General features: G+C 52.6%; 42 protein-coding genes. 22 read left to right on the top strand and 20 right to left on the bottom strand.

What is annotated here, in order from left to right; translation table 11 throughout:
• Positions 1–122 precede the first annotated feature (122 nt).
• From PHV74_03640 to PHV74_03630, 3 genes are read right to left on the bottom strand one after another with little or no spacing between them, the layout of a single operon-like run.
• Positions 123–1,757: a PAS domain S-box protein gene (locus PHV74_03640; protein MDD5093458.1), complete on the bottom strand. Its 1,635-nt coding sequence runs from the start codon at positions 1,755–1,757 to the stop codon at positions 123–125.
• Between the two features lie 11 nt (positions 1,758–1,768).
• Positions 1,769–3,109 (bottom strand): ATP-binding protein, encoded by a 1,341-nt coding sequence (locus PHV74_03635; protein MDD5093457.1) that lies wholly within the window; start codon positions 3,107–3,109, stop codon positions 1,769–1,771.
• Positions 3,110–3,129: 20 nt separating this feature from the next.
• Positions 3,130–6,129: a chemotaxis protein CheB gene (locus tag PHV74_03630; protein MDD5093456.1), complete on the bottom strand. Its 3,000-nt coding sequence runs from the start codon at positions 6,127–6,129 to the stop codon at positions 3,130–3,132.
• 540 nt (positions 6,130–6,669) lie between these two features.
• Here PHV74_03630 and PHV74_03625 point away from each other — a divergent pair.
• From PHV74_03625 to hisB, 7 genes are all read left to right on the top strand, one after another.
• A complete protein-coding gene (locus tag PHV74_03625) occupies positions 6,670–7,437 on the top strand; it encodes a HAMP domain-containing sensor histidine kinase (protein ID MDD5093455.1) in 768 nt (255 codons plus the stop codon).
• Between the two features lie 428 nt (positions 7,438–7,865).
• Positions 7,866–9,581: a PAS domain S-box protein gene (locus PHV74_03620; GenBank protein ID MDD5093454.1), complete on the top strand. Its 1,716-nt coding sequence runs from the start codon at positions 7,866–7,868 to the stop codon at positions 9,579–9,581.
• The gene (locus tag PHV74_03615) at positions 9,578–10,000 is read left to right on the top strand and encodes a response regulator (protein ID MDD5093453.1); all 423 of its coding nucleotides are present in this window, start codon (positions 9,578–9,580) and stop codon (positions 9,998–10,000) included. The genes PHV74_03620 and PHV74_03615 overlap by 4 nt, the downstream gene beginning before the upstream one ends.
• A 69-nt stretch (positions 10,001–10,069) precedes the next feature.
• The gene (locus PHV74_03610; protein MDD5093452.1) at positions 10,070–10,831 is read left to right on the top strand and encodes a response regulator; all 762 of its coding nucleotides are present in this window, start codon (positions 10,070–10,072) and stop codon (positions 10,829–10,831) included.
• A gap of 204 nt (positions 10,832–11,035) precedes the next feature.
• The gene (locus PHV74_03605; GenBank protein ID MDD5093451.1) at positions 11,036–12,982 is read left to right on the top strand and encodes an alpha/beta hydrolase; all 1,947 of its coding nucleotides are present in this window, start codon (positions 11,036–11,038) and stop codon (positions 12,980–12,982) included.
• A gap of 460 nt (positions 12,983–13,442) precedes the next feature.
• Positions 13,443–13,697 (top strand): hypothetical protein, encoded by a 255-nt coding sequence (locus PHV74_03600; protein ID MDD5093450.1) that lies wholly within the window; start codon positions 13,443–13,445, stop codon positions 13,695–13,697.
• A gap of 281 nt (positions 13,698–13,978) precedes the next feature.
• On the top strand, positions 13,979–14,581 hold the full coding sequence (gene hisB, locus PHV74_03595) for an imidazoleglycerol-phosphate dehydratase HisB (GenBank protein ID MDD5093449.1): 603 nt from the start codon (positions 13,979–13,981) through the stop codon (positions 14,579–14,581).
• On the opposite strand, the gene purS is transcribed toward hisB, so the two are convergent.
• From purS to guaA, 8 genes are read right to left on the bottom strand one after another with little or no spacing between them, the layout of a single operon-like run.
• The gene (gene purS, locus PHV74_03590; protein MDD5093448.1) at positions 14,578–14,832 is read right to left on the bottom strand and encodes a phosphoribosylformylglycinamidine synthase subunit PurS; all 255 of its coding nucleotides are present in this window, start codon (positions 14,830–14,832) and stop codon (positions 14,578–14,580) included. The genes hisB and purS overlap by 4 nt on opposite strands.
• Positions 14,833–14,849: 17 nt before the next feature.
• Positions 14,850–15,743 (bottom strand): phosphoribosylaminoimidazolesuccinocarboxamide synthase, encoded by an 894-nt coding sequence (locus PHV74_03585; protein ID MDD5093447.1) that lies wholly within the window; start codon positions 15,741–15,743, stop codon positions 14,850–14,852.
• Between the two features lie 44 nt (positions 15,744–15,787).
• A complete protein-coding gene (purB, locus tag PHV74_03580; protein ID MDD5093446.1) occupies positions 15,788–17,077 on the bottom strand; it encodes an adenylosuccinate lyase in 1,290 nt (429 codons plus the stop codon).
• A 3-nt stretch (positions 17,078–17,080) separates the two neighbouring features.
• On the bottom strand, positions 17,081–17,539 hold the full coding sequence (purE, locus tag PHV74_03575; GenBank protein ID MDD5093445.1) for a 5-(carboxyamino)imidazole ribonucleotide mutase: 459 nt from the start codon (positions 17,537–17,539) through the stop codon (positions 17,081–17,083).
• A gap of 12 nt (positions 17,540–17,551) precedes the next feature.
• Complete coding sequence (gene purD, locus PHV74_03570; protein ID MDD5093444.1) at positions 17,552–18,820, bottom strand: phosphoribosylamine--glycine ligase; 1,269 nt, start codon at positions 18,818–18,820, stop codon at positions 17,552–17,554.
• Positions 18,817–20,253, bottom strand: a complete 1,437-nt coding sequence (locus tag PHV74_03565; GenBank protein ID MDD5093443.1) for a CoA-binding protein — start codon at positions 20,251–20,253, stop codon at positions 18,817–18,819. Before PHV74_03565 ends, purD begins: the two co-directional genes overlap by 4 nt.
• Before the next feature lie 46 nt (positions 20,254–20,299).
• Positions 20,300–21,229, bottom strand: a complete 930-nt coding sequence (locus tag PHV74_03560) for a hypothetical protein (GenBank protein ID MDD5093442.1) — start codon at positions 21,227–21,229, stop codon at positions 20,300–20,302.
• 39 nt (positions 21,230–21,268) lie between these two features.
• Positions 21,269–22,837 (bottom strand): glutamine-hydrolyzing GMP synthase, encoded by a 1,569-nt coding sequence (gene guaA / locus PHV74_03555; protein MDD5093441.1) that lies wholly within the window; start codon positions 22,835–22,837, stop codon positions 21,269–21,271.
• Positions 22,838–22,953: 116 nt separating this feature from the next.
• On the opposite strand from guaA, the gene PHV74_03550 reads away from it, so the two are divergent.
• The 3 genes from PHV74_03550 (at position 22,954) to PHV74_03540 (ending at position 25,117) form a co-directional block, all read left to right on the top strand.
• Entirely contained in the window at positions 22,954–23,559 is a 606-nt protein-coding gene (locus PHV74_03550) for an L-threonylcarbamoyladenylate synthase (protein ID MDD5093440.1), read from the top strand.
• Positions 23,560–23,649: 90 nt separating this feature from the next.
• A complete protein-coding gene (gene rpiB / locus PHV74_03545; protein MDD5093439.1) occupies positions 23,650–24,087 on the top strand; it encodes a ribose 5-phosphate isomerase B in 438 nt (145 codons plus the stop codon).
• Between the two features lie 97 nt (positions 24,088–24,184).
• Positions 24,185–25,117, top strand: a complete 933-nt coding sequence (locus PHV74_03540; GenBank protein ID MDD5093438.1) for a polyprenyl synthetase family protein — start codon at positions 24,185–24,187, stop codon at positions 25,115–25,117.
• A 13-nt stretch (positions 25,118–25,130) separates the two neighbouring features.
• Here PHV74_03540 and PHV74_03535 read toward each other — a convergent pair whose 3' ends face one another.
• From PHV74_03535 to PHV74_03525, 3 genes are read right to left on the bottom strand one after another with little or no spacing between them, the layout of a single operon-like run.
• Entirely contained in the window at positions 25,131–25,424 is a 294-nt protein-coding gene (locus PHV74_03535) for a hypothetical protein (protein ID MDD5093437.1), read from the bottom strand.
• On the bottom strand, positions 25,411–25,599 hold the full coding sequence (locus PHV74_03530) for a hypothetical protein (protein MDD5093436.1): 189 nt from the start codon (positions 25,597–25,599) through the stop codon (positions 25,411–25,413). Before PHV74_03530 ends, PHV74_03535 begins: the two co-directional genes overlap by 14 nt.
• A 58-nt stretch (positions 25,600–25,657) precedes the next feature.
• Complete coding sequence (locus tag PHV74_03525; GenBank protein ID MDD5093435.1) at positions 25,658–26,671, bottom strand: patatin-like phospholipase family protein; 1,014 nt, start codon at positions 26,669–26,671, stop codon at positions 25,658–25,660.
• Positions 26,672–26,796: 125 nt separating this feature from the next.
• On the opposite strand from PHV74_03525, the gene PHV74_03520 reads away from it, so the two are divergent.
• Positions 26,797–26,958, top strand: a complete 162-nt coding sequence (locus PHV74_03520; protein MDD5093434.1) for a hypothetical protein — start codon at positions 26,797–26,799, stop codon at positions 26,956–26,958.
• A complete protein-coding gene (locus PHV74_03515) occupies positions 26,955–27,902 on the top strand; it encodes a radical SAM protein (protein MDD5093433.1) in 948 nt (315 codons plus the stop codon). Before PHV74_03520 ends, PHV74_03515 begins: the two co-directional genes overlap by 4 nt.
• Positions 27,903–27,920: 18 nt before the next feature.
• Here the strand turns inward: PHV74_03515 and PHV74_03510 are convergent, their stop codons facing one another.
• From PHV74_03510 to PHV74_03495, 4 genes are all read right to left on the bottom strand, one after another.
• Positions 27,921–28,739: a phosphatase PAP2 family protein gene (locus tag PHV74_03510; GenBank protein MDD5093432.1), complete on the bottom strand. Its 819-nt coding sequence runs from the start codon at positions 28,737–28,739 to the stop codon at positions 27,921–27,923.
• 85 nt (positions 28,740–28,824) lie between these two features.
• Positions 28,825–29,562: a metal-dependent hydrolase gene (locus PHV74_03505; GenBank protein ID MDD5093431.1), complete on the bottom strand. Its 738-nt coding sequence runs from the start codon at positions 29,560–29,562 to the stop codon at positions 28,825–28,827.
• Complete coding sequence (locus PHV74_03500) at positions 29,559–29,783, bottom strand: hypothetical protein (GenBank protein MDD5093430.1); 225 nt, start codon at positions 29,781–29,783, stop codon at positions 29,559–29,561. Before PHV74_03500 ends, PHV74_03505 begins: the two co-directional genes overlap by 4 nt.
• A 9-nt stretch (positions 29,784–29,792) precedes the next feature.
• Positions 29,793–30,977 carry a cofactor-independent phosphoglycerate mutase gene (locus PHV74_03495; protein MDD5093429.1) on the bottom strand — a complete coding sequence of 395 codons (1,185 nt, stop codon included), beginning with the start codon at positions 30,975–30,977 and terminating at the stop codon, positions 29,793–29,795.
• 259 nt (positions 30,978–31,236) lie between these two features.
• On the opposite strand from PHV74_03495, the gene PHV74_03490 reads away from it, so the two are divergent.
• The 7 genes from PHV74_03490 to PHV74_03460 all read left to right on the top strand — a co-directional run bounded on the left by PHV74_03490 (position 31,237) and on the right by PHV74_03460 (position 40,022).
• Positions 31,237–31,710, top strand: a complete 474-nt coding sequence (locus tag PHV74_03490) for a MarR family transcriptional regulator (protein ID MDD5093428.1) — start codon at positions 31,237–31,239, stop codon at positions 31,708–31,710.
• 101 nt (positions 31,711–31,811) lie between these two features.
• Positions 31,812–34,205 (top strand): pyruvate formate lyase family protein, encoded by a 2,394-nt coding sequence (locus tag PHV74_03485; protein ID MDD5093427.1) that lies wholly within the window; start codon positions 31,812–31,814, stop codon positions 34,203–34,205.
• Positions 34,206–34,420: 215 nt separating this feature from the next.
• Positions 34,421–35,629, top strand: a complete 1,209-nt coding sequence (locus PHV74_03480; protein ID MDD5093426.1) for a CoA transferase — start codon at positions 34,421–34,423, stop codon at positions 35,627–35,629.
• Positions 35,630–35,907: 278 nt separating this feature from the next.
• Positions 35,908–36,078: a 4Fe-4S binding protein gene (locus PHV74_03475; protein MDD5093425.1), complete on the top strand. Its 171-nt coding sequence runs from the start codon at positions 35,908–35,910 to the stop codon at positions 36,076–36,078.
• Positions 36,078–37,388 carry an NAD(P)/FAD-dependent oxidoreductase gene (locus tag PHV74_03470; protein MDD5093424.1) on the top strand — a complete coding sequence of 437 codons (1,311 nt, stop codon included), beginning with the start codon at positions 36,078–36,080 and terminating at the stop codon, positions 37,386–37,388. Before PHV74_03475 ends, PHV74_03470 begins: the two co-directional genes overlap by 1 nt.
• A 193-nt stretch (positions 37,389–37,581) precedes the next feature.
• Positions 37,582–38,532: a glycyl-radical enzyme activating protein gene (locus PHV74_03465; protein ID MDD5093423.1), complete on the top strand. Its 951-nt coding sequence runs from the start codon at positions 37,582–37,584 to the stop codon at positions 38,530–38,532.
• Between the two features lie 110 nt (positions 38,533–38,642).
• Positions 38,643–40,022 (top strand): MFS transporter, encoded by a 1,380-nt coding sequence (locus tag PHV74_03460; GenBank protein ID MDD5093422.1) that lies wholly within the window; start codon positions 38,643–38,645, stop codon positions 40,020–40,022.
• A gap of 94 nt (positions 40,023–40,116) precedes the next feature.
• Here the strand turns inward: PHV74_03460 and PHV74_03455 are convergent, their stop codons facing one another.
• Together PHV74_03455 and PHV74_03450 are read right to left on the bottom strand one after the other, a co-directional pair.
• On the bottom strand, positions 40,117–40,602 hold the full coding sequence (locus tag PHV74_03455; protein ID MDD5093421.1) for a dCMP deaminase family protein: 486 nt from the start codon (positions 40,600–40,602) through the stop codon (positions 40,117–40,119).
• Entirely contained in the window at positions 40,599–41,150 is a 552-nt protein-coding gene (locus tag PHV74_03450) for an AAA family ATPase (protein ID MDD5093420.1), read from the bottom strand. Before PHV74_03450 ends, PHV74_03455 begins: the two co-directional genes overlap by 4 nt.
• A 231-nt stretch (positions 41,151–41,381) precedes the next feature.
• Between PHV74_03450 and PHV74_03445 the strand changes: the two genes are divergently transcribed.
• From PHV74_03445 to PHV74_03435, 3 genes are all read left to right on the top strand, one after another.
• Positions 41,382–41,957, top strand: a complete 576-nt coding sequence (locus PHV74_03445) for a carboxymuconolactone decarboxylase family protein (protein MDD5093419.1) — start codon at positions 41,382–41,384, stop codon at positions 41,955–41,957.
• A 92-nt stretch (positions 41,958–42,049) separates the two neighbouring features.
• Positions 42,050–42,658, top strand: coding sequence for an NYN domain-containing protein (locus tag PHV74_03440; protein MDD5093418.1), 609 nt, complete (start codon positions 42,050–42,052; stop codon positions 42,656–42,658).
• A 516-nt stretch (positions 42,659–43,174) separates the two neighbouring features.
• Positions 43,175–43,851: IS5 family transposase (locus PHV74_03435; protein MDD5093417.1), on the top strand; the 677-nt coding region annotated here is incomplete at its 3' end.

The following is a 43,851-nucleotide window of genomic DNA, read 5'->3' as shown; positions in this document are numbered from 1 at the left end:
TTTTGAGTTCATTGCGCTCCTCGTCCGTCAATCTGACCTTGTATTTCAATAGGGGCATAGCAACCTCCTTTCTGAAGATTACTATACCGCTATTTTAGCGTCAATACAAGCATGACATGACACTAGTTAGAGACCTTCCCAACCTCGCCTTCAATGGGCACCGTGAAGAAGAACGTCGACCCTTTGCCCTTCTCCGATTCCAACCATATCCGGCCGCCATGAGCTTCCACCAGAATACGGCATACCCTTAATCCCAGCCCCAGACCGGCTATGGTATCGTTCTCATACGCCGCTATTCGCTCAAAAGGCTGGAAGAGTCGAATCTGGTCCTCCGGCGATATCCCCATCCCCTTATCGCTCACACCGATAACCAGTTGAGCCTCCTCATGGCGAGCAAAAACCTTCACTTCACCGCCTTTCGGCGAGTACTTGATGGCATTCTCCACCAGGTTATGAAGCACCCGCTCCATCCTGATCCGATCAACCGTGACGGCCGGAATATCAGGGGGGATATCTATAGTGAGATGGTGCACGGCTGATTTGGTCTGCAGCTTGCCTATCACCTCACGGGTCATCGTCGCAATCTCCGTTCGTTCTGATTGAAGCGCCAAACGGTCGGACTGATGACGTGAAAGCTCAAGCAGATTCTCCACAATGCCAGCTAGGGCCTCGGCATATAATCCAGCATTGCGAATTAGTTCTCTGGATTGCTCCGCAGGTATGCCCTCCATACCGGCTACCGATAGAGAGCCGATGATAACCGTTAGCGGCGTTTTGATTTCATGAGACACCATGCCGATGAACTCGTCCTTTATCCGCTCCGTCTGCTTGCGCTCGGTGATATCCTGCACACCGGCAAGTGCACCCGCATAGACTCCGCGCTCATCCATCATTGGCGAGGTCTCCATTATCACGTGAATTCGGCTGCCGTCTTTGCGGACAAACGCGAGTTCGTGCTGTTCTTTAATACCCCGCCGGAGACGTTCCATATTGCGCGCTGTTTCAATACCCTGTTCATCCATGAACGAGAACAAATGTTTTCCTTGCATTTCCTCGACAGTGTAACCGAACATCTCTGCCAGGCGCGGATTGACAAACGTTATGGAGGAATTCCTATCGATCACCCAGATACCTTCATGCAAAGTCTCGATGAGCTGACGATATTTCCTTTCGCTCTTCTGCTGTGCTTCTTCTGCCTGCTTGCGCTCGGTGATATCACTGATCGCCATTCGAATCTGGACCGGAGTTCCGGTGCTATCTTGTACGGCGATGCTTCGAAGGTGAGCATAGAACGGCTCGACGCCCTTTTTGAGGAGTTTGAGTTCGCAAGCCTGTGGGGTCAGCGTCTGGGAAACTTGTTTGCGATGCAGAATGAACACACCGCGGAAATCGGGAGAGACAAGGCTGGAGAATGCCCTTCGTATGAGATAGCGGCGCTCAATCTCCAACAGCTCAGCGGCGGCAAGGTTGGCTTCTATGATCGAGCCATTCTGGCCCAGTGTGATGTAGCCGATGGGGGCAAAATCGTACAGATCGACATATTTGCTCCGGGACTCCTCCAGTTCACCCTGTGCACGGCGAAGCTCCTCATTTTGCATCTCGAGTTCGATTTGATGAACCCGCAGTTCGTGAAGCACGTTAAGGATTCTTTCGGGAGGGACGTTTTGGAGCGTTCCGGAGCCAATATCCACCAGTTCCTCCGCGTGTCTTCGAAGTGCACTGGCATATTTTGTCTCATGTTTGTCTTGTTTAGCCATCCCCCTCCTCATCAGGTGGATAACCAGTCGCCTGGTGTGATGGTTGGCAGATCGATTGTAAAGGTCGTCTCCCTGCCCGGTGTGCTTAGTACATAGATTCGTCCGCCATGCTCCTTGATGATCCCGTAACAAATGCTGAGCCCCAAGCCGGTCCCCTTTCCAACATCCTTGGTAGTGAAGAATGGATCGAATATCCGGTCTATGGTATCGGGCGGGATGCCTGCCCCATCATCGGTAAAGGTTATGCGGATCAGCTTATCAACTGGCAATGTCTTGATTAGCAGTCTGCCTTTGCCATGAGCCTCCTTCATGGCATACGCCGCATTGTTGATCAGGTTCAAGAACACCTGCTGAAGCTGATTTCTATCAGCCATTATAGTGGGAAGATCAGGCGAAAAATCACGGATGATCTGGATGTTGTCCAGAGACAGCTCATATGCACGCAGTTCCAAGGTCTCCTCGATGGTCTTGTTGATTGAGAGAGGCTTCTTTTCCGGCTCGCACCGGCGGGCAAAAGAGAGGAGATTGCCCACAATCGTGATGGTGCGATCAGTCTCTTTGTTGATCGTCTCCAAATCTGCCCGGATGCTTTCATCCTTGACCTCTTCGAGCAGCAATTGGGCATAGCCGGAAATTGCCATCAGGGGATTATTCATTTCATGGGCCACACCGGCCACCAATTCCCCTACCGCGGCCAGTTTGGCGGACTGCAGCAGCTGTTCCTGACAGGCCTTCAGTTCTTCCAACGCCTTTTCAAGCTCGATGTTTGTCCAGCGAAGGGCTTCTTCTGCCTGCTTGCGCTCGGTGATATCACTGATCGCCATTCGAATCTGGACCGGAGTTCCGGTGTCATCTTGTACGGCGATGCTTCGCAGGTGAGCATGGAACGGCTCGACGCTCTTTTTGAGGAGTTTGAGTTCGCAGGCCTGCGGGATCAGGGTCTGGAAAACTTGTCTGCGATGCACATGGAACGTGTCGCGGAAATCGGGGGAGACAAGGCTGTGGAATGCCCTTTGTATGAGAAAGCGGCGTTCAATTCCCAGCAGTTCAGCGGCGGCAATGTTGGCGTCTAGGATCGAGCCATTCTGACCCAGCGTGATGTAACCGATGGGGGCAAAATCGTATAGATCAACATATTTGCTACGGGATTCTTCCAGTTCCCCCTGGGTACGGAGAAGCTCTTCGTTTTGCATCTCGAGTTCGATCTGGTGAACCCGCAGTTCGTGAATCATTTGGTGGGCCTTCTCTCGGCTAATGTCGGCGAGGTATTCGGGGCCGACATCTGCTAGGTCTTCAGCCCGTTTTCGCAGGGCGCTGGCATATTCTTTCTCGTCTTTGTCTTGTTTGGCCATTCCCCTCCTAGGAGGGTCGGCTAACCGACCGTTGGCTCCTGTTTTTGTTTGGTGACGTCTTCCATGGCCAGAAGAATCAGCCTGGCTGGGTTATTGTGCTGCCGAATTTGCCTGCCGTTTACCAGCATGACGCGCTGTCCGATATGGGGAAAATCGCGGCTTATCCGAACATCCTCGAAGGCAGCGTTGCTGGCGATAAGCTTCTCCATCTGCTGGCGGAGTTCTGGCACATCCCATTGCCGATCTCCCAGATCGTAGAGGCACTTCCCATCGGTCTCTTTTGGGGTCATCTGGAAGATCCGATAGAAAGAACGGCCCGCCGATATCACCCGCAGGTCCGTATCCAGCACAAGCAACGGCTCTCGGATGGTATCGACAATATTCTGGGCATATTCACGGGCATCCTCGGCCAACAGAGCGTTTCTTTTCTGCTGAGTGATGTCATTGAAGGTTATCACCACACCGGCAATGACATTGGTGACAGTTCGGTACGGCGTGATGCGCATAAAATACCAGCGGCCATCTTTGGTTGCCACTTCCGTTTCTTTGAAAGCCAGCGTTTTGATGACGTGCTGGACATTTTCAACCAGGTGTTCGTATTGCAGGTTCGAGGTGATGTGACTGATGGGCCGGCCAATATCCGTCTGGATCAAGGGAAGAATATTGCCGGCTGCGGGGGTGAAGCCCTTAATATCCAGTTCGGTATCCAAGAAGAGGGTAGCGATATGGGTGCTGTCGAGCAGGTTCTTCATGTCATCGCTGGCTTGGGAAAGTTCGTCGTTGCGACCCTGAAGTTCTGCATTTACGGTTATCAGTTCCTCATTGAGTGATTGCAACTCTTCCTTGGAGGTCTCCAGCTCTTCATTGGTGGATTGTAATTCCTCATTGGCTGACTTAAGGTCTTGGTTGGAGATCTCGACCTCCTCAATGGTTGTTCGGAAATACTCCTTGGTTTGCTTGAGTTCCGTCTCCAGCTCTGCCACTTGAGCATTGACCGGATGTCCCGAACTGCCTTTCTTTGGCGATCTGGTGTTTGCCGGAGGCTTTGCCTCTTCGAACACCACCATCATCATCCCGCGAAGGGCTTCCGGCTCCGTAATCGGCTTGACGGTCAGGTGAACGGATTGCTGGCCTCCATTACCCTCCACCTGCAACCTCTCATAAGTCACTTTTTCCTTCTTGGAAGCAACTTGACGAATGGCGGTTGTCAGCGCTGTTCTCAGTCCGGAACGGGCCATCGCCAGGATATTCAGACTGGCTTTCCCTTGAGCAGGCTCCAGATACTGACCGGTCCGGCCATGAACATAGGAGATATCGCCCTTTTCATCGATCACGACGCATGGCGGGACATAATCTTCTAGCAGAATCTTCTCAAGCTGTCGGGGCATGTTCATTTCTCTGGTTCTCCTTGCCGTTAACGTAGCTTCCCCTTGAGCTGCCGGGGATATGCGAGGGTGCGCAGGGAATTGTGTCCAGGCATGATTTGCCAGAATGGATTCCTTACGGTTGAATATCTTCCATTGCTTGTCAACCACACCAAACAAGTCAGTAAAGCTGCCGATGGTTTCCGCAGTACCCAAAAAGAGTACCCCTTTGGGCCTCAAGCTGTAGTGGATAATCGGCAGTATTTTCCGCTGCAGGTCCGTATCCATATAAATGAGCAGATTTCGGCAGCATACCATATCCAGTTTTGTAAACGGCGGGTCGTGGATGATGTTTTGAGGCGCAAAAACCAGCATCTCCCGAATGGTTTTCTTGATGCGGTAACCGTTATCCTCCTGGGTGAAAAACCGCCTGAGTCGGTCCTTGCTCACATTCGCAGAAATACTGGAAGAGTAGTGACCCTCACGGGCGGCATTGATGGCCCCGGCGTTGATATCCGTGCCGAAAATCTGAGCCCTGAATTCCCGTTTAAGATCATCCATACACTCCTGCAGGGTAATAGCTATCGAATAGGCTTCTTCACCGCTGGAGCAGGCGGGGACCCATATGCGTATCGGATCATCCCCGGATTTGCTTTCAACCAGTTCCGGTAAAACCTTCTGTTTGAGGACTTCAAAAGCTCCCGAGTCCCTGAAGAAACTGGTCACGCCGATCAAGATTTCGCTGAAGAGGACTCCCACTTCCCCAGGGCTCTGCTCCAGATAGCGGACATAGCTGGCAATATCATTTATCTGGTGGACATTCATCCGCCTTTCAATCCGCCGGAGAATTGTATGCTGCTTGTATAAGGAAAAGTCATGCCCTGTGTGGGTGCGAAGGAGAATGAGTATTTTCTGCAAGGCATCGGATGGATCTCCTTTAACGGAGATCATTGCACTGTCTTTTCCACGCGTTGCGTGTTGGAAGTATTCCACCAATTGTCCCGGTATCTCTTCCGGCGGCAGGACGTAGTCCGCCATACCAGTGGCCATGGCGCTTCTTGGCATGCCGTCATACTTGGCCGAATCCGGGTCCTGGACTATTACCAATCCCCCCTCGCTCCTGATCTCCCGCAGTCCCAGGGTTCCGTCCGTTCCGGTTCCGGAGAGAATGATGCAAGCGGCGTTCTGTTTCTGGTCCTGCGCCAGGGTTCGGAAAAAGGAATTGATGGGTAACCTCGAAGCTCGCGACACGGCGGGCTGCATGAGTTGGAGGATTCCATTGAGGATGGCCAGGTATTTATTGGGAGGGGTGACATAGACGTTGTTGGGTTCGACCTTCGTTCCATCAACTGTCAGGTGAACCTTCATTCTGGTGAATCTTTGCAGGAGATCGGGAAGGATGCTGACATGAGAGGGATCCAGATGGGGAATCAGCACAAAGGCCATCCCGCTTTCTGCCGGCATGCTGCTGAAGAACTTTTCAAATGCTTCGAGCCCCCCTGCGGAAGCTCCTATACCGACAATTGGGAAAATGCCACTCTTTTTCTCGGGGGAAGAGGTTGGGGATTTCAAGGCCCGCGTGGTTTTAAGTAGCTGCTTTTTTGAGCTTGAGGATTGGCTTTCTGTCGGTGTGGTTCTATTTTCACTGACCCCCATAAGCACTCACTTCAGTTTGGAGTATTCCTTTTGCGCTAGAGTAGCACAAAAGGAATATATGTTCAAGCAAATCGTCTGGGAGCTAAGGCCTGCCAGATAGGCCCTGATATGGTCTAATAGGAACAGACATCTATGGTGGATAGAGTTGTTTGAAGTTAGAAGACCTCTCAAAAACAGAGAGGAGCCGCCAGAAGGACGCTTGATCGAATCTTGTGTGGAGACCGACGGAAAGATATACGCAAGGCGTGGGAAGCTGAGACAAAGGAAGATGATCGAATATGACCCTGTCTAACATGCAAACTTGACTGGTTTTTCCCGGGGAGGCCATAAGGCCCCCGGGAAAATAAGTACATTCCAAAGGAATAATTACGTAGCTCTACTGATGTTCTTTCTCCGGGCGCTCAAATATCATTGATTAAAATGGGTGGCTTGTTTTTGCAAGCCTTGGGCCAAGAGGAGGGCTCCTCAATCGCAGAAACGGAAGCGACTTTGATAGTCCATTTGTGGGCGGCCAACTATGGGTAGGGGAGGGTCATCCTTATGAGTATATCGGTCAGAAATATCATCAGAGACGTTTCCAAGGAACCTTCATACCGGGAGCTCCGTGATGTGGAGAGGCGCCTCCAGCAAGAGTTAGAGGCTGAAAGACAGAAAAGGGCTGATTTCCTGAGGGTGTTGGTCCATGAGCTAAAGGGATCCTTGACGCCTCTGGTGTTTTCCAGCCAGCTTCTTCTTAGCGAACTCTCCGAATCGCCGGTTGAAGATGCGTCGTTGGTGCGGTTGGCGGGCAATATGCAGCGCGGCGCTCAGCGGCTTAATAAGCTGATTGATGAACTTCTTGATCTGGCACGAGGCGAGTTGTTCATGCTAAAGCTGCACACTGCCCAGTTGAACATGTCGGAACTCCTCCTTCAGATCAGTCAAGAGATGAGCCCGATTATGGCGCAGCAGGGGAAAACGCTTGTCCTGGAGGTCCCGCCATCGCTTCCCCCGGTCACCGCTGATGAAGATCGCATCCGGCAGATCATCACCAATCTTTTCAGCAATGCCCTGAAATTCACTCCTCCTGGGGGCACCATCACCCTGGAGGCGAGAGCGGAGCCGGATAAACTCATTGTGGCGGTTCGGGATACGGGTTCCGGGATGACGGAGGACGAACAGCGCCGCCTGTTCGAGCCCTATCATCGGGTGGAGAAGGACAGGGAGCGCTTTAACGGGTTGGGGGCTTGTTTTGTGCAAGGTGCTCGTCGGCCTTCATGGGGGGTGGCTTTGGGTGGAGAGCGAGGAGGGAAAAGGGAGCACCTTTAGTTTTTCCATACCCTTGTCCACCTCCACTTGAACAGCCGGCCGAGCTGTGAGATATGATATCTTTCCGACCCTTGCTTGTCGCACAGGGAAATGTGGGATATCGGCTGACGGCATTGATGGCAGCAGGGGAGAACAGATACTGCACCATTGTAAGGAGGCGCAAACGCAGGCACCCTAAAACCGAAAAGATCGCCATCGGGTTTTCAGTGGCCTTCCTCTTCTTACCGTATCAATCCCCGGGTCTTCGACTGACGGCGTATTTCGTTTGTCTACAAGTTGTCCCTGAATATTTTTGGAGGACGGCATCCAAACGAAGCCAGTGCCAGCCACGTTGGGCAAAATAGACCGGTGCGGTACGCTAAGAATAGCAGATTTGCCATCACCCGGCCCGGGCTGGATGATGCTCTGACCCGAAGGCGGTGAGATCGGTGCAAAAAACCGAAATTGGTTATCAGGTCATCGAGGAAAAGGCTATCGAAGAGGACAAGGGTGTTGCAGCTCTATCGGACTGTGCTCAGCGAGCTGAGGGCTTTGTCTGGGAAGAAAAACCGTCGATCAGCCGGGAGGCGCGGAAGTCAACAACTGAAGAGATAACCAAAGCCCGGGATTACAGCGAAGGTTTACTTAAGGCTATGCCGGAAGGCATTTGTGTGATCGATCCGCAGGGCAAGGTCGTTGACGCCAATGATGCGCTTCTTCTGATGGCGGGTTCAAGGAGAGAGGATATCGTTGGGCTGCCTTTCAAACAGGTTCTCATCTCGCATGCTGATCCTTCGGAACTAGGGAAGATAGCTGCCAGTATGAGACAGCTTGCGATCGGGGCTCCGTTAAAGATACAAGAGCTGACTCTTAGAACAAACGATGGAAATCGAATCACGGTATTGGTTTCGCTGAGCGTGGTGAAAAATGATGGGGGCGAGCCAGCGCTGTTTGTTGCCTTGCTAAGAGACATAACGGAGCGCAAGAAGGCGGAAGAGAAACTGGCGGAGTCGGAAAAGCTCTATTCGACTATGGCCAACAGTTCTCCGATCGGCATTCATATCGTCCAGGATGGAAAATTCATAATGGTGAATCCTCAGCTGTGCGAGATGACGGGTTATACCCGTGATGAACTTCTGGGAATGGAGTCATTGAACCTAGTACATCCTGATGACAGAGAGCTGGTCAGGGAGAACGCTATCAAGATGCTGAAAGGCCAGTCCAGTTTGGCCTACGAATACCGCAGTATCCGCAAGAACGGCGAAATTCGGGTAGTGCTGGAGACGGTCGCTTCCATTCAACATGGGAGTGAGCGAGCCTTCCTGGGTAATTATGTTGATATCACCGTGCGTAAGGAGGCAGAGAACAAAGTCTTCCAAGCCAACAGTCAACTGGAAGCCGCCATGCAACAACTGGAAGCCAGTCAGGCGCAATTGATCCAGGCCGCCAAACTGGCTGCTGTGGGCGAACTGGTGGCAGGAGTGGCGCATGAAATCAATAATCCTCTGACGGCTATCTACGCCATGTCTCAGTTGCTGGTGGAGGAGGCCAGGGATGAAGATTCCCGGGAAGACTTCCTGATCATCCAAAAACAGACGCAACGGGTCATTGAGATCGTTCGTAATTTGCTCTCGTTTGCCCGCAAGTACGAGTCCAAAAAGATGCCCCTCTGCGTTAATCAAGCCATTGAAAGCAAGATTAAGCTGCGCGCGCATGACTTGGCTATGGGGAACATCAAAGTCATCTGCCTCTTCGATCCGGACCTTCCCGGCACCATGGCTGATAATAATCGGCTTCAACAGGTGTTCTTGAATCTGATCAACAATGCCTATGATGCCATGAGGGAAGCCCACAAAAAGGGCGTGCTGACAATTGGTACCGAGAAAGTCGATGGGTTGATCCGAATCACCTTTTCCGATGATGGGCCAGGCATACCTTCCGAGATTGTTGACCGGCTATTCGAGCCGTTCTTTACCACCAAGGACGTGGGCAAGGGGACCGGATTGGGTCTTAGTGTTTGCTATGGAATCATCAGGGAACATGGCGGAGAAATACGTGCCGAAAGCGTTCTCGGGAAGGGGGCGACTTTTACAGTTGATCTTCCGATAGTTGCCGATTCTTCAGGGGGTCTGCCTGAACTCGAACGGGTCGGGAGGCGCAAGTGACAAGCGGAAGCACGGGCAAAGGGTCAATCATTGTGGTCGATGACGAGCAATCGATTCAAGATTTGATGTGCCGGTCGTTAACGAAGGAGGGCTTCGACGTTGTCGCCGTGGGAAATGGGTTTGATGCCCTGGAGATGGTATCCCGACGCCATTTTGACGTGATGTTTCTGGATATTCTCATGTCGGAGATATCCGGGCTGGATGTGTTGGCGATCATGCATACCCGCTATCCCGATACTACTGTGGTGATGCTGACTGCCGTGTCTGATATCGAGTCGCAGAACAAAGCCTTCAGGCATGAGGAGTATGCTTATCTGGTGAAACCCTTTAAAGTGGCCGACGTTGTTGCCATGGCAAAGGGGCTTATCTGCAGCTTCAAAACCGATGAGTGTGCGGCTTCTGAGCAGGGTAAGTATTGAGCACAGCGTTCTATATGCGGATCATTTTGTGGGAGATTTGATGTGTCTGCAGTTTCGTCAAAAAGGACAATGCTGGTTGTAGACGATGAGGCTGCGGTGCAGGATGTCATCGCTCGAACCTTCAGAAAACGAGGGTATGAGGTGTTGTTGGCATCATGCGGCGATGAGGCCATGGCTATGGCCCGAGAAGAAAAGTTCGATGTGTATCTCTTGGATATCAGAATGCCCGGAATGGACGGACTGGAACTGCTGGGTGAAATAAGGCATCTCTGTCCTGACGCTATGGCGATTATACTGACGGCACAGGACGGTGAGGAAAACAATCTCAAGGCAAAGGCAATTGATCTGGGTGCTTTTGCCTATTTGAACAAACCCTGTTCTCTGAAAGATGTGGAGGATACCATAGAGAGAGCCTATCAGCAAGTGCCTGCGGTGCCATCTAAGAGATTGATCATGCTGGTTGACGATGAGGCTGTAATTCGGGAGGTTGCCAGTCGGGGTCTGACAAAACGAGGCTATGATGTGGTGACGGCGTCGTGCGGCGAAGAGGCGATCGAATGCGCCAAACGCCGGGAGTTTGATGCCTATGTGCTGGATATCCGGATGCCCCGGATGAACGGACTGGAAGTCCTGCGCATCATCAAGAGCATGTATCCCGATGCAATCGTAATCATGTTGACGGCTGTGATAGACAGCGAAATGCGGACGGAATGTACAGCGATTGATCTCGGGGCTTTTGCTTACTTGAACAAACCCTGCGGCGCCAACGAGATCGATGATGCCCTGAAGCGAGCCTTTGCAAGCGAATCCAACGCGTGGGCGCGTGTCTAGTTGACTAATGAAGGTTAGTATTGCTACTATCGATCGGCCGGTGATTTTCTCCGCTGGTTCCCATGAAGAAAACTGGCGTTGGCTGTTCGAATAACCTTGTTCTTTTAAGGTAGGACAAGGCGTGTTGTCACCATAAAGCAATACGTTTGTCCCACCGAAACGGCAAATGAGAGGGCAGGCGTCTGGAAAAAGGGGAGGTCATCCATGATCAAACGGTGGGCATCCCTGCTGGCAGTATTAGTGCTCTTGCTATGTTTTCTCAGCCAACTCCTGGCATGTGGCGGCGGAGACACTGGCAAAAACGCTACTGAATCCTCAACCTCGCCAGCCAATTCTTCCGCAGCAACGCCTGCCTCCCCACCACCCGGGAAAACGGCAGTCACCACATCTCCGACACCTCAAAACCACATTAAGGCCCTGGTGGAAACTAGAATCTTCTACTACACAAAAGACGGCTGGGATGCTGTAGCCCCACCACCCCGGGGCCCGGCCGAAACCTATCAGATAACGGACGGTAGCGCCAACTATACCAGCAATCTGGACGTATCGGGATCGCTTGTCCATGGGGTGACAACATTCATCATGTGGAGTGCGCCTCCCCAATCTTTCGTTGAAGGGGAAGAGATCACTTTCACTGCCAGGGCATGGGGGAAGATCGATGTCCGCAGGCAGGTGACCCCGGTGTGGGCCCTTTCGGCATTCTCGTTGAAGGGGGACGGGGAAGCGGTAGGACTGCCTACTCAGGTAGGGACGACCGCAGATCCCGATCTGAAAGGCCAGGAGACCAAATATACCTACCGTACTCCGATCGATGCTACCGAATGTCCCATCGAGATTTATGTGGATGTTGGACCCTATCGGGCATGGATCACTTATCTTTATCAGCGAGGCGTTGAAGATGCCTCTCTCCCGGCCCCGCTGATCTTTGTCCCCGGGATAATTGGCAGTCAACTGGTGGGGCAGGATGGGCATGTGCTCTGGCCGCCAGAGGGGCCTGGCGCTTCTCGCGGTTTCTCCAATCGGGAAGCCATCCGTCAGGACTTTGTCCGCCTCAGCCTGAATCCAAATACCGGTCCTCATGAAATCGTCACCGCTACCGATGTCATCCGCACCGATGGGACAGACCTCTACTATGGTCCTCTTCTGGACTATCTGGTGAGCAAGGGCGGTTACAAGGAATACCAGGTGAACAACGATCCCAGCAGGCGTACTGCTTTCGGGTTCGACCGTGTTCAAAAGGATAACAATCCCACCCTGTTTGTCTTTGCTTACGACTGGCGGTTAAGCATTGAGGACAATGCCGAGGCTTTGGCTGATTACACGGCGGGCATTGCCCAAATATACCCGCAGAAGAAGATCGACATCCTGGCGCACAGTATGGGGGGGCTTATTGCGCGTCGCTTCATCATCGATAATCCCGGCAAGGTCAATCGGCTGATCAGTATTGCCAGCCCCTTCCTCGGATCGCCCAAGCCGCTGTATCAGATGCTCTACGGCACCACCGGGGTCAGTTTCACGGATAACGTTGCCTGGGGACTTTTTGGGGATGAACTAAAGGAGATGCAGGCATACTATCCCGGCGTACATGAATTGATGTCAACCGAAGGATATTTCACTTTGGGCGGCCATCCTTTTAATGTGTTGGATTATGGCAAGGCGGGAGGCCGAATGGACTATCAGGGAGAAGATGTGGATTTCTCTTCGCTAATGGGACCGGGCGGAATCGTGGAAGAACGGTTCAGCCTGCCGAGCTATAACGGAAAGACTCCGGCGCAAAGCAATCGAGATTTCCACGCCTATAGCAACGGAGGAAACACCCAGGACGATTGGAGTAATGATACTACCGGGGTAAAGTACTACCATATCATCGGAGTGCAGAACTCAGGGGATACGCCGCTGACATTGCAGGAAAGCTATTCTATCACCTCACCCCCCATTCCGGGATGGCGCTTTGTGAAATATGGACCTGGAGATGGAACTGTTCCTCGTCTCAGCGCCGAAAGGATCGGGGTCGATGGCCGGAGTCTCAATGCCCCCGGCGCACAATTCATTCTTTTCACCGATGGAGATGACAACCTGCTGGAACATACAGGTTTAGTCACCAACCCCGCAGTGCAGAGCAAAGTGCTTGATATTCTTAAGGGTAGTTAAAATGGAGACAATCTCGATCCCATTCTTTGCATAGTTCGTGGGCCATCTTCAGTTGACGGTCTTGCTGCGGACCCTTCCTTGCGCTTATCCCCATTGTCCCGTATACTTGAGGTAGTGGCATATCAAGCTTACCAGTTATTCAGTAATCCCTTAAAATCTCCCCTGGAAAAGGTTTCCTCAAGGGTCAGGCTCTTGATTATTGAATGACCCAAGTTCATGCTTTGGTGATGTCAGGAGGACATTCTATTAGCTTCACACACTGTAAACCGGCGGAGGTCCATCTCTTCACTGATGTTATCCGTGCCGGCGGTACCATACTTATCCCTGTTCCGGAAGTCACAATTCCTCAGGTCTTTGAACTCATCTCCGGATAGGCAAAAGCCCTATCAGCCAAGGTGGCATCAATCATATGGTCCAAATCGAGACTCTTAGCGAGGGTTAATCTGAAACAGGAGTGACAATGATAAATCTTGTTGCATTTGAAATCGGCGAGCAGTACGAGAACCGGAAAGGAAAATACGAAGTCCTTGAGATTGAAGGCGATGACATGCGCATTCGCTGGGATGACGGAGATGAGATCAGTACATCCGTAACCATGCAAAGTCATATCCTCAATCAGATACGAGAGCACCTGGAACGGCTGGCTCTTAACAAAACCCCACCTCCAGTCAAGAAGGCTGCTGCCCCCAACGGCTGGCATCGCGTTGTGCGCTAAAGATGCGTGCAGTGTGATAATTAGGGAATCATCCACCAAAGAAGCTGCTCAAGCGGACCGGAAAGGGTAACTCCTTTTGCGCGTGGGCTGGCTTCTTTGATTCAACTGGGTGTCATAGTGGTGGTTGACTTGGAATCCGGTCATCGACCACAATGGCCCAGGGCTGTGCTTTCCATATCTCTTTACCCAACCGTACAATCTCTTGATCTGTGGGAATCAATTGTATTAATATGGAGGCAATCTGTTTAGAGATGCCCGGATGTTCAGAAAGGAGATTGGACATGGTGAAGCGCGAGCGGAAGGCAGTGATTAGCCGGAAGACCAAAGAGACTCAAATAGAGCTTGAGCTGGATATCGATGGGTCCGGCGTTTTTGAGATCAGTACCGGCGTGGGAATGTTCGATCATATGCTGGAGCAACTGGCCAAGCACGGCCGGTTTGATCTGAAGATTCAAGCCAGGGGCGATCTCCATGTGGATGAACATCACACCGTAGAGGATGTGGGCATCGTCCTCGGGCAGGCGTTTGACCAGGCGCTTTCCGACCGTAAAGGGATCGTGCGGATGGCGCATGCCATCGTGCCGATGGATGAGGCGCTGGCGCTGGTGGCAGTGGATTTTTCAGGGAGAGGTTACGCTGTGGTGGAAGCCTCTTTTGATAAGGAATACATCAACGAACTTCCTACAGACTTGATTAGGCACTTCTTTGAGTCTGTTGCGATGGCGGGACGGTTCAATCTGCATATGAAGCTGCTGGCGGGGGAGAACGATCACCATAAGGCCGAAGCGTTGTTCAAGGCGCTGGCCAGAGCGCTGGATGAGGCCACTCAGATCGATAAGAGAACGGCCGGGAAAGTCCCCAGTACCAAGGGAATTATCGCCTAGCCTCGGATTTCTTCCAGTTCAAACCGGAAGTCCTCGATGATGGGGTTGGCCAGAAGCTTCTGGCACATTTGCTTCACTTGCTCTTCGGCCTTGGGCAGGCTTTTCTCGTTGACCTTGAGTTCCATATACTTTCCGGCGCGCACGCTTTCCACTGACTTGAACCCCAGCGTATGAAGTCCGCCCTTGATCGTCAGACCCTGGGGGTCGTTCACGGATGGCTTCAAGGTGATATAGACTTTGGCTAGATACATTACTTACCTCATCTTTTCTACAGGTTCAGGCCGGTCAAACGCCGATATGCCTCGCGATACCGCTCGGCGGATTGCTTTACAATCTCAGGCGGCAGGGGGGGCGCTGGCGGCTCTTTGTTCCATCCGGACTGGGCGAGCCAGTCCCGAATCGGCTGCTTATCGAAGCTGGGTTGCGGGCCGCCGGGTTTGTATTGAGCCATATCCCAGAATCGGCTGGAGTCCGGCGTCAGGAGCTCGTCGATCAGGCTGAGCTTGCCATTGATCATGCCGAACTCCATCTTGGTATCGGCGATGATAATGCCTCTGCTCCGGGCATACTCTTCGGCGAAAAGGTAGATATCGAGGGTTTTCCCCATGATTTCTTCAGTTAACTTGCGGCCGATCTGGTTGGCCATCTGGTCGATGGTGATCGCTTCATCATGGCCGGCGTCTGCCTTGGTGGTGGGGGTAAAGAGGGGTTGGGGGAGCTTATCGCTCTCTTTGAGCCCTTTGGGTATGGGCTGGCCGCCAACGGTTCCTTTCTTCTTGTATTCCTCCCATGCCGAACCGGAGATGTAACCCCTGGCGATGCACTCGATATCGACCCGCTCGGCCCGGCGCACGATCATGGAGCGATCCTTCAGGTAATCCGGGAAAGCCAGCCCTTTCCTGTAGGGATCAAGCAATCGGAGATCGGAGATAACGCGGACGACGTGATTGGGAACTAGATGCTTTGTCTTTTCAAACCAGAAGGCTGAGAGTTTGTTCAGCACTAGCCCCTTTTCGGGGATGCCATTGGGCATCACCACATCGAAAGCGGAAACCCGGTCGGTGGCCACAAAGAGGAATTCATTTGCGCTCAGTTCGTAAGTATCCCGCACCTTTCCGCGGTAAAATGGATTGGGTAGATCGGTTGTCATCAGAGGTTTCATATTTCTCTCCGTGGGGCGACTGATTGAGGTCGCCCTCCTGGATTTTATTCCAGTTCCAGCCGTTGGAAAATGGCATCGACATTCTTGAGATAGTAGCTGTAGTCGAAAACCGCCTCCAATTCGGCCTTGGAGAGCGTGACTTCGGGGTCAGTTTGAAGCAGTTCAAAGAAGTTGCCCCCGCCTTTCCAGGCCTTCATGGCGCTTCTCTGTACGATCTCATATGCTTTCTGGCGGCTGAGCCCTTTTTGTTCGATCAGTGTTGTCATGACCCGCTGCGAGAAGATCAGCCCTCGGGTGACCTCCAGATTGCGGCGCATATTTTCCGGATAGATCTGCAATCCCTTCATTACGTAAGTGAAGATGCTCAGAACATAATCCAGCGCCAGGCATGAATCGGGCAGGATGATGCGTTCGTTGGAGGAATGGCTGATATCCCGTTCGTGCCAGAGGGCGATGTTTTCCATGGAAGTCAGCGCGTGGCCTCGAATCAGGCGGGCCAATCCGCAGACACGCTCGCAAAGCTCGGGATTGCGCTTGTGGGGCATGGCCGATGACCCGGTTTGCCCATCAGTGAACGGCTCTTCCGCTTCCAGGACTTCCGTCCGCTGCAGGCCGCGAATCTCGGTGGCGAATTTCTCCAGCGAGCAGGCGATCAAAGCCAGAGTTGTTACAAACTGGGCGTGGCGGTCTCGCTGGATGATCTGGCTGGAGACTTTGGCCACGTCAAGCCCAAGCTTCTTGCAGGCGATCTCTTCTACTTCAAGGGGTATGGTGGCATGGCTTCCCACTGCTCCCGATATCTTACCGACGGCAATGCCTTGCCTGGCCTCTGCCAGCCTCGCCTCGTGTCGCTTGAGTTCCTCATGCCAGAGGGCGAGCTTGAGTCCAAAAGTGGTGGGCTCGGCATGAACGCCGTGGGTCCGACCCATCATAATGGTGTCTTTGTACTGGAGCGCCTTCTCCCGGATGACCTCAGTCAGCTCTGCCAGTCCTTTTTCCAGGATGGCGGATGCCTCCACCAGTTGCAGTCCCAGGGCGGTATCCATGATATCCGAGGAGGTGAGGCCGAGATGAATGAACCGTGACTCCGGTCCGAGACTTTCAGACACCGCTTTGAGGAATGCAGTGACATCGTGATGCGTGACTTTTAGAATCTCGTTCATCCGGCAGATATCGAGCCGCGCCCTCTTGATTTTGGAGAGGTCTGCCTTGGGGATAACCCCTACCTTGGCCCATGCCTGATATACGGCGATCTCTATCTGGAGCCATTTGGCATATTTGTTTTCGTCTGCCCATACCTGCTTCATTTCCGGGCGGGAGTATCGATCAATCATTATCTAACCCTTAGCCAAATCCTGGCGGTATTTTTCGTAGGTTTCCCGTATTTTCTCGTGCTTGAGTCCCAGAATCTGGGCGGCAAGGAAAGCGGCGTTCTTGGCCCCCGGCGATCCCACGGCCACACACGCTACCGGTATTCCGGGAGGCATCTGGACGATGGAAAGAAGGGCATCCATTCCCTTGAATTCCCCTGCAACCAGAGGCACTCCGATTACCGGCAAGGTGGTCCAGCTGGCGAGCACTCCAGGGAGGTGAGCCGCCATTCCCGCTCCGGCGATAATGACCTCGATCCCTCGCTCACGAGCTTGCTGGGAATATTCCTGCGCTTTCCTGGGAGTGCGATGAGCAGAGATTACGCTCACTTCATACTCAATGCCGAGTGTTTCCAGCGTGTCAATCGCTGACTTCATTACCTCAGCATCCGATTTCGATCCCATCACTACGCCGACCAGTGGCATGTTTCTACTCCTTCACGAAAGCCTTTTAATCATACCAATATCGCTGCGGTACTGGCAACCTTCAAAATGGATTCGGGGTAAGTTTCGGTAGACCTTTTCTCGGGCATCGGCATAGGTGTTTCCGGTGGCTACCACCGTAAGCACGCGCCCGCCATCAGTCAGTACCTGTCCGGTTTCATTCTGTTTGGTTCCGGCGTGGAACACGCGGACATCTTTATCTATATCTCCCAGCCCGCTGATGGGGAAACCGGTTTTATAATTTCCCGGGTATCCTCCAGATGCCATGACTACGCCGACGCATGATTCATCGCTCCAGTCGATGGTGGTTCGATCCAACTTCCCGCCGATCACCGCCTGCATGATATCCACCAGATCGCTTTTCAGGAGCGGCAGGATCACCTGGGTCTCGGGATCGCCGAACCGGGCGTTGAATTCCAGAACCTTCGGCCCTTTTGAAGTGATCATCAGACCGGCATACAGCACGCCCTTGTAGGGATGGCCTTCTTTGGCCATGGCGTTCACCACAGGCCTGACAATGCTTGACATAACTTGGTCTCTAAGTTCTGAGGAGAAGAATTCCGAGGGGCTGTAACTTCCCATGCCGCCGGTGTTGAGGCCCCGGTCGCCATCGAGTGCCCGTTTGTAATCGCACGCTGAAATCATGGGGAGGACGGTTTTGCCATCGGTGAAGACCAGAAGGCTGGTCTCTCTGCCGACAAGACATTCCTCGATGAGCACGCGATTCCCGGCATCGCCGAAGGCCCGTTTTTTCATGATGTCGGAGAGGGCTTCCAGGGCTTGGTCTTCAGAAGTGGCGATGATCACCCCTTTTCCGGCAGCCAGCCCATCGGCCTTGACCACCAAGGGAAGGGGTTGTCCCTTGACATAATCGCATGCATCTTTGAATGAATCGAAGGTGGCGCTTTTGGCGCAGGGAACATTATATTTCTGCATCAACTCTTTGGCGAAGACCTTGCTGCCTTCGATCTGCGCGGCGGCTTTGGTTGGGCCAAAGGCAGGAATGCCGACCTCCCCGAGCGCATCGACAATGCCTCTGGTCAACGGAGCTTCCGGTCCGACGATCACCAGATCGATCTTGTTTTCCTGTGCGGCTTTGATGAGACCCGCGATATCGGTAGCCGCTATTTTCAGATTCTGAGCGATGGTTGCTGTGCCCGCATTCCCCGGTGCTGCGAAGACCTTTTTGACCTTTGGGCTCCGGGAGATTTTCCAGACCAGGGTGTGCTCTCTGGCTCCGTTCCCTATAACAAGTATCCTCATTCAATCTGCTCCTTGGCGAGATTTGACTTGATTTCTGCATATTGGCAGAGAGCCGATAAAGCACCAACTGCATTCTCAATGCTGCTGAATACCGGAAGCCCGGCTTCATCAAGAATAGAGGTATAGTTGTTAAGGCGCGGAAGCTTCGGACCAAACAACCAGATAGCTATCGGCTTATTGGTCTTCTTGCGCATCACTATTAGTCTTTCTGTGAGCTTATCCACTCCTGGCCCGCCAAGGGCGAGCAGCATTAATATGAAATCGGTGTTCCGGTCCCAGACAGCCAGTTCAAGAACCCTGGCATAGGTTGGCTCCAGATCAGCCCATCTTGGTATGGACATGCCCAGGTCAATGGGAGTATGTCCTAGCCCGGGAGTTATTTGTTCCAGCTCAGCCTTGGTTTCCGGAGTCCATTCGGCAACGGTCATCCCCGCTTTTACTGCAGCATCGATTGCCAGTACCGCAGCACCGCCGGAGTAGGAGACCAACCCCATTCGCTTTCCGGCCGGTAAATGCCATTTATGTGAGAATATCTTGGGATATTCAAGAAGCTCACTGCGGGTATTCACCCGTATGATTCCCGATTGTTTGAACGCCGCATCAAATGTCGAATCCTCTCCTGCAAGCGATCCGGTGTGAGAGGCCAGTGCTATGGCAGCCTCCTTCTCCCTTCCAGGTTTCAGTGCAATTACCGGCTTTCGAGCAGCCACTGATCGAGCGGTTTGCATGAATCTTCTTCCGTCCCGAACGCTTTCCACATGCATGGAGATGACATCGGTATGCGGATCGTTGCCGAAATATTCCAGCGCATCGCTTTCATCCACATCGCTCTTGTTTCCCACGTCAATCAGCTTGCTTATGCGGAGCCGGGAGTCTTCAAAGGCCAAAGCCTGAGAACCGAGCATTCCCGATTGCGTGTATAGGGCAATCGACCCCGGGTAAACTTTGTCAAACTGGAGGATATAAGGGTTGGCCATGAAGCCGTTGGAGGTATTGGCAACGCCGACTGTGTTCGGTCCGATGATACGAAGTCCGGCCTTCTTGGCAATTTCAACAATCCGGCGTTGCAGTCGAGCCCCCTCTTCGTCTCTTTCCGCAAATCCGTCCGAAACGATCGTCGCCGCCTTCGCACCCTTGGCGATGATATCCTCAATGATCTGAGGATATGCCTTGCTAGAGGTCATGATCATCGCCGCATCTATGGGTTCGGGGATTGAGGAAACGGTAGGATATGCTTTTAACCCTAAGACTTCACCGCCGCCGGGGTTGACGGGATAAATTTTCCCCTTGAAGCCGAATTTCTGGAGATTGCGGATGGCCGTATATCCGCCGAAGAACCCTTCCTTTGTCGATCCGATGATCGCCACGCTGTTCGGCTCGAAGAGGGCGGCGATGTTATCTAACGATTTCGCTTCTTGCTGGGAAGATGTCATTTCCGGCTACTTTGGCAAAACTGTAGGTGATCCATGTGTGCTATCCTCATGACATCGCTTCTGACCACTCGCCCATATTCACGGCATTTTTTGCCGCATTAGGGAGATCGATGGAGACTGGCTGATTAATACTCGTGTACTTGATGTTCATCTCCATCGCAATGTTCATTTCAATATTCTCTTCCTCATCCATTAGGTTCATCTCGATCTCTGACCTGACCGGGAGGAAGGTTTTCTTATCGTACCATTGTCTGACGGAGAAGTCTTTAAACATCTCCATTGCTTCGCTCATCTCTGAGGCGTCCATATCCTCCGGCATGAAGTCGCCCAACTGCTCTCCCAGCAGGCCGAGCAGTTGCATCATGTCCGGCTCCATCGTCACTTCGTAGCATGCCACTCCGTTTACCGTTTTCTCGCCCACCACTTCGAAGTTGAATGCTTTGAGCAACATGTCAGTTTGTTGATTGACCCAGTTCTGCTCTTCCCAAACTGCCCCCAATTCGGAATCCGGCACATCCATCTTCATCCACCCGCCGAGCATTTCACCCATATTCATGTACATCGTATTGCCGATGAGGTACATTTCCATCTGCATGTCCTCCGGCACGCTGAACTCTTGAGCCTCCTCCGGCAACTTCATGGTCATGTTCATGATCATTTTCATCTTCTCGCCTGGGATATCCATTGCTCCGAGCATGTCCATCGACATGTTCATACTGATTTCTTCCTCCGCCTCTCCATCCCAGCCGTTCATGTCCATCTTCATGTCCGCTTGGAGTTCGTACGTCTCGAATGCACTCGATATGGCGGACACTTTTTCGAGGAGAGTTGCTTTGGTCAGCGAGACGCCTTGGATTCCGTTAGCGTTATCACCGTTGGAAGTTCCGCCATCGTCATCATCACCGCAGCCTACGACGCCGACGATGAGGATGGATATCATAGCGATTACGAGTGCCAACCTGAATTTTGAAGCCATGTTCGGATTTACCCCCTTTGTCTTTTGGGTTGCTACCGACTATTCCCACTCGATGGTGGCTGGCGGCTTTGAGGAGATATCATAGACCACGCGATTGACGCCTTCAACCTCATTAACAATGCGGTTGGAGATACGTGCCAGCAGGTCATAGGGGAGGCGAGCCCAATCGGCGGTCATGGCGTCTTCAGAGGTGACTGCTCGGACTGCGACCACGTAGTTGTAGGTGCGGTAGTCGCCCATAACCCCAACGCTCTTAAGAGGGGTCAGCACGGCAAAACTCTGCCAGAGCTTGCGGTAAAGGCCCGCTTTCTTGATCTCGTTCATCACGATCCAATCGGCGGCGCGGAGCATTTCCAGACGTTCCTTGGTTACGTCACCGATGATTCGAATCGCCAGTCCCGGTCCGGGGAATGGTTGCCGCCAGACCATTTCCTCAGGGATTCCCAGCGCTGCGCCAACCTGTCTCACTTCATCTTTGAAAAGATATCGCAAGGGCTCGATGAGTTTGAGCTTCATCACCTCGGGCAATCCACCCACATTGTGATGCGTCTTGATCGTCGCTGATTTCCGGCTCACTGTCGCTGTGCTCTCAATGACATCGGGATAGAGCGTCCCCTGTGCCAGGAAATCGACCTGGCCGATCTTGTTGGCTTCCTCTTCGAAGACCTTGATAAATTCATTGCCGATAATATGGCGTTTTTGCTCCGGGTCGGTAACCCCCTTGAGGCGTTCCAGAAACCGGTCTGTGGCATCCACAAGGTGGCCATTTATTTTGAGATTCTGGCGCAAAACTTTGGCGGTGCGCTCAATCTCCTCACGTCGCATGAGTCCGTTGTTTACGTAGATAGCCGTCAGTTGACTTCCGATAGCTTTCTGGAGAAGAGTGGCAACCACGGTGGAATCGACGCCTCCGGAAAGGGCGCAAATCACTCGGCCATCCCCTACTTCCTGTCGGATGCTCTGTATCTGGTGATCAATAAAGCTTTCCGGGGTCCATTTTCCCTTGAAGTCGCATACCTTGAAGAGAAAGTTGTTCAGAACCTCTTTCCCTTGAGGGGTGTGAGCAACTTCCGGATGGAATTGAATACCGATCATCTTTTGACTGTTGGCCATTGCAGCAATCGGGGAGTTCTCGGTATAAGCGATGGCATGGAATCCGGGAGGCATCTCTATGATCCGATCCCCATGGCTCATCCAAACCGGAATTGCATCAGGTAGTCCGTCAAACAGAGGACTGCCGTCATGGTTTTGATAGAGTGTGGCCAGCCCATATTCCTGCTTATCCGCCCGGGATACTTTTCCGCCGAGTTGATAGGCCATTGTCTGCATGCCATAGCAAATCCCTAATACCGGCAGGTTGCTGGTATAGACATAGGCTGGGGCATGTGGGGCATCGGTTTCATAGACGCTGGCCGGGCCGCCGGAGAGGATGAACCCCTTGGGGTTCAGCGATTGTATCTGCTCCCACGTTGTGTTGTGTGCCACCACCTCGGAATAGACGCCACACTCTCGAACGCGGCGAGCGATCAACCAGCTGTACTGCGATCCAAAATCGATGACCACTACGGATTCATCGGCGGCTTTGGGGCGGGATTCTTTTATCGGCATCGGAGGCTCCCTTCAATATCGAGTCTAGCTTAACATTATGGTATACTGGAGTCAACTGGCGTCAGGGTGAGGCCATATGCCGCTTCCCGCCTCGAAGTCTCTTATGAGATTCTATCATGAAACAGCAACTTGAAAGCGCTGTGGCAATTCTTCGAAAGGGTGGAGTGATCGCCTATCCGACCGATACTGTCTACGGTCTGGGGGCCGACGCGTTCAACGAGGAAGCGGTGAGGCGGATCTATCGCATCAAGCAGCGTCCTCTCAGTCAGCCGTTTCCGGTATTGCTCGCCGACAAGGCTGACCTGTCTCAACTCGCGGCTACGATTCCCGAAGTCGCCTGGAATTTGATTGAGCACTTTTTCCCCGGCCAGTTGACTTTGGTTTTCCTTAAGTCTGCAACTGTTCCTCAATGGGTGACGGCGGGTGGAAATACTGTAGCCATCCGTATTCCGGATCACCCTCTTGCGCTGGAGTTGATCCGGGCGCTCGGGAGACCCTTGATCGGAACCAGCGCCAATCTTACCGGTTCGCCAAGCGCCATTACCGCTGCCGAAGTCTATGCGCAATTGGGGGACGCTGTCGACTTCATTCTCGATGGAGGTGTTTGCCCCGGGGGGATAGAATCAACGGTTGTGGATGTCACCGGCGGCGCGCCTGTGATCATTCGGGAAGGCGCTATATCCAGAGAGAGCATTGCCATGGTTTGGGATGGTATTCGCTGAGCACGAGAAGGCACTTTTAACCGATCATGCGGTGTGTTAGACTATTCGCAAATTCAAACTTGTTGCGGACCGAAGAGGAGGCAGATAACAATGCGGATTGCCATAGGCAGCGATCACGCTGGTTTTGAAATGAAGGAAGCGTTGAAGGGTGTGCTGGCCGAAATGGATCAGTCTCATGAGGATTTCGGATGCTACGACACGGCTTCGACGGACTATCCTGATATCGGGTTTGCCGTGGCTAGTGCTGTGGCGCAGGGGCGATTCGACCGGGGTATCCTCATTTGCGGATCGGGAATCGGTATGAGTATCGTAGCTAACAAGGTTTCCGGAATCAGAGCGGCGCTTTGCCACGATACATTCAGCGCCAGGGTAGCCCGCGAGCATAACGATGCCAACGTTCTTTGCATGGGTCAAAGGGTGATCGGGGAGGGGCTTGCCCGCGAGATCGTTATCACGTATTTGAACTCGGAATTCCTGGGCGGAAGACATGCCCGGCGATTGGAAAAAGTGAACACTTATCTGAAATAGAACCATGAATCCTCAGGATATTTCTTCTCGATACCAACCCAACCTGGATCAAGAACTCCGCTTGATGGTGGGGGATTCTTCCTTACCTCTTTACCATATGATGCGTTATCACATGGGATGGGTGGATGCTGCTGGGCAGTCTCGGCTTACCAAAGGAGGCAAACTGCTTCGTCCGGCGCTATGTTTGCTCTCTTGTGAATCGGTGGGTGGGGATTGGCACAAAGCCTTGCCGGCTGCTGCTGCCATCGAGATACTCCATAACTTTTCCCTCGTTCATGATGACATTGAGGATGGAGACAGGGAGCGGCGAGGGATACCGACGGTTTGGTCTGTGTGGGGTGAAGCTCAAGGGATTAATACCGGCGATGCCATGCACGTTCTGGCTCGTCTGGCTTTGCTCGATCTGGAGCAAAAGGGAATTGATTCAGGCAAGGTGATCCTTGCGGCGCGCCTGATGGATGCAACCTGTCTGAAGCTGTGCGAGGGCCAATATCTGGATATCTCCTACGAAAACCGCCTCGATATCGGGATCAATGATTATCTGAGAATGATCGGCGGCAAAACGGCGGCCCTTTTTTCGTGTTCGTTGAAGATGGGCGCCCTCCTGGGAACGGACGATGAGCAGATTATCGAAGGCATGGCGGCGTTCGGACAGAATCTGGGAATGGCTTTCCAGATTCAGGATGACGTGCTGGGCATCTGGGGTCAGGAGAAAGTGACCGGCAAGCCTGTCGCCAGCGATATCCTCAAAAAGAAGAAGACGCTGCCCGTCATCTTTGGGATCGAAAATGCGGCATTGGGGCAGAAGGAAAATTTGCTCCGGATATATGGTCAGCAGAGAGTTCGACAGATCGATATTCCTGTAGTCCTGGAGGTACTCGATAGCTTAGAGGCTCGCCAACATGCTGCCGGGGTAGCAGGTGCGTATTTTCAGCAGGCGCTGACTGAACTGGATGATATCGCCATCTCTCCCTCTGCCAAGGGCGAATTGAGGTCTCTGGCCGAAGCCTTGGTGGGGCGGGAATACTGATCAGAGGGCGATCTCAAGGGGCCTTTCGTTTTCCGGCTGCAGTGAGTGTGCGAGCAGTGCCCCTTCGACGCCGAAGGTGATGGATAAGAACCTGTCGGGCTTCTTGATCGAATGCGTACACCACGCGCCAATTCCCTACACCCAGGCGGTATAGTTGCCGGGCTCCGGCCAGTTTGACCGCGTGATCGGAAACGGGTTCGGTCTTCAGAGCTTCGATTCGCGTAAAGATTCGCCCTCTCTCCGATTCCGGCAAAGCGCGCAGGGCTTCTTCGGCAGACTGTCTGAAGCTGATCTTATTGGAGGCCATCTTTCTTCCACCGCCGTTTTATCTCTTCAATTCCAATCGTCTTTTCGCTTCGCTGCTCGGCGATTAGCGCTAAGTCATATATATCTTCCATCAGCTTCTGGTATTCCTTGAGCGGAACAATCACCCCGATCTTCTTTCCCTTGGCATCAACGGCGAATCGATCCTGCAAGGCCATCGTTCGTCTCTCCTTCCGAATTCCAGGGATGCATTCATGCCCGGAAATTCGGGTCTGCTCAGTCCGTCAACAGCAGTCTGGCGAAAGCATCCAGCTTGGTACTGTTTTTTTCCGCGAGTATGCGGCCGGTCTCTTTGAGGGTGCGCAGGTTGGCAGATTCTGCATTATCAGGGTCCGCGTGTGCCGGTCGGATCTGGGTCTGGATTCTCAGGTACTGAGGGGAAGCGTCAACCGCTGCGAATATCTGCCTGAGCTGGTAGTCGACCGTTTCGGAGACGCCTGACATCATGATGTCCACCAGAGGCCGGATCCATTGCATCGATCCCCAGTTTTTGGCTCTATGATACCTGTATGGAGTCCTGACGTCTCCGGTACCGAGGGAAAGGATGACCATTGTTTTTGCAGTTGGCGTATTGGCCTCCTTCATGGCCAGGGCCTCAGCGTAGGCGCACATTGCCGGATTATTGGCGAACACCCCGCCATCGATCATCGGATAGTGCACTTGAGTGGCTGACTTGATGCCGACGCACTCGAAAAATGTTGGGGCAGCTGAAGTGGCTCGTCCCACATCCCGAAGCAGAAAGTCGCGGGCAGGAGTCCTGCGCGCATCGTGCTGCCTGAAAAAATAGGCCTCGCGACGCCCGATATCATAGGCGGTGATCAGACATGGTTTGATGAGGTGGCTGAGTCTTTGATCATGGAAAACTTTCTCGAGCGCGGTTTCGAGCCCGTCTGCCGGATACTTGTCATCCAGGACGCCACCCAGGGAATTGATCCGGCGCCACACCGAACTGCGGAAGATTTTGTTGCTGCTTTTGAAGTAGAATTGAAGCGCTTCTTCCGCGTTGTAGAGGGGGCGTAAGGGATTATCTGGCTGAGGGTAGAGATAGATGCACGTCAGAATACCGCCGCTGCTTGTTCCGGCAATGAGATCGAAACAATCCCCAAGGGCGATATCGGGATTGCCCGTCTCTTTCTTCAACTTTGTTTCCAGCGACATGAGGATCCGTGCCGGGATAATCCCCCTTACCCCTCCTCCGTCGATCGCGAGAATGCGAAAGTACTTGGCCATGATTGCTCCGGCGGTCTTGTATTAGGGCTTGTTTTCCAAGGGCGACTGCCATCCCTTATGGCGGCGCGAACGATCAGGTATCCTTATAGGCGATGTGTAGCTGTATAATTGTATAATACCACCAGATGGTTGATGACAAAAGCCCGACGATATTTGGAACAGTATATGCCAGATTGTTTGGGAAGTCAAACTGGTCCGTTGAAGACGCAGATGGTCCCTCTACCTGTTACTCCGAGGAGAGGGAGGAGTTGAGAATGAAGTTTTGTCCCGGAGAAGCTGCAAGATGAACTCGCCCATTCCCCAGGATGCATTTGCGCCGCTGGATGATCTTCGGGACTGCACCTGTTGTCCGCGTAGCTGCCATGCCCGGCGAAACACCGATAGGCTGGGGTTCTGCCAAAGCGGTATGGGGTTCAACATCGGTTCGATTGTGGCTCATCGAGGAGAAGAGCCGGTGATCTCCGGTCCCAAGGGGGTCTGCAATATCTTCTTTACCCATTGCAATATGCAGTGCATTTTTTGCCAGAACTACCAGATCAGCCGGAACGACTGTCATAATCCGGCACATCAGCTTGAGCTGACGGAGGTGATCGATCGCATCGAGGCCGTTCTCAATACCGGAGTAAGATCGGTTGGATTTGTCTCCGCTTCTCATTTCATCCCGCAGATGAGGGTGATTATGAACGTGTTGGAGGCGCAGGGAAGAAGGCCGACCTATGTGTTCAATACCAACAGTTATGATCGAAGAGAAACCATCGCTTTTCTGGAGGGTCAGATCAACGTGTATTTACCCGATTTGAAGTACATGGATGAAGACCTCGCCCGGCGGTATTCTCAGACCCCGGATTATCCCGTGACAGCCGCTGCTGCTCTCAGAGAGATGTTTCGCCAGAAGGGATCGAACATCATGCTCGATGAAGATGGGAACGCCGAGTCCGGGATGATTATAAGGCACCTGATTCTGCCGGGACAGATCGAGAACAGCAAAAAGTGCCTTCGATTCATTGCCGAAGAACTCTCACCATCGATCCACGTTTCGTTGATGGCGCAGTACTATCCTACGCCGGAAGTGGCAACGCACCCTGAACTGGGCCGGTGTCTGACGCAGGCGGAGTACGAAGAGGTGCTGGAGGAATTCTACTCTCTGGGATTCTATCGAGGGTGGGTTCAGGAATTGGAAAGCGAGAAGTGCTATCGGCCGGATTTCGATCAGGCTCAAGCGTTTGAGTGATCTTCGAAACAGAGAAGCCTATTCCTCTTTCGGAGAGTCAACGGCGATCACTTGTGATGGCGCTTGGCTCCTTCGCAGATGGAACTTATCCTTGTATTTCCATATCAGTGCGGAAATTCCAAAAGACAAGCCGATAACAATGGCTCCGCCAACGGCATCCAGTACGAAGTGGTTGGCAGTGGAAGTTATCCCAAAGAACATTGCCACCGGCAGTATGATACCCAGCAATCTTCCCCACCACCTTTTGGTCATCCACATCATTCCGATGCCTATCATAATTGTCCAGCCCTGATGCAGGCTGGGCATTGCGGCAAACGAGTTGTAAAATCGCTTGGTGGAATCTTCGTTCACGGACCAATTGGTGTGAATGGTGTCCACGAAATTCAGGTTCTCCGCACCATGAGTTCCATCGAAAAATCGGGGTGGGGCCAACGGATACAGCGCAAAAACAACGAAGGCCAGGGCTGCTGAAACGATGAAGACGGTGCGGATGAATTTGTATTTGGCGCGATGACGCCAATATGCCCATATAGCAAAGAAGACGAGCGCGGGATAGTAGCATACGGTATAAAGCAAGTTGGCAATATCGGTGCGGAATGAGGACTCAAGAAAGAATGATTGGATATCCTTCTCGACGAATATCCCCATATGTTTCTCAAGGTCCATAATATCTCTGGCGTGCTGGAAAGCAATAGAGGCCTTTTCATCTAGGCTTCCGCGGGAGAAGGCATAGATCATGTAGACCGCGAAGAGTATGGTAATTTCGAAGAGGATATCAAGCCATAGGGGCCGGGGGTTTTTCCTCAAAATCAATAGGAGTCGTTTTCCGCTGTTCATTTCTATCTAAGTATATCAAACGGGCAAATTTCACGCATTGGCGGACGGCTACTCAAAAGTACCGTGTTTCAGCCATCAATTGAGTTCACCAGGGTTCAAAGGGCGCTACCCAGTGCGGCCCGCCCCAGCTGAGGTCCCAAGGGGCTCCCATGATCAAGTGGGCCCACATGGTCCATGCAACCGTGCGGCAGACTCCGTAAAAGAAGAAGGCTCGATAGAACGCAAGCAACGCACGATCGGGCATGTGAAACTTGCGCTGGAGCCATCCCCAGGCGGGATCGGCCGGAACAACAACTGTTTCGAAGTATTCTTTGCTCAATGTCTGCCAGGCGAATAATCCCACAACAGCTATCCAAAACGTATCCATGACAAATCCCAGACAGCTGTAATAGGCGATAGCGTCGCCGTGCTTTCCTTCAACGGCTCCGTAAGCCCAAGCCCCGATGCTGATGTTCTCGTTGTAGAAAGGCCAGAACATCATGACTCCTACGGTATCGGTCGAGTCCGTAATAACGTGAGCCGAGTACCCAACCAGGATGCCGATGAACCACGCTTTGTTCCCTTTACTGATGATATAGACGAAGATGGCCAGGATAAGCCCGGCCATCAGCGATGTGGTGAAGCCCATGCCTGGCCAGCCCCGGTGCCACTGGGCCGGATTATCGGCTGCGAACTCGACTCCGCCGAGGTTGAATCCGTAAGTGTAGAGTTTGGTAAGTACGTCTGGGGCGAGAGCCCCTGCCAGGAGGCCAAGATAGGATACTTTTTGCCCAAGTTTCTTGAGAAAATAGAAGTTCTCCAGTTCGTGCGCTGCCCAGCTCATGAGCGGCGTCCCTTCCATCTGTCAATGAGGGGTGGCAGACACCATATCCAGGCTACGATGAAAAGCGGTCCTACAACGAAGTTCAGTACTATGTTCTGGAGCAGAAGCCCCAGAACGATATAGACCAGCGCCCCTGTGCCATAGTACCAAAGCTCGCTTTTGGGGAACTGTTCCCCAAAACGCTTCTTTTTGGCCGGTGTGTTTTTTGGGGTCTTAGCCATGTGCGCCATCTATCGAGTCAACATTCCCATCAGTTCATGTGCCTTTTCGATAAACAGGCCGTTACTCCGGGCGATATTTTCCGAGTAAGATTTTGCTCCGTTGCTCTCAAATCCCGGTCCCCAGAGAACAAAAGGCACCGGATCAGGAACATGCGTTTTTAATTTGATGGGCGTGGGATGATCGGGCATGACCAGCACGCGAAGGTCATCTTTGGTCCATGAGCGGAGTCGGGAAATGATCAACTCATCGATTTGCTCAATGGACTTGATCTTCTCGTCAATCAGTCCCTCGTGTCCGGATTCATCGGGCGCCTCAACGTGAACGAAAACCAGATCGTGTTTCTTGAGTGCATGGAGCGCTCCCTCACCCTGTGCCGCATAGTCATTATCGATGTTATCGGTGACGCCGGGGATTTCCAGTATGTCGATGTTGGCCAACTGGGCAAGACCGGTGAGCAGGCCAACACCGGACGTCAGGGTTGCGCTCACCCCAAAGCGCTGTTTGAATGAAGGAAAATCGGGTATGGCTTTGCCGCCCCAGAAGAGCCAGATCATATTGGCGGGAATCTTGCCCTGGGCTCGGCGGGCGATGTTCACGGGGTGGTTTTCAAGAATGGGTTTGGCCCGTTCCATCAGATCGAGGAGCAACTGGCTTCCGCGACCGTGCGGGAGAAATCCGGCAATCGGCTGGTTGGGGATATCATGGGGAGGAGTGCAAATCGCTTCAAGGCAGGCCTCTCCCTCTTTGATGACGCAGATATGCCGGTAGCCCACGCCGGGATGAAAGCGCACTCGCTGGCTTCCCAGAGTTTCGTTCAGTGTTCGGATAATCGCGTGCGATTCGGCATCGGTGATATGCCCGGCGCTATAGCTCCACATTGTTTCATCCCGCACGGCGATGGTGTTACAGCGAAACGCCACTTCACCTTCTGCCAGTTGAATGCCCATGCTTCGAGCTTCTATTGGCCCTCGGCCGCTGTAAAAGATGCCGGGGTCATATCCCATGATGGACATGCAAGCACAGGCGCTGCTGGGTTCCATACCCTCCGGAACAGTTCGCGCCAGACCAACGCGTCCCTCTCTGGCCATGGCATCGAGATTGGGTTTTCCGGCAAGCTCCAGGCATGTCTTTGAGCCGCGCTCTTCAAGCGGCCAACCCGCAGCGCCATCGATGATTAGAACAATATATTTCATGCACTTATTTCCCGTTACGTGTGTTGTTATCCTTCATAATATTACCAGACTTGGCGCTTCTCAACCAGTTGACCAGATTCACATCGGACCGTAGATTCCCGATCCGGGCTTGCACCGTCGCTTCAACAAGGAAGAACCCTTAAATTTTGGATGTGATTGACTCCTTGACACCGAAAAAAAGGTGTAGTATCATGTGTGTATCGCATACGATACATATTGGTAATAAACACAGAATTCCTTTTGAGGAACCTTTAGAACAATGGATTCTTATGAATTCGACGACTCAATTCTAAACACATGGTGGCTTGTCCGGCAAGCGCGCGAATCGATGTATAAGGCGGTATCAGCTTCTCTGGCACGCTACCAATGCACTATTGAGCAGTTCGAGGTTCTTATTATGATTAGCAGACAACCCGGAGGAGTGACGCTCGGTGAGCTTGCACGTTGGCTTGCTAGAGAGAAACATAGCGCGGCCGGTTTGTTGAGCCGGGCAGAAAAGGCGGGACTCATCTTCAGGGAGAAGCCGGAGGGATGTAAGCATTACATTTATCGCCTGACGGCCAAAGGCGAGAAGGTGATGGAGGAGGCGTGGCCCGTGGTGAAAGATATTATGGGCGAGATGGGGCAGCGCTTTTCGGAAGATGAACTCCGAGAAATCCGGCGTTACATGAAACTGCTCCGAGATATGTACTTGGAACGACTTTTAGGCGTTCGGAATCCTGTCCTGATATGAGAGCCTTTAGTTATGTGAGATGCAGGGGGGTGAGAGGTTTGGGTGAACACAATCTCAAAATAGAACCGGACAAATGAAATATACAGAGGAAAGGAGGAGATATGACATTCCAACTTGAAGAAAAGGCAATATTAAGCGAGCGCGTCAGCAGACTCAAGGAGAGCTTCCATGAAGCGCCTATCAAGATGTCCACGGAGCGCCTGAAATTTGTCGTGGAGGGTTATCGAGAGAATGAGGGCAGAGCGCCTGTGCTCATCCGCGCCCGGGTTCTGGAGAAATACCTCAAGGGAATGACTCTCCACATCGATGAAAATCCCATTGTAGGTAATCCCAGTGAGTTTCGCCGGGGCGTCATCCCTTATCCGGAATGGTCCAGCAACTGGTGGACCAAGAAAGCGCACAACAGCCAGTTCGGAAGCGTGCATGAAGGTTTGTCGGAAGAGGATTGGAAGCACATACGCGAAGCTCGGGAGTATTTCAAGGGCCGGTGCATGGTGGATATGGTCAACGAGGTTTTCGCCGATACGCACCCGGGACTCACCCGTCCCGAGATCATGAAAGAATGCTCCATGCTGGATAGCTCATTCGGCCCCATCGGCTATCTCAATGTTGACTACGCCAAGGTGATCAACGAAGGACTGGAGGGGATTATTGCCCATGCCCGTCGAAAGATTGCCGAGGTACCGGCGGCCTACGTGGATGAGATTCACAGGCTTGAGTTTCTCAAGGCGGCTATTATGAGTTGCGAGGCGGTCATTGCCTTTGCTAACCGCTATGCCGATTTGACCGAGCAGATGGCTCAGAGCGAGACCGATCAGGCCCGAAAGAAGGAACTCCTTGAGATTGCCGAGAGATGCCGTTGGGTGCCGGCCAAACCGGCCCGCAATTTTCGCGATGCAGTTCAGGCCTTTTGGTTTACTCATTGCGGCATCTGGGCTGAAGCGGCCCAGGTAGCCATTTCACCCGGCAGAATCGGACAGTACATGAACCGCTTCTTCGTTCAGGATAAGGAGCGCGGCGATATCACCGACGAGCAAGCCGTCGAACTGCTGGAACTCCTCTTCATTAAGATGTCGGAGCTTGCTCTGCACCAGCCCGGCGCCAATGCCGCTCTGGCTGCCCCCAATCATCTGGGGCAAAACATCAGCATCGGCGGGGTCAAACTGGATGGAACCGACGCCACCTGTGAATTGGACTACCTCATCCTGGAGGCAGACGGCCAGGTCCGGATGATCCAGCCCAGCCTGGTCTGCATCTGGCATAACAGGCTTCCCGAGGAGCTGTTGACCAAGTGCGCCGAGAACATCCGACTTGGCATCGGCAAGCCGGCCTTTGTTAACTCTGATCTGGCTGTCCAGCGCAATCTGGAACGCTACCGGTGTTCCATAGAAGAGGCTCGCGATTTTACCATGGTCGCCTGCACCCAGGCCCTGCCCGCTGGCAAGAACAACGGTACCTGGGAGACGCTGGTGTGCTTACCCAAGATGCTGGAGCTGGCGCTTAATAATGGCGTGAATATATTGACCGGAGTCCAGCATAGTCTCAAAACCGGGGATCCGGAGAAATTCGAGACCTATGAGCAATTGCATGATGCTGTGTGGCAACATCTGCAATATCTGGTGAAACTGGGGCGCGAGATCGATATCGCCTCCCTGACCCTCAATTCGCAGTATCTACCTTGTCCCTTCCAGTCTGCGGTTGTTAACGACTGCATTGAGCGAGGAAAGAACCTGATGGAAGGCGGCGCCAGATATTCTGGAGACCTCACCCTGCCGGTGGGCACCGTCGATCTGGGCAATTCCCTGGCGGCGATAAAGAAGCTGGTGTATGAAGACAAGAAACTCACCCTGAAACAAGTGATGGACGCCTTGAAGGCCGATTTCATAGGACATGAGGATGTCCGCAAGATGTTGCAGGATGCTCCCAAATATGGCAATGACGATGATTATGTGGATAGCATCGTCAAGCAGTGGTTTGACCTGTTCTATGATGCCACTATGGTACTTAAGACTCATACCAACACCGACGATGGCCGGCCAGAAGCGGTCAGCGTGTCACTCCACCGGCTCTTTGGGTACTACACCGCAGCCTCCGCCAACGGTAGAAAATCGCTGCAGCCTTTCGCCGACGGCATCACCTCCGCTTATCCCGGCACCGATAAGCATGGGCCAACTGCCCTCATCAAGTCGGCTTCCAAGGTGTTAGACCGGATGAAGTACGATGGGGATTTGCTCAATATGAAATTCCATCCCACAGCGGTGGCGGATCGAGAGGGGATGAGAAAACTGATGCTGTTGGTCAAGACTCTGATGGACTTGGGCGGCTATCACGTTCAGTTCAACATCGTAGACGCCAAGACCTTGCGTGATGCTCAGCAGCATCCTGAAGAATTCAAGAATCTGGTGGTCAGGGTGGCCGGATATAGCGCGTTCTTTGTACAACTTGACCCATTGATTCAGGAAGAGATCATCTCCCGAACCGAACTGAGGGTTTGATGCCCGATTCCCGGCAGCCATTTCCCCATAAGCGGGTATGGGGGATTGGATTATCGGAATAGATCATCGAAGTACTGGACTTACTGAACCTTAATTCAGTATACTGTTTTAAAAAGCCGCGAAAGGCAAGGAAGTGGTTATTTATGCTCGTGCCCCGCCAGTGGGGCACGAGCATAAAATTGAAACATATATACTGATTAAGGAGGGAGACCACAATGACATTGCCGCTTGAAGGATATCGGGTTCTGGATTTGACGTCCTGGTTTCAGAGTGTAGCGCCGAGGATGCTGGGAGACCTTGGGGCTGAGGTGATAAAAATAGAGCCCCGGGGTACCGGTGAGCCGATGAGGGGCGCGATGACCCAGGTTAGGTTTGAAATGGGGGAGGTACAGCGTCTTCCGCCGATGGAGCACGCCAACTTCAACAAAAAGGACCTGAGTCTGGACCTGACAAAGGCGAAGGGTCGGGAGGTTCTTTGGAAGCTGGTGGAAAAATCAGATGTAATTGTGCACAACGTGCGCAAGAAAGCAACCAAAAAATTGGGGATTGATTATGACACCCTGTCTCGACACAATCCTCGCCTGATATACGCGGTAAGCACGGCTTGGGGCTCAAAGGGTCCAAGCCCAGACGCGCCCTCATATGATCGACTGGTCATGGCCAGATCCGGGATCATGAGTATTATGGGAGCGCCAGGCACTCCACCCGCCTACTTGAACGGTGCCATTGCCGATCACATGGGAGCTACCATGACTGCTTTGGGTATAGTTCTCGCCATCCTGAAGAGGGAGAGAACGGGGAAGGGTCAGGAAGTTGAGGCTTCACTGCTTGGCAGTATGATTCATTTGCTGGGGATGAATGTCGATCACGTAACTTTGATTAACAAAGAAGTTCCGAGGCATGCTAGGACAAATACACCCAATCCATTCTGGAACGAATATAGATGCAAGGATGACAAATGGCTTACGCTGGGCATGCTTCAGGCAGATCGATACTGGCATCCCATGTGCGAGATTCTAGGCTTGCAGCATATTGAGAAGGATCCGCGATTTGAAGACATCTTTGTGAGGAAACTGCATTCCGCCGAATGCATTGAAATTTTGGACGAGGCATTTGCTACTAGGCCCCGGGCGGAATGGCTGGAAATGATGGGCAAAGAAGACATCGTTGTCGCTCCGGTGAATAGTTTCTTCGATTTGATGGAAGACCCGCAAGTGTGGGCCAATGACTATATCGGGGAATACGAGGATCCAAGATTCGGAAAGACCCGCATGACGGTTACGCCCCTTCGTTTCGGGGATGATGTGCCCTCGATCCGGTTGCCGGCACCCGAGTATGGGGAACATACCGAAATGATTCTGAACGAAATTCTTGGAATGGACTGGGATGAAATCATCAAGTTGAAAGAAGAAGAGGTAATCTAACAAGGAATCTCTGATCCAGTAGTGCAGGATTCCTCATGCTGGGGGCCTACCCTCGACCAGATCGGGGGTTCGGGGGTGTCCCCCAAATCCTCCTTCTTTCCCCAAGCGTGGGGGGTGAAGCTGCCCCCCAGAAAGAGAAAGGACGTTATCTGTTGCCGGTGGGAACTGATGATTGAAGAGCGGGAGAAAGGTAAACTGCGGTGATCTGGGAAGGTTTGCCGGCAGCAACGCGATAGCGATTATAGGTAGTTACCTAAGGAATAGAAGGAGGAAAGACAATGGTCGTAGTTGATCAGGAGGAGTGTATCGGTTGCAATATCTGCTCTGCATTTTGCCCCGTCGATGCACTGGAAGGGTATGGAGTGATCGAGATAAACAGGGATACTTGTACGGAGTGTCTTGAGTGTGTGGGCACCTGCCCGATGGATGCCATCCGGGAGGTGAAGTAATGAAACAGATCAAATGTGATGTGGCCATCATCGGGAGCGGAATCGGAGCTACCACTTCCGCCGCCCTTTTGCTGAAGAAGGGTTATAGCGTTCAGATCGTCGAGAAGTTGCCGTTTGTCGGTGGGCGATGCCAGACGCTTGACCATCATGGCTTCAAGCTCAACACTGGCGCCGCCATGATCGGCCCTGAGATCCACGGTGAACTGTGTAAGGAGGTCGGCGCCGAGCTGGAACTTCGCATCCCTGATCCGGTATTCAAGTTCCGCATGAAAGGCAAAGACATCATTGCTCCGCCCAAGACGATGTGGAAGACCCTGATCGGCGAGGCTGCCACCAGCGATGAGGAGGCTCAAAGGGTATACAACGCATGGATGCAAGCTATCACCTGGACTGAACCCTCCTACTCCATGTCTATGGATGAATGGGGCCGGCAGTATACCAATAACCCCATTATTTTGAAGCTGTTCCATTTTCTCACCTGCGGCATTGGCGTTAACAGCTATGAGATACCGGCCGGTGAGTTCTTCCGCCATATTACCCAGGGCGCGCACATGACTTGGGCCTATCCCCCCGGGGGATGCGGTGATTTCACCAATGCCATGGTGGCCGCCATCAAGAGATTGGGGGGAGATGTGTGGACCAGGTGTCCGGCAACGCAGATAAAGGTCAAAAATGGCAAGGCCACCGGAGTAGTGGTTCAGAAAGATGGCGAGCAGGTGGAGATCGTAGCCCAGACGGTCATCAGCAACGCCCCGCCGCGCAAAACTGTGGAATTGGCAGGGAAGGAGTATTTCAGTCCCGGCTACATGAAAGACGTGAACAACATCATCGGCTCGCCGATGATCTGTTTTGAATTCATGACCGATAGGCTGTTGCCCTCGCTGGAGGGATCGTCCTGCTATTGCTTTACCGAATTTAAGAGAGCCTTTATGATCCTCGATTTCACCCCGCTCTGCCCGGAGATGTCTCCCAAAGGCAAACATCTTCTTGAAGCTGCCTGCGTGCCAAAGTCTGTCTATCCCCCTTATGATATCCGCAGGGAGATAGCACTGTCCCTGGAGGATCTGCGGCACAACATGCCTGAGGTGGAAAAATACGCCACGCTGATAAAGGTCAGGGTCGCCCAGAGAGACTGGGGCGTTACCGGAAACATCCCCGGACGAGGCAATGTGTCCATCAAGACGCCAATCCACGGGTTATACGCTGTGGGTGATCGGTCCGCCCCTGAGGGCTGGTGGTGTTCTCTAGCGGCAATCAAGAGCGGCCGAATGGTGGCTGAGGACGTTCAAAAGCGCTTCAAGCCCGCTTGAGGCAAGGATTAAATAGGAACTGTATTACCAGAAGGCATCTCAAGCAGGGGCGATTCATGAATCGCCCCTGCTTTTCTCAAGCCTGCGGGGCAGAAGCATGGCTAATCTGAGTTCTTTGGGATTGACGCGGAGCAATTGGCTGGATAGACTTGACTCGGCAGGCAGTTGGATATGGTAAGGAGGCAGTGTGGCCATGACACCGAAGAGTGTAAAGACAAAAGACAGTGAAGCAGGGGCGCTAGATATAAAAGGACGCGTTTTCGATATTCAGAGATTTTCCATCCAGGACGGCCCCGGAATACGGACCACCGTCTTTTTTAAAGGGTGTCCTCTGAGTTGTTTATGGTGCTGCAATCCCGAGTCGCAAAACCCGGCGCCCCAGCTCATTTTTATGTCGCATTTGTGCCAGCGGTGCCACAAATGTGTAGCTGTTTGTCCCAATCATGCTGTTCTGGTTAGCTCCGATGGTTCGGTGGAAATCGATAGAGGCTTGTGTCAGGCATGCGGCAAATGCGTGGACGTCTGCATCCCCGAGGCCAGACGTGTATCAGGCAAGGTGATGACTGTTGGCGAGGTGGTTGAGATCGTGAGGAAGGATGCTCCTTTCTACCGTAACTCGGGAGGGGGAGTCACCGCTTCGGGAGGTGAGGCCACTGCTCAGTCGACCTTTTTGTTGAATCTCTTACGGGAATGTCACAACCGGGGGTATCACACGGCACTCGAAACGTGCGGCTATTTGAAGTGGACAGTGCTGGAACCGATCCTGGCATATGTGGACCTGGTGCTCTTTGACCTGAAGCATACCGATTCGGAGACGCACAAGAAGCTCACCGGTGTGAGCAATGAGCTTATTCTGGAAAACGCCAGGAAGATTGTGGCCAAAGGAGTGCCCCTGATCTTGAGGATTCCGCTGATTCCGGGGTGCAATGATTCCGAGCAGAACATGCGTAATACGGCCCAATTTGCTCTCGAACTGGGAGGTGTGGAGGTCAACCTGTTACCCTATCACAAACTCGGCATGAAGAAGTACGAAGCGCTGGACATGGAATATCGTATGAGCGATGTCGAGACCATGAAAGAGGACGCTGTGAAAGCCTGTGTGGAAATCGTCCATTCATACGGAGTGGATGTGAAGGTTGTCTAGAGAAGACTCTGGCAAGATTCGATCGGCATAGTCGATTGTTGACTGGAATCGGAGCATTGGACCCCATCTATTCCCCCATCGCCAATCAATAAAGGGGATTGGCCTGCAATATGCGAAGATATATTATTTTCGGCACTGTAGGGATGGTTATGTTCCTCACCACTTTCGGTGCCAGTGCCGTGTCGGTGGCGCTGCCGACAATGCGGTCCGACTTTCATTCCTCCCTTATCCTAATCGGCTGGGTGGTGAGCGGTTATATGCTGACGCTTACCATCAGTGTGGCGCTGGGAGGCAGACTGAGCGACGCGTTCGGCCAAAAGCCCGTGTTCATGTCCTCCTTGCTCATTTTCACCCTCGGCACGCTACTCTGCCTGTTGGCGCCCAATGTGGAAAGCCTTATCATTTTCCGCTTGATCCAGGGTCTTGGAGCCGGAGCCCTGACTTCTTGCGGTGTCGCCATCGTAGCCGGAGAATTTGCTGACTCTCGTCAGCGTGCAATTGGGCTCCTGATCAGCATCGTCCCGTTTGGGACGCTCGCCGGGCCAAACATCGGCGGATGGATCACACCCGCCTGGGGCTGGAGATCGGTATTCTGGGTCAATCTGCCGGTGCTGGCCGCTGCCTGCGTAATTGCAGCGCTGCTTTTGAAGCCCGGCAAAAGGAAGGAAAGTCATCTGGACCTGGCGGGTGCCGGCATGTTGACGGCCTTCCTGAGTGCGATAATGGTCGGCTTGAGCCTGATCCGGCAAAACGACACCCCCTGGATATGGGTGAGCGTACTGTTTATTGTGGGCGTGGCGATCATTGCGATCTTTGTGAGGAGAGAGAGCCGTGTCTCGAATCCCATTGTCAATATCGAATTTCTCAGAGGCCGATCCTTTGCCGCCTCTAATGTTTATAATTTCGTGTTCGGTGCCTCCACCTATGCAGTTTCCGCCTTTGCTCCCACATACGCGGTTGCTGTATATCATGAGACAACGCTCAAGAGCGGTGTAATCATGACACCACGCTCGTTGGGTATGCTGCTTATCTCCACGGTAACCAGCATGTATGTGCTAAGGCTAGGGTATCGTTGGCCCATGCTGCTGGGCACAGTTGTAATGGGGCTCAGCATTGTCTTTCTGGCTATTGAACCGCGTAGCATGGATATCCTTGGGTTTCATCTGGGTGGCACCGACTTCCTGCTCATTTTCATGGCGCTCTCTGGATTGGGAATGGGAGCCATTGTCACAGCGATCAACAATATCTGTGTTGATCTGGCACCCCAGCAGGCTGCGACGGTTACCGGGATAAGGAGCATGTTTTTGAATGCCGGTGCCTCGGTTGGGATCGTGGTTGCATCGCTGATTCTGAATCGGAGTAATGATTTGACGCACGGCTTCAGCGTCGTCTTCACGGGGTTGGCTGTAGTTTGTTTTGCCAGTATTCCGCTTATCTTTCTCTTGCCGAGTCGTGCCAGCACGTCGATACCGTCCAAAGGCACAGGATAGCACCGTCCCCGGATGTTGTGACGCACCTGTATTCGGAGAAGTGAAAACTGTCTGGCTGATTCCTCACTCTGCGCTCGGTGTTCCCCAGTCCTGATTATTCCAGTAGCGAGATACGGCTCGAAGGCCTGGCGAGGATATCGGTGGTGATGGACGCTTCGGCAAAGAGGTTGCGAAAGGAGTCATCGGCATATGTGCCGAAACTGACGAATCGATTGATCCGGGCGTTGACCAGCATCTTGGCGCAAAGGATGCAGGGCGTGTGAGTGCAGTAAATCGTAGCCCCTTCCAGGCTTACCCCATGAAGCGAGGCCTGGATGATGCAGTTCTGCTCGGCGTGAATTGCCCGGCATATCTCGTGGCGTGTTCCCGAAGGAATATCCTGTGCGTTCCGTAAACATCCCAATTCGAGGCAATCCTTGAGGCCGGCAGCAGCACCATTATAGCCAGTGGCCAGAATATGCTTATCCCTGACGGCCACTGCTCCCACATGGTGCCTCAGGCAGGTGGATCGCTCCGCTACCACCGAGGCGATCTTCAGAAAATACTCATCCGGGGCGGGACGTTCTGCTTTCAAGGTCATAAAAGCTTTCCGATGACGTCCTCTGTATCCTTCTTGAGGGCTTCCATCGAAGATTCGTTGATCAATGTGAAATCCGCTATGGCAATCGGACCGCCCTTTCCCAGGTTTTCGATCTCATTGTAATCCCGTCTGGCCGATTCCACTGGTGTGAGTGGCCTGACCTGTCTTTGAGGAAGGCGCTTCTGTCGGGTTCTCGGGGATGAATACACAGCCACGATAATGAGGTAGTCTCCGTAGATATCCTTGAGCATCTTGTATTCTTCCCACGAATAGAGGCCGTCCACCACGACAGGGCATTTCTTGAGGGCTTCATCGATCAGCGGGGCGTTGAGTTTGGCATAAGCAGCCATGCCGTACTCTCTGCGCAGTTCCTCGCGGATCTTGCGCTCGTTTTCTTCGTTGAGTTTCAGACCGCGTTTGGCGATCTCTTTATCGGTTATCTCGCCAAATCTGATGCGCGTACACCCCTTCTCTTCGAAGAAACCGGCCACTTCGGATTTGCCTGACCCATTCATGCCGACGATGGCGATAACTTTGTTTATGACCATTTCGATTTTTCTGCAGCCACGAGGCGTGTCCTTTTTTCGAATTTCACGCTCAATTATACCATATTCCCAGGTTGGACGGTCTTGTTTGGGTTGTCGGGCGTCTTTTGGGATAGGGTAGGAAACTGAGGAACACACTGAGTAAGCAGCATGTTAGATGCTATAATGAAAGCGCTATTTACAGAGGCGGTTCAACGTGATGCCAGAGGTGGCATTGAAGGAGAGGTGTAGGATATGGCTCGTGTAACACTGGTGCAAAAAGACCAGGCTTCGAAAGAGGTCGAGGAGGTATTCCGAAAGATCGAAGGCAACGGAGCCAGGGTGCTCAATTTGTATAAAGCAGTTGCTGTCAGTCCGCCGATGCTTTCCAGTTTCCTGAAGTTGGGAAACCGCCTTTTGAGCCGGGCGGAACTTTCATCGAAGTTGCGTGAGTTGGCTATCCTGCGCGTGGCCAACCTGGCGGGAAGCGAGTATGAGTGGACGCAGCATTTATCGATCGCACTCGCTACTGGCGTGAGCCAGCAGCAAATCGATGATGTCCATTCATGGAGGGAGTCAGCCAGTTTCACCGAAGAGGAACGTGCGGTCTTGCAATATACAGACGAGTTAGCGGTGGATGTTACGGTAACAGAAGGGACATTTGATGGGCTAAGGAGCCACCTTAGCGAACGCCAGATTGTTGAACTGACCCTGTCCATCGGATATTGGGGGATGGTGGCACGCGTATTGGTCCCGCTGAAAGTGGATCTGGACGAACGGCACGTAGGTACTGCCAAAGACTTGCTCGGCAGGGCTGACAGGCAGAAGTAGGCGCTTGGAGATATCCCCTTTCTTTGACAGCCAGGGAGTGTTCCGTTTATTATAGGACTAATTCAGCCCATATCACTTTTGGGGAGGTTGGAATGCAGGACAGGGTCGCTATTTTCATTGATGGAAGTAATCTTTATCATGCCCTTCGGGATAACTGCCAGCGCTATGACCTCAACTTTGCTGAATTTGCCCGGAAGCTCAGCGGTGAGCGGCGGCTTTTCAGAATTTATTACTACAATATTTTGCAGGATCAAACCTCGCGACCCGAGGGACATCGTGAGCAGCAGGAATTCCTCGATACTCTTCGCAAGACGCCGTATCTGGAGGTTCGACTGGGGAGAACCAAGTTGCAGCAAGGCATTCCGGTGGAAAAGGGTGTGGACATTATGCTGGCCACCGACCTTCTTCACTATGGTTGGCAGGGGCTTTATGATACCGCGATCCTCGTCAGTGGAGATGCCGATTTCGCATATGCACTCCAGACAGTGAAGAATATGGGCAAGCATGTGGAGGTAGCCTATTTCGAAAGTAACATTTCAAAGGACCTTCTGGAGGTGGCTGACTATCAACATCTGCTCAAAAGGGACTTTTTTAAGGATATGTGGACTGTCAAGCGCCGTGTGCGGCGTAAATATAGTGGAGCCAGGAAACCGGGTCAAGGGAATGTGTTGGCTGAACATAACCCTCCCCGGGGCGAGTGACGGGTCGATGACTGTCCATATAATCTGAAGAACAGAGTTTCACCGTTTTCCTTCAGCTATACGGGGTTAAGCCTGTGGCTTTATTAGGCCATGTTTTCGGTGCCTCATCAGTATTGAGAACGGCCTAAACCTAGCCCTTGATGATAAAACAGGCGATGCAGTGGATGTCCTCATTCTAGCGATGCTCCGAGCCGTGTTACCCCTCCCCCCGTAGGGAAAGTTGGGGCCGCAGGAGATTGCGGTAATGTCTCTGTTATCCAACCCCACTCTGATGCACTTCCGTGTGGAGTCTCTAGTCCAATAGTCGTCACTATCCGGGACGAACTCAGCCGCTCGACCATTCCCCCTCAGCAGGGCCTTGTCAATTTCGAGCCACACTCCGCACCACTCTCGAAGTGTCATGGTTCATCTCTTCTGAACCGTGTCCCCACCACCCACCCCGTTTCTCTAAGCAATCTCTGAATAAGTCCTGAATCATGCGATAATAGAGGTAGATCAATTCGAAGGAGTCTGCCGATGAATATTGGCCCCACTTTTGCCAGCCTGACCTATGAGAACAAGAAAAAGAAGACTCGTCGGGAGAAGTTCCTGGAAGAGATGGATCGGGTGATTCCCTGGGATGAGTTATTGAAGATTATCAGGAAGCATTATCCGAAGAAAGGTAATGGTCGCCAGCCGATGCCGCTGGAACGGATGCTGCGGATTTACTTCATGCAGCAGTGGTACGGATTATCCGATCCGTCAATGGAAGACTCGCTTTATGATAGTGAATCGATGAGGCGCTTTGCCCGAATCGATCTGGAAGCCGATGTGATACCGGATGAAACCACCATTCTGAACTTTCGGCATTACCTGGAAGAGAATCGGTTCACGGAAAAGATATTTGAGAAGACAAAGGGATACCTTTTTGAGAAGGGGTTGATGTTACGTGAAGGAACCATTGTGGATGCCACTATCATCAACGCGCCTGCTTCGACCAAGAATGAAGCCCGGAAACGAGACCCCGAGATGAAATCAACCAAGAAAGGGAATCAGTGGTACTTTGGGATGAAGGCCCACGTGGGGGCGGAAAGTAAACGGGGTTTGGTGCACAGCATCGTTGTCACCAATGCCGGGGTGCATGATTCACAGGTAATGGATGATCTGCTTCATGGAGAAGAAAAGTCTGTTTATGGAGACAAGGCTTATTCCAA

It is taken from the genome of Dehalococcoidia bacterium, assembly GCA_028711995.1.
In the GTDB taxonomy this organism is placed as follows: domain Bacteria; phylum Chloroflexota; class Dehalococcoidia; order SZUA-161; family SpSt-899; genus JAQTRE01.
The sequence above is the reverse complement of the archived record's forward strand: the minus strand, read 5'-3'. Positions and strand labels throughout refer to the sequence as shown.

What these genes read in the sequence shown, in the direction of transcription:
- PHV74_03640 (MDD5093458.1), bottom strand. Translation starts at nt 1,757, where the DNA reads ATGGCTAAACAAGACAAACATGAGACAAAATATGCCAGTGCACTTCGA.
- PHV74_03635 (MDD5093457.1), bottom strand. Translation starts at nt 3,109, where the DNA reads ATGGCCAAACAAGACAAAGACGAGAAAGAATATGCCAGCGCCCTGCGA.
- PHV74_03630 (MDD5093456.1), bottom strand. Translation starts at nt 6,129, where the DNA reads ATGGGGGTCAGTGAAAATAGAACCACACCGACAGAAAGCCAATCCTCA.
- PHV74_03625 (MDD5093455.1), top strand. Translation starts at nt 6,670, where the DNA reads ATGAGTATATCGGTCAGAAATATCATCAGAGACGTTTCCAAGGAACCT.
- PHV74_03610 (MDD5093452.1), top strand. Translation starts at nt 10,070, where the DNA reads ATGCTGGTTGTAGACGATGAGGCTGCGGTGCAGGATGTCATCGCTCGA.
- PHV74_03605 (MDD5093451.1), top strand. Translation starts at nt 11,036, where the DNA reads ATGATCAAACGGTGGGCATCCCTGCTGGCAGTATTAGTGCTCTTGCTA.
- PHV74_03600 (MDD5093450.1), top strand. Translation starts at nt 13,443, where the DNA reads ATGATAAATCTTGTTGCATTTGAAATCGGCGAGCAGTACGAGAACCGG.
- hisB (MDD5093449.1), top strand. Translation starts at nt 13,979, where the DNA reads ATGGTGAAGCGCGAGCGGAAGGCAGTGATTAGCCGGAAGACCAAAGAG.
- purS (MDD5093448.1), bottom strand. Translation starts at nt 14,832, where the DNA reads ATGTATCTAGCCAAAGTCTATATCACCTTGAAGCCATCCGTGAACGAC.
- PHV74_03585 (MDD5093447.1), bottom strand. Translation starts at nt 15,743, where the DNA reads ATGAAACCTCTGATGACAACCGATCTACCCAATCCATTTTACCGCGGA.
- purB (MDD5093446.1), bottom strand. Translation starts at nt 17,077, where the DNA reads ATGATTGATCGATACTCCCGCCCGGAAATGAAGCAGGTATGGGCAGAC.
- purE (MDD5093445.1), bottom strand. Translation starts at nt 17,539, where the DNA reads ATGCCACTGGTCGGCGTAGTGATGGGATCGAAATCGGATGCTGAGGTA.
- purD (MDD5093444.1), bottom strand. Translation starts at nt 18,820, where the DNA reads ATGAGGATACTTGTTATAGGGAACGGAGCCAGAGAGCACACCCTGGTC.
- PHV74_03565 (MDD5093443.1), bottom strand. Translation starts at nt 20,253, where the DNA reads ATGACATCTTCCCAGCAAGAAGCGAAATCGTTAGATAACATCGCCGCC.
- PHV74_03560 (MDD5093442.1), bottom strand. Translation starts at nt 21,229, where the DNA reads ATGGCTTCAAAATTCAGGTTGGCACTCGTAATCGCTATGATATCCATC.
- guaA (MDD5093441.1), bottom strand. Translation starts at nt 22,837, where the DNA reads ATGCCGATAAAAGAATCCCGCCCCAAAGCCGCCGATGAATCCGTAGTG.
- PHV74_03550 (MDD5093440.1), top strand. Translation starts at nt 22,954, where the DNA reads ATGAAACAGCAACTTGAAAGCGCTGTGGCAATTCTTCGAAAGGGTGGA.
- rpiB (MDD5093439.1), top strand. Translation starts at nt 23,650, where the DNA reads ATGCGGATTGCCATAGGCAGCGATCACGCTGGTTTTGAAATGAAGGAA.
- PHV74_03540 (MDD5093438.1), top strand. Translation starts at nt 24,185, where the DNA reads ATGATGCGTTATCACATGGGATGGGTGGATGCTGCTGGGCAGTCTCGG.
- PHV74_03535 (MDD5093437.1), bottom strand. Translation starts at nt 25,424, where the DNA reads ATGGCCTCCAATAAGATCAGCTTCAGACAGTCTGCCGAAGAAGCCCTG.
- PHV74_03530 (MDD5093436.1), bottom strand. Translation starts at nt 25,599, where the DNA reads ATGGCCTTGCAGGATCGATTCGCCGTTGATGCCAAGGGAAAGAAGATC.
- PHV74_03525 (MDD5093435.1), bottom strand. Translation starts at nt 26,671, where the DNA reads ATGGCCAAGTACTTTCGCATTCTCGCGATCGACGGAGGAGGGGTAAGG.
- PHV74_03520 (MDD5093434.1), top strand. Translation starts at nt 26,797, where the DNA reads ATGGTTGATGACAAAAGCCCGACGATATTTGGAACAGTATATGCCAGA.
- PHV74_03515 (MDD5093433.1), top strand. Translation starts at nt 26,955, where the DNA reads ATGAACTCGCCCATTCCCCAGGATGCATTTGCGCCGCTGGATGATCTT.
- PHV74_03510 (MDD5093432.1), bottom strand. Translation starts at nt 28,739, where the DNA reads ATGAACAGCGGAAAACGACTCCTATTGATTTTGAGGAAAAACCCCCGG.
- PHV74_03505 (MDD5093431.1), bottom strand. Translation starts at nt 29,562, where the DNA reads ATGAGCTGGGCAGCGCACGAACTGGAGAACTTCTATTTTCTCAAGAAA.
- PHV74_03500 (MDD5093430.1), bottom strand. Translation starts at nt 29,783, where the DNA reads ATGGCTAAGACCCCAAAAAACACACCGGCCAAAAAGAAGCGTTTTGGG.
- PHV74_03495 (MDD5093429.1), bottom strand. Translation starts at nt 30,977, where the DNA reads ATGAAATATATTGTTCTAATCATCGATGGCGCTGCGGGTTGGCCGCTT.
- PHV74_03490 (MDD5093428.1), top strand. Translation starts at nt 31,237, where the DNA reads ATGGATTCTTATGAATTCGACGACTCAATTCTAAACACATGGTGGCTT.
- PHV74_03485 (MDD5093427.1), top strand. Translation starts at nt 31,812, where the DNA reads ATGACATTCCAACTTGAAGAAAAGGCAATATTAAGCGAGCGCGTCAGC.
- PHV74_03480 (MDD5093426.1), top strand. Translation starts at nt 34,421, where the DNA reads ATGACATTGCCGCTTGAAGGATATCGGGTTCTGGATTTGACGTCCTGG.
- PHV74_03475 (MDD5093425.1), top strand. Translation starts at nt 35,908, where the DNA reads ATGGTCGTAGTTGATCAGGAGGAGTGTATCGGTTGCAATATCTGCTCT.
- PHV74_03470 (MDD5093424.1), top strand. Translation starts at nt 36,078, where the DNA reads ATGAAACAGATCAAATGTGATGTGGCCATCATCGGGAGCGGAATCGGA.
- PHV74_03465 (MDD5093423.1), top strand. Translation starts at nt 37,582, where the DNA reads ATGACACCGAAGAGTGTAAAGACAAAAGACAGTGAAGCAGGGGCGCTA.
- PHV74_03460 (MDD5093422.1), top strand. Translation starts at nt 38,643, where the DNA reads ATGCGAAGATATATTATTTTCGGCACTGTAGGGATGGTTATGTTCCTC.
- PHV74_03455 (MDD5093421.1), bottom strand. Translation starts at nt 40,602, where the DNA reads ATGACCTTGAAAGCAGAACGTCCCGCCCCGGATGAGTATTTTCTGAAG.
- PHV74_03450 (MDD5093420.1), bottom strand. Translation starts at nt 41,150, where the DNA reads ATGGTCATAAACAAAGTTATCGCCATCGTCGGCATGAATGGGTCAGGC.
- PHV74_03445 (MDD5093419.1), top strand. Translation starts at nt 41,382, where the DNA reads ATGGCTCGTGTAACACTGGTGCAAAAAGACCAGGCTTCGAAAGAGGTC.
- PHV74_03440 (MDD5093418.1), top strand. Translation starts at nt 42,050, where the DNA reads ATGCAGGACAGGGTCGCTATTTTCATTGATGGAAGTAATCTTTATCAT.